The sequence below is a fragment of the Hespellia stercorisuis DSM 15480 genome, from assembly GCF_900142165.1.
In the GTDB taxonomy this organism is placed as follows: Bacteria; Bacillota; Clostridia; order Lachnospirales; family Lachnospiraceae; genus Hespellia; species Hespellia stercorisuis.
Genome location: NZ_FQZY01000024.1, coordinates 1 through 57,671, shown reverse-complemented (window position 1 = coordinate 57,671; position 57,671 = coordinate 1). Strand labels below are relative to the sequence as shown.

Annotated in this window: 54 protein-coding genes and 1 tRNA gene (1 of these 55 running past the window's edge); 5 read left to right on the top strand and 50 right to left on the bottom strand. The window is 47.0% G+C overall.

The window, feature by feature from the left end; all coding sequences use genetic code 11:
• Positions 1-2,962, top strand: the 3' portion of a protein-coding gene (locus BUB85_RS09485; RefSeq protein WP_073109154.1) for a 2-hydroxyacyl-CoA dehydratase. It extends 1,286 nt beyond the left edge of the window; the window shows 2,962 of its 4,248 coding nt (coding positions 1,287-4,248); its start codon lies off the left edge, out of view; it ends in the stop codon at positions 2,960-2,962.
• A gap of 74 nt (positions 2,963-3,036) precedes the next feature.
• Here the strand turns inward: BUB85_RS09485 and gpmI are convergent, their stop codons facing one another.
• The 9 genes from gpmI to BUB85_RS09440 all read right to left on the bottom strand — a co-directional run bounded on the left by gpmI (position 3,037) and on the right by BUB85_RS09440 (position 12,181).
• Positions 3,037-4,575: a 2,3-bisphosphoglycerate-independent phosphoglycerate mutase gene (gpmI, locus tag BUB85_RS09480; RefSeq protein WP_073109151.1), complete on the bottom strand. Its 1,539-nt coding sequence runs from the start codon at positions 4,573-4,575 to the stop codon at positions 3,037-3,039.
• Between the two features lie 111 nt (positions 4,576-4,686).
• Positions 4,687-5,436: a triose-phosphate isomerase gene (gene tpiA / locus BUB85_RS09475; protein ID WP_073109149.1), complete on the bottom strand. Its 750-nt coding sequence runs from the start codon at positions 5,434-5,436 to the stop codon at positions 4,687-4,689.
• Between the two features lie 87 nt (positions 5,437-5,523).
• Positions 5,524-6,717, bottom strand: a complete 1,194-nt coding sequence (locus BUB85_RS09470) for a phosphoglycerate kinase (RefSeq protein WP_073109146.1) — start codon at positions 6,715-6,717, stop codon at positions 5,524-5,526.
• Positions 6,718-6,856: 139 nt separating this feature from the next.
• Positions 6,857-7,870 carry a type I glyceraldehyde-3-phosphate dehydrogenase gene (gene gap / locus BUB85_RS09465; RefSeq protein WP_073109143.1) on the bottom strand — a complete coding sequence of 338 codons (1,014 nt, stop codon included), beginning with the start codon at positions 7,868-7,870 and terminating at the stop codon, positions 6,857-6,859.
• A 138-nt stretch (positions 7,871-8,008) separates the two neighbouring features.
• Positions 8,009-8,821 (bottom strand): histidinol-phosphatase HisJ family protein, encoded by an 813-nt coding sequence (locus BUB85_RS09460; RefSeq protein ID WP_073109140.1) that lies wholly within the window; start codon positions 8,819-8,821, stop codon positions 8,009-8,011.
• Entirely contained in the window at positions 8,818-9,936 is a 1,119-nt protein-coding gene (gene mnmA / locus BUB85_RS09455) for a tRNA 2-thiouridine(34) synthase MnmA (RefSeq protein WP_084533982.1), read from the bottom strand. The genes BUB85_RS09460 and mnmA overlap by 4 nt, the downstream gene beginning before the upstream one ends.
• Positions 9,937-10,380, bottom strand: coding sequence for a Fe-S cluster assembly scaffold protein NifU (gene nifU / locus BUB85_RS09450; protein WP_073109137.1), 444 nt, complete (start codon positions 10,378-10,380; stop codon positions 9,937-9,939).
• Positions 10,381-10,395: 15 nt separating this feature from the next.
• Positions 10,396-11,580: a cysteine desulfurase NifS gene (gene nifS, locus BUB85_RS09445; RefSeq protein WP_073109134.1), complete on the bottom strand. Its 1,185-nt coding sequence runs from the start codon at positions 11,578-11,580 to the stop codon at positions 10,396-10,398.
• A 133-nt stretch (positions 11,581-11,713) separates the two neighbouring features.
• Positions 11,714-12,181 carry an RrF2 family transcriptional regulator gene (locus tag BUB85_RS09440; RefSeq protein ID WP_073109180.1) on the bottom strand — a complete coding sequence of 156 codons (468 nt, stop codon included), beginning with the start codon at positions 12,179-12,181 and terminating at the stop codon, positions 11,714-11,716.
• 227 nt (positions 12,182-12,408) lie between these two features.
• Between BUB85_RS09440 and BUB85_RS09435 the strand changes: the two genes are divergently transcribed.
• Positions 12,409-13,725, top strand: coding sequence for an oligosaccharide flippase family protein (locus tag BUB85_RS09435; RefSeq protein ID WP_073109131.1), 1,317 nt, complete (start codon positions 12,409-12,411; stop codon positions 13,723-13,725).
• Here the strand turns inward: BUB85_RS09435 and BUB85_RS09430 are convergent.
• The 7 genes from BUB85_RS09430 to BUB85_RS09400 form a co-directional block, all read right to left on the bottom strand.
• On the bottom strand, positions 13,720-14,247 hold the full coding sequence (locus BUB85_RS09430) for a stage II sporulation protein M (protein ID WP_073109128.1): 528 nt from the start codon (positions 14,245-14,247) through the stop codon (positions 13,720-13,722). The genes BUB85_RS09435 and BUB85_RS09430 overlap by 6 nt on opposite strands.
• A 63-nt stretch (positions 14,248-14,310) precedes the next feature.
• Positions 14,311-14,847: an NUDIX hydrolase gene (locus tag BUB85_RS09425; RefSeq protein ID WP_073109124.1), complete on the bottom strand. Its 537-nt coding sequence runs from the start codon at positions 14,845-14,847 to the stop codon at positions 14,311-14,313.
• A gap of 86 nt (positions 14,848-14,933) precedes the next feature.
• Entirely contained in the window at positions 14,934-16,478 is a 1,545-nt protein-coding gene (rny, locus tag BUB85_RS09420) for a ribonuclease Y (protein WP_330392275.1), read from the bottom strand.
• 101 nt (positions 16,479-16,579) lie between these two features.
• Positions 16,580-17,194, bottom strand: a complete 615-nt coding sequence (locus BUB85_RS09415) for a regulatory protein RecX (RefSeq protein ID WP_073109119.1) — start codon at positions 17,192-17,194, stop codon at positions 16,580-16,582.
• A gap of 1 nt (position 17,195) precedes the next feature.
• Positions 17,196-18,356: a recombinase RecA gene (recA, locus tag BUB85_RS09410; RefSeq protein WP_073109117.1), complete on the bottom strand. Its 1,161-nt coding sequence runs from the start codon at positions 18,354-18,356 to the stop codon at positions 17,196-17,198.
• A gap of 576 nt (positions 18,357-18,932) precedes the next feature.
• Complete coding sequence (locus tag BUB85_RS09405) at positions 18,933-19,511, bottom strand: flavin reductase family protein (RefSeq protein ID WP_073109115.1); 579 nt, start codon at positions 19,509-19,511, stop codon at positions 18,933-18,935.
• A 19-nt stretch (positions 19,512-19,530) separates the two neighbouring features.
• Complete coding sequence (locus BUB85_RS09400; protein ID WP_073109112.1) at positions 19,531-21,183, bottom strand: putative manganese-dependent inorganic diphosphatase; 1,653 nt, start codon at positions 21,181-21,183, stop codon at positions 19,531-19,533.
• A 166-nt stretch (positions 21,184-21,349) separates the two neighbouring features.
• On the opposite strand from BUB85_RS09400, the gene BUB85_RS09395 reads away from it, so the two are divergent.
• A complete protein-coding gene (locus tag BUB85_RS09395) occupies positions 21,350-22,060 on the top strand; it encodes a S1 RNA-binding domain-containing protein (protein ID WP_073109110.1) in 711 nt (236 codons plus the stop codon).
• Between the two features lie 122 nt (positions 22,061-22,182).
• On the opposite strand, the gene BUB85_RS09390 is transcribed toward BUB85_RS09395, so the two are convergent.
• From BUB85_RS09390 to BUB85_RS09350, 9 genes are all read right to left on the bottom strand, one after another.
• Positions 22,183-23,712 (bottom strand): sodium:solute symporter family transporter, encoded by a 1,530-nt coding sequence (locus tag BUB85_RS09390; protein ID WP_073109106.1) that lies wholly within the window; start codon positions 23,710-23,712, stop codon positions 22,183-22,185.
• A gap of 124 nt (positions 23,713-23,836) precedes the next feature.
• The gene (locus tag BUB85_RS09385; RefSeq protein ID WP_073109102.1) at positions 23,837-24,313 is read right to left on the bottom strand and encodes a methylglyoxal synthase; all 477 of its coding nucleotides are present in this window, start codon (positions 24,311-24,313) and stop codon (positions 23,837-23,839) included.
• A 96-nt stretch (positions 24,314-24,409) separates the two neighbouring features.
• Positions 24,410-25,081, bottom strand: a complete 672-nt coding sequence (locus BUB85_RS09380) for an acyltransferase (protein ID WP_073109099.1) — start codon at positions 25,079-25,081, stop codon at positions 24,410-24,412.
• A gap of 25 nt (positions 25,082-25,106) precedes the next feature.
• A complete protein-coding gene (locus BUB85_RS09375) occupies positions 25,107-27,158 on the bottom strand; it encodes a DNA topoisomerase (RefSeq protein ID WP_073109096.1) in 2,052 nt (683 codons plus the stop codon).
• Positions 27,159-27,161: 3 nt separating this feature from the next.
• Positions 27,162-28,208: an aldose epimerase family protein gene (locus BUB85_RS09370; RefSeq protein ID WP_073109094.1), complete on the bottom strand. Its 1,047-nt coding sequence runs from the start codon at positions 28,206-28,208 to the stop codon at positions 27,162-27,164.
• Between the two features lie 78 nt (positions 28,209-28,286).
• Positions 28,287-30,389, bottom strand: coding sequence for a polyphosphate kinase 1 (ppk1, locus tag BUB85_RS09365; protein ID WP_073109092.1), 2,103 nt, complete (start codon positions 30,387-30,389; stop codon positions 28,287-28,289).
• Between the two features lie 221 nt (positions 30,390-30,610).
• Positions 30,611-31,699 (bottom strand): aspartate-semialdehyde dehydrogenase, encoded by a 1,089-nt coding sequence (gene asd, locus BUB85_RS09360; protein ID WP_073109089.1) that lies wholly within the window; start codon positions 31,697-31,699, stop codon positions 30,611-30,613.
• 57 nt (positions 31,700-31,756) lie between these two features.
• Complete coding sequence (gene argH / locus BUB85_RS09355) at positions 31,757-33,136, bottom strand: argininosuccinate lyase (protein WP_073109086.1); 1,380 nt, start codon at positions 33,134-33,136, stop codon at positions 31,757-31,759.
• 179 nt (positions 33,137-33,315) lie between these two features.
• Positions 33,316-33,960, bottom strand: coding sequence for an epoxyqueuosine reductase QueH (locus BUB85_RS09350; RefSeq protein WP_073109177.1), 645 nt, complete (start codon positions 33,958-33,960; stop codon positions 33,316-33,318).
• A gap of 347 nt (positions 33,961-34,307) precedes the next feature.
• On the opposite strand from BUB85_RS09350, the gene BUB85_RS09345 reads away from it, so the two are divergent.
• Both BUB85_RS09345 and BUB85_RS09340 read left to right on the top strand, forming a co-directional pair.
• Positions 34,308-35,078: an ABC transporter ATP-binding protein gene (locus tag BUB85_RS09345; protein WP_073109082.1), complete on the top strand. Its 771-nt coding sequence runs from the start codon at positions 34,308-34,310 to the stop codon at positions 35,076-35,078.
• Positions 35,068-35,862 carry an ABC transporter permease gene (locus BUB85_RS09340; protein ID WP_073109079.1) on the top strand — a complete coding sequence of 265 codons (795 nt, stop codon included), beginning with the start codon at positions 35,068-35,070 and terminating at the stop codon, positions 35,860-35,862. Before BUB85_RS09345 ends, BUB85_RS09340 begins: the two co-directional genes overlap by 11 nt.
• A 72-nt stretch (positions 35,863-35,934) precedes the next feature.
• On the opposite strand, the gene BUB85_RS09335 is transcribed toward BUB85_RS09340, so the two are convergent.
• The 25 genes from BUB85_RS09335 to BUB85_RS09215 form a co-directional block, all read right to left on the bottom strand.
• Positions 35,935-36,999: an SGNH/GDSL hydrolase family protein gene (locus BUB85_RS09335; protein ID WP_084533981.1), complete on the bottom strand. Its 1,065-nt coding sequence runs from the start codon at positions 36,997-36,999 to the stop codon at positions 35,935-35,937.
• 251 nt (positions 37,000-37,250) lie between these two features.
• Complete coding sequence (locus BUB85_RS09330; RefSeq protein ID WP_073109075.1) at positions 37,251-39,473, bottom strand: hybrid sensor histidine kinase/response regulator; 2,223 nt, start codon at positions 39,471-39,473, stop codon at positions 37,251-37,253.
• Positions 39,474-39,994: 521 nt separating this feature from the next.
• Positions 39,995-40,930 (bottom strand): M14 family metallopeptidase, encoded by a 936-nt coding sequence (locus BUB85_RS09325; protein WP_073109070.1) that lies wholly within the window; start codon positions 40,928-40,930, stop codon positions 39,995-39,997.
• Positions 40,930-41,865, bottom strand: a complete 936-nt coding sequence (locus BUB85_RS09320; protein WP_073109067.1) for a M14 family metallopeptidase — start codon at positions 41,863-41,865, stop codon at positions 40,930-40,932. Before BUB85_RS09320 ends, BUB85_RS09325 begins: the two co-directional genes overlap by 1 nt.
• Entirely contained in the window at positions 41,866-42,651 is a 786-nt protein-coding gene (locus BUB85_RS09315; protein ID WP_073109064.1) for a transglutaminase domain-containing protein, read from the bottom strand.
• A gap of 1 nt (position 42,652) precedes the next feature.
• On the bottom strand, positions 42,653-43,333 hold the full coding sequence (locus BUB85_RS09310; protein WP_073109061.1) for an alpha-E domain-containing protein: 681 nt from the start codon (positions 43,331-43,333) through the stop codon (positions 42,653-42,655).
• Positions 43,315-44,631 carry a circularly permuted type 2 ATP-grasp protein gene (locus tag BUB85_RS09305; protein WP_073109058.1) on the bottom strand — a complete coding sequence of 439 codons (1,317 nt, stop codon included), beginning with the start codon at positions 44,629-44,631 and terminating at the stop codon, positions 43,315-43,317. Before BUB85_RS09305 ends, BUB85_RS09310 begins: the two co-directional genes overlap by 19 nt.
• 110 nt (positions 44,632-44,741) lie before the next feature.
• Positions 44,742-44,814 (bottom strand) — tRNA-Thr (locus BUB85_RS09300).
• A 140-nt stretch (positions 44,815-44,954) separates the two neighbouring features.
• Positions 44,955-45,869 (bottom strand): mechanosensitive ion channel family protein, encoded by a 915-nt coding sequence (locus BUB85_RS09295; RefSeq protein ID WP_073109055.1) that lies wholly within the window; start codon positions 45,867-45,869, stop codon positions 44,955-44,957.
• A gap of 107 nt (positions 45,870-45,976) precedes the next feature.
• Positions 45,977-46,828 carry a peptidoglycan editing factor PgeF gene (gene pgeF / locus BUB85_RS09290; protein WP_073109169.1) on the bottom strand — a complete coding sequence of 284 codons (852 nt, stop codon included), beginning with the start codon at positions 46,826-46,828 and terminating at the stop codon, positions 45,977-45,979.
• Between the two features lie 154 nt (positions 46,829-46,982).
• Positions 46,983-47,363 carry a YraN family protein gene (locus tag BUB85_RS09285; RefSeq protein ID WP_073109166.1) on the bottom strand — a complete coding sequence of 127 codons (381 nt, stop codon included), beginning with the start codon at positions 47,361-47,363 and terminating at the stop codon, positions 46,983-46,985.
• 62 nt (positions 47,364-47,425) lie between these two features.
• Positions 47,426-48,184, bottom strand: a complete 759-nt coding sequence (locus BUB85_RS09280) for a ribonuclease HII (protein ID WP_073109051.1) — start codon at positions 48,182-48,184, stop codon at positions 47,426-47,428.
• Positions 48,174-48,731 carry a signal peptidase I gene (gene lepB / locus BUB85_RS09275; RefSeq protein WP_073109048.1) on the bottom strand — a complete coding sequence of 186 codons (558 nt, stop codon included), beginning with the start codon at positions 48,729-48,731 and terminating at the stop codon, positions 48,174-48,176. Before lepB (BUB85_RS09275) ends, BUB85_RS09280 begins: the two co-directional genes overlap by 11 nt.
• A 41-nt stretch (positions 48,732-48,772) precedes the next feature.
• Positions 48,773-49,624, bottom strand: coding sequence for a ribosome biogenesis GTPase YlqF (gene ylqF / locus BUB85_RS09270; RefSeq protein WP_073109045.1), 852 nt, complete (start codon positions 49,622-49,624; stop codon positions 48,773-48,775).
• Positions 49,625-49,634: 10 nt separating this feature from the next.
• Positions 49,635-50,276 (bottom strand): signal peptidase I, encoded by a 642-nt coding sequence (gene lepB, locus BUB85_RS09265; RefSeq protein WP_242945395.1) that lies wholly within the window; start codon positions 50,274-50,276, stop codon positions 49,635-49,637.
• 57 nt (positions 50,277-50,333) lie between these two features.
• A complete protein-coding gene (rplS, locus tag BUB85_RS09260) occupies positions 50,334-50,681 on the bottom strand; it encodes a 50S ribosomal protein L19 (protein WP_073109040.1) in 348 nt (115 codons plus the stop codon).
• 89 nt (positions 50,682-50,770) lie between these two features.
• Positions 50,771-51,514 carry a tRNA (guanosine(37)-N1)-methyltransferase TrmD gene (gene trmD / locus BUB85_RS09255; RefSeq protein WP_073109037.1) on the bottom strand — a complete coding sequence of 248 codons (744 nt, stop codon included), beginning with the start codon at positions 51,512-51,514 and terminating at the stop codon, positions 50,771-50,773.
• Between the two features lie 16 nt (positions 51,515-51,530).
• Entirely contained in the window at positions 51,531-52,037 is a 507-nt protein-coding gene (rimM, locus tag BUB85_RS09250; protein WP_073109033.1) for a ribosome maturation factor RimM, read from the bottom strand.
• Positions 52,038-52,215: 178 nt separating this feature from the next.
• Entirely contained in the window at positions 52,216-52,446 is a 231-nt protein-coding gene (locus tag BUB85_RS09245) for a KH domain-containing protein (RefSeq protein WP_073109030.1), read from the bottom strand.
• Between the two features lie 59 nt (positions 52,447-52,505).
• Complete coding sequence (gene rpsP / locus BUB85_RS09240) at positions 52,506-52,751, bottom strand: 30S ribosomal protein S16 (protein WP_073109027.1); 246 nt, start codon at positions 52,749-52,751, stop codon at positions 52,506-52,508.
• Between the two features lie 48 nt (positions 52,752-52,799).
• On the bottom strand, positions 52,800-54,158 hold the full coding sequence (gene ffh, locus BUB85_RS09235) for a signal recognition particle protein (RefSeq protein WP_073109024.1): 1,359 nt from the start codon (positions 54,156-54,158) through the stop codon (positions 52,800-52,802).
• A 10-nt stretch (positions 54,159-54,168) separates the two neighbouring features.
• A complete protein-coding gene (gene ylxM / locus BUB85_RS09230) occupies positions 54,169-54,534 on the bottom strand; it encodes a YlxM family DNA-binding protein (RefSeq protein WP_073109020.1) in 366 nt (121 codons plus the stop codon).
• Between the two features lie 152 nt (positions 54,535-54,686).
• Positions 54,687-55,637 carry an alpha/beta hydrolase gene (locus BUB85_RS09225; protein WP_073109018.1) on the bottom strand — a complete coding sequence of 317 codons (951 nt, stop codon included), beginning with the start codon at positions 55,635-55,637 and terminating at the stop codon, positions 54,687-54,689.
• A 46-nt stretch (positions 55,638-55,683) separates the two neighbouring features.
• Positions 55,684-56,547, bottom strand: coding sequence for a S8 family peptidase (locus tag BUB85_RS09220; protein WP_073109015.1), 864 nt, complete (start codon positions 56,545-56,547; stop codon positions 55,684-55,686).
• 149 nt (positions 56,548-56,696) lie between these two features.
• Positions 56,697-57,305: an NUDIX hydrolase gene (locus BUB85_RS09215; RefSeq protein WP_073109013.1), complete on the bottom strand. Its 609-nt coding sequence runs from the start codon at positions 57,303-57,305 to the stop codon at positions 56,697-56,699.
• Positions 57,306-57,671 lie beyond the last annotated feature (366 nt).

Genomic DNA, 57,671 nt, shown 5'->3' with positions numbered 1-57,671 from the left:
ATGCATCAAAATCAAAAACCAGACCGTGGACAGCGTTCAGCTTAACGAAGCCTGCTCTTCCGGGTGTGGTTCCTTTATTGAAACCTTTGCCAAATCTTTGAATTACAGCGTGGAGGATTTTGCGCACGAAGCTTTGTACGCAAAGAATCCAATTGATCTCGGCACACGGTGTACGGTATTCATGAATTCCAAGGTAAAGCAGGCGCAGAAAGAGGGCGCGGAGGTTGCCGATATCTCTGCCGGTCTCGCTTACTCTGTCATCAAAAATGCGCTGTTCAAAGTGATCAAGGTATCTGATGCCTCTGAGCTCGGCGAGCACATCGTCGTTCAGGGTGGTACTTTCTACAACAACGCGGTCCTCCGCAGCTTTGAGACCATTGCAGGCTGTCAGGCTATCCGCCCGGATATCGCCGGAATCATGGGTGCCTTCGGTGCCGCACTGATCGCCCGCGAGCGCTACGTCGACTGTGAGGGCACAACGATGCTCTCCATCGAGGATATTGAGGCCTTTACCTACTCTACATCCATGTCCAAATGTAAAGGCTGCACAAACACCTGCCGCCTGACTGTCAATAAATTCAGCGATGGCCGCCGCTACGTTTCCGGAAACCGCTGTGAGCGTGGCCTCGGCAAAGAGAAAGCGACAAACAAACTGCCGAACCTGTTTGAATATAAGCTGCATCGTTATTTTGATTATGAACCTCTCCGTGATGAAGATGCTTACCGCGGCACCGTTGGAATCCCACGCGTGCTGAATATGTATGAGAACTATCCGTTCTGGTTCACATTTTTCAACCAACTCGGCTACAAAGTAGTGCTCTCCCCTGCCTCAACAAGAAAAATCTATGAGATGGGAATCGAGTCCATTCCCAGCGAGTCGGAATGCTATCCGGCCAAGCTTGCCCACGGACATGTGGAATGGCTGATCAAGCAAGGTATCAACTTTATCTTTTATCCCTGTATTCCTTATGAGCGTCAGGAATTTGAGGATGCCAACAACCATTATAACTGCCCGATTGTGACATCCTACCCGGAAAACATCAAGAATAATATGGATGCGATCGTGGACGGCAACGTTGATTTTATGAATCCGTTTTTATCCTTTAAGGATGAAGAAACGTTGTCTGTCCGTCTGATCCAGGAGCTGTCCGCCAAGTTCCAGATCCCGGCTTCCGAGATCAAATCGGCGGTGAATACTGCCTGGACTGAACTTGCAGCCTGCCGTCAGGATATCCGCACAAAAGGTGAGGAGGCTATCCGTTTTCTTGATGAAACCGGAAACCGCGGGATTGTTCTCGCCGGCCGTCCGTACCACATCGATCCGGAAGTGCACCATGGTATCCCGGAACTGATTAACTCCTACAACATCGCTGTGCTGACCGAGGATTCTGTCTCACATCTCCATCCGGTGGAACGGCCGCTGATTGTCATGGACCAGTGGATGTACCATTCCCGGCTGTACGCCGCGGCGAATTACGTGAAGACCAAGGACAATCTGGATCTGATTCAGTTAAACTCCTTTGGATGTGGCCTGGACGCTGTCACAACCGACAGTGTGGCCGATATCCTCACAAATTCTGATAAGATATACACCTCACTCAAGATTGATGAGGTCAACAACCTGGGAGCAGCCAGAATCCGTGTCCGTTCTCTTCTCGCGGCGATCCGTGTCCGTGAAGACCGCAAAACTGAGCGCGTGATTCACCCATCCAGCATCGAGAAGGTTGTATTTACCAAGGAGATGCGTGAGACTTACACGATTCTCTGCCCGCAGATGTCACCGATTCATTTCGAACTCATTGAGCCGGCCTTCAACGCCAGCGGATATCATCTCGAGGTGCTGCCAAATGACAACAAGTCTGCGGTGGACGTAGGCCTAAAATATGTAAACAATGATGCCTGCTACCCATCTCTTATGGTAGTCGGACAGATTATGGACGCACTCCTGTCAGGTAAGTATGATCTGAACAAAACTGCGGTCATCATGAGCCAGACCGGCGGTGGATGCCGTGCTTCCAACTATATTGGATTCATTCGCCGCGCCTTGAAAAAAGCCGGGTACGAACACATTCCTGTAATCTCCCTCAACCTGAGTGGTCTGGAAGAGAATCCGGGATTCAAGCTCACGCCAATGCTCGCGGTACGCGGCGTCTATGGTGCCGTGTTTGGAGATATTTTCATGAAATGTGTGTATCGCATGCGCCCGTACGAAGCTGTTCCGGGATCCACCAATGCGCTGCATGAAAAATGGAAAAAGAAATGTATCGTGTTCCTCACCGACGGATATCCGTCCAGGCGTACATTTAACAAGATGTGCAGACAGATTATTGAAGAATTTGATAATCTGGAAACGCTGGATATCAAGAAGCCACGTGTTGGAATCGTAGGCGAAATCCTTGTCAAATTCCTCCCTGCGGCGAACAATCATCTGGCCGAACTGCTGGAGCAGGAAGGCGCTGAGGCCGTGGTTCCGGACTTACTGGACTTTTTACAGTACTGCTTCTACAACCAGAATTTTAAAGCCTCTCATCTCGGAATGAAGCGATCATCAGCTGTCATCGGCAATCTCGGCATCAAAGCCCTCGAGTGGCTGCGTAAGCCGGCAACCCAGGCCTTCGCGGCGAGCAGACATTTTGATCCGCCGGCCCGCATTGAAAATCTTGCAGATATGGCCTCCGACATTGTTTCGCTTGGAAATCAGACCGGTGAAGGATGGTTTTTGACCGGTGAGATGTTGGAGCTGATCCATACCGGTGCGCCGAACATCGTCTGCACCCAGCCTTTTGCCTGCCTGCCAAACCATGTTGTGGGCAAGGGGGTCATCAAAGAATTAAGAAGACGTCATCCGGAATCCAATATCGTTGCAATCGATTTTGATCCGGGTGCCAGTGAAGTAAACCAGCTGAACCGTATCAAACTGATGCTGTCCACTGCGAATAAACATTTAGAAGAACAGGCATAAAAATAAGAGTGAAGCGACTGGAAACAGCTGCTTCACTCTTATTTAGTTCATAAAAGATAAACCTGGAATTTATCTTATTTGATGATTAAAGATTTACCTGTCATCTCTTCCGGCTGTTCCATACCCATCATCTCGATCAGTGTCGGTGCGATATCTGCAAGGCAGCCACCCTCACGCAGTTTGCAGGATGGATCTGCATTCACCAGAATAAACGGAACCGGATTTGTGGTATGTGCGGTAAACGGAGCACCTGTCTCCGGGTCGATCAGCTGCTCAGCATTGCCGTGATCTGCACAGATGAACATCTGGCCGTCCACCTCTTTGATTGCGTTTACAGCCTTCTCCACACACTTGTCGACCGCTTCCACTGCAGCGATAGCAGCCGTCTCAATTCCGGTATGTCCAACCATATCTGGATTAGCAAAGTTGATGATGATCACATCGTATTTGTCGGATTTGATCGCCTCTACCAGCTTGTCATCCACTTCGTATGCACTCATCTCCGGCTGCAGGTCATAGGTCGCAACCTTCGGTGATTTTACAAGAATACGGTCCTCTCCTTTGTTCGGCTCTTCCACTCCGCCGTTGAAGAAAAAGGTAACATGTGCATATTTCTCTGTCTCTGCGATTCTTGCCTGCGTCAGATTGTTGTTTGCAAGAAATTCCCCAAATGTGTTCTTGATCTCTGTCTTGTAGAATGCAACCTGTTTATTCTGGATCGTCACATCATAATCTGTAAAGCAGACAAATGTAGTTTTTACTCTGTCGCCTCTGTCAAATCCTTCAAAAGAATCATCACAGAATGTTCTGGTGATTTCTCTTGCACGGTCAGGTCTGAAGTTAAAGAAAATCACGGAATCATTCTCTTTAATTGTTGCAACCGGAGCACCGTCTTTTTCGATTACGGTCGGAAGAACAAACTCATCAGTTTTGCCCTGATCGTAAGATGCCTGGATGCCGCTCGGGCCATCTGCAGCCTTCTCGCCTTCCCCCTTGACAATCGCCTTGTAAGCTAATTCTACACGATCCCAGCGGTTATCTCTGTCCATTGCATAGTAACGCCCCATCACGCTTGCAACTTCGCCTACGCCGATTTCTTTCATCTTTGCTGTCAGCTGCTCAACATATCCCTTACCTGATGACGGTGGTGTGTCACGACCGTCCAGGAAGCAGTGTAGATATACTTTTTTGATGTCCTGACGTTTTGCAAGCTCCAACAGTCCGTAAATGTGCTCTATATGGCTGTGCACACCACCGTCGGAAACAAGACCGAACATATGCAGCGCAGAATCGTTCTCCTTCACATTTTTACATGCTGCCAACAATGCCTCATTCTCAAAGAAATCTCCATCCTGAATTGATTTTGTAATCTTGGTCAGGTCCTGATAAACAATACGACCGGCACCCATGTTGAGATGCCCTACCTCAGAATTTCCCATCTGTCCTTCTGGAAGTCCGACTGCAAGTCCGCTTGCCTGTCCCTGTACAAACGGGCACTCTGCCATCAGTTTGTCCATGACCGGTGTGTTTGCCTCAGCTACAGCATTACCCTTTGTTTCTGGATTCAGACCATAGCCATCAAGTATCATTAATACGGTTGGTTTTTTTGCCATTTTTTATTATCTCCTTTTATTCAAAGCGGATATTTGTAATCCGCCGCACTCTATCCCTGATAAGGTTAAAAAATGTGGAGGATGCTTCTCCTCCACATTTTAGTAAGCCTGTTATTTGCAATTTACGATCTTACCAAAGTCTGGTTTTAAAGAAGCTCCGCCGACAAGACCACCGTCGATGTCAGGCTGTGCAAATAATTCAGGAGCACTTTCGCCAGATACAGATCCGCCGTACTGAATGCGGATAGCTTCTGCTGTTGCTTCATCATAGATTTCAGCGATGCATGCACGGATTCCTGAGCATACTTCCTCAGCCTGCTCTGTTGTTGCAACTTCTCCTGTTCCGATAGCCCAGATTGGCTCATAAGCGATTACTGCTGTCTGTGCCTGCTCTGCTGTAAGTCCAAGGAAACCAACCTTAACCTGCTGACGCACAAAGTCCATGGTCACGCCCTGCTCTCTCTGCTCAAGAGTCTCTCCACAGCACATGATTGGAATCAAACCATGCTCAAATGCTTTCAGCATTTTTTTGTTAACACTCTCACTTGTCTCAGCAAAGTATTCTCTTCTCTCTGAATGGCCAAGTACCACGTATTTTACGCCTGCATCCGTGAGCATAGCCGGAGAGATTTCTCCTGTGTAAGCTCCGCTCTCCTCAAAATGCATATTCTCTGCACCGATGCAGATGTTGCTTCCCTCAGCAGCTTCTACTGCAGGAATGATATCGATAGCCGGTACGCAGAATACTACGTCTACATCATCATTGGCAACCAATGGTTTTAATTCATTAATCAGGGCAACTGCCTCGCTTGGAGTTTTGTTCATCTTCCAGTTACCTGCAACTATTTTTCTTCTAGCCATTTACGAAATCCTCTTTTCTTATATTATGTGGTCCGAATACATAAGACCTGATTCACGAATTTTCCTGACAACTAAAATTCATGCTGTTTATTTATCGTTTGCTGCCGCTACACCCGGAAGCTCTTTTCCCTCTAAAAATTCAAGGGAAGCTCCACCGCCTGTAGAGATATGTGTCATCTTGTCACCGTATCCAAGCTGATTTACTGCTGCTGCAGAATCACCTCCACCGATGATTGTCACTGCATCTGTCTCAGAGAGTGCTTTTGCTACCGCCTCTGTACCTGCTGCGAAATTCGGCATCTCAAAGCATCCCATCGGTCCGTTCCATACAACGGTCTTTGCTGTCTTTACTGCGTCTGCATATAATTTTGCAGTCTCAGGTCCGATGTCAAGACCCTCCCAGCCATCCGGAATATCTCCGCGGCCCACAATCTGTGTATGTGCATCGTTTGAGAAATCATCTGCAACGATATTGTCGACTGGAAGTAATAATTTAACGCCTTTTTCTTTGGCCTTATCCAACATCTTCAGTGCATAATCGCAGAAGTCTTCCTCGAGAAGTGAGTTACCAACGCCACCGCCAAGTGCTTTGCTGAAAGTATAAGACATACCTCCACCGATGATCAGTGTATCAACTTTTTCAAGAAGGTTCTCGATAACGGAGATCTTACTTGAAACTTTTGCTCCACCGAGAATTGCTACGAACGGTCTCTCCGGATTGTCTACAGCATTTCCGAGGAAATCGATTTCTTTCTGCATCAGGTATCCAACAACTGCAGTGTCAACAAACTGTGTTACACCTACGTTCGAGCAGTGTGCTCTATGTGCGGTTCCGAATGCATCATTAACGAATACATCGCAGAGAGAAGCGAGATCTTTGCTGAACTCTTCGCCATTTTTTGTCTCTTCTGCTCTGTAGCGTGTGTTTTCAAGAAGAACGATGTCTCCATCCTGCATTGCCTCAACAGCAGCCTTTGCGTTTGGTCCTACTACATTATCATCCGCTGCAAATTTTACTTCCTGTCCAAGCAGTTCTGACAGTCTGACTGCAACCGGTGCGAGAGAAAGCTCTGGTAATGGCTGTCCCTTCGGTTTTCCAAGGTGTGAGCACAGAATTACTTTTCCGCCGTCTGCAACTAATTTCTGGATTGTAGGGAGTGCTGCAACAAGACGATTCTCATCTGTGATTTTTCCATCGATCAACGGCACGTTGAAGTCACATCTGCAGAGAACCTTTTTCCCTTTTACATTAATATCATCTACTGATTTTTTGTTAAGCATAGTATTGCCTCCTTAAGATATTTGGGTAATAAAAGGGATCCGGTCCAAAAAGACCGGACCCCTGGTGAGTCATTAAAGCCATAAAATTTTAATGAGGATGCATCCGAGCACAAATCCCGGAAACTGCCCCGCCAATGTTCTAAGCTAACTCAGAGAAATATTTGATTGTTCTTACCATCTGGCTTGTGTAAGAATTCTCATTGTCATACCAAGATACTACCTGTACCTGTGTATTGCCATCTTCCATTGGAGATGCCATTGTCTGTGTTGCATCGAATAAAGAACCGAATTTCATACCAACGATATCGCTTGATACTAATTCTTCTTCTGTATATCCGTAAGAATCGTTTGCTGCTGCTTTCATTGCTGCGTTGATCTGTTCAACTGTAACAATACCCTTAACAACTGCAACTAAGATTGTTGTAGATCCTGTAGGGGTTGGAACACGCTGAGCAGCTCCGATTAACTTACCGTTCAGTTCAGGAATAACAAGGCCGATTGCTTTTGCAGCACCTGTTGAGTTAGGCACGATATTTACTGCAGCTGCGCGGGATCTTCTTAAATCACCTTTTCTCTGTGGTCCGTCAAGAGTCATCTGATCTCCTGTGTATGCATGAATTGTGTTCATGATACCAGACTGGATTGGAGCTAATTTGTTCAGAGCGTCTGCCATTGGTGCAAGGCAGTTTGTTGTGCAGGATGCTGCTGAAATAACAGTATCTTCTGGTTTTAAGATATCATGGTTTGTGTTGAATACGATTGTAGGAAGATCGTTTCCAGCTGGTGCAGAGATAACAACTTTTCTAGCGCCTGCTTTGATATGAGCTTCTGCTTTTGCTTTGGATGTATAGAAACCTGTACACTCAAGAACAACGTCTACTTTCAAGTCTCCCCATGGAAGGTTTGCTGCGTCTGCTTCAGCGTAGATTTTGATGGTCTGTCCATCAACAGTGATAGAGTCATCACCTGCTGTAACTTTATCGCAAAGGGCATATCTTCCCTGAGATGAGTCATATTTTAATAAGTGAGCTAACATTTTTGGAGATGTTAAATCGTTGATTGCTACTACTTCATAACCCTCTGCTCCAAACATCTGTCTGAATGCAAGACGTCCAATACGTCCAAATCCATTAATCGCTACTTTTACTGCCATGTTAAATTCCTCCTAAAGTTTAAATAATATTAACTGGTTACACAGTCCTATTGATATTTCTTTAACTTTGTTAAAGATTCATCAACTACGTATGATTGTACTAAACCAAGAACAAAAATTCAAGTCTATTTTGATATTTTATGGAAGTTGCTTAAAATACGGCTTTCGTGCAGAAAATTCTGTGTAATATTTAAATCCGCACTCTTTCAGGATATCGCTCACCTTGTTAAAATCATAGGCGATATGCTCCGGTGCATGCCCGTCTGCGCCGACTGTGATGATTTCTCCGCCCAGTTCCCGATACCGTTTCAGTACATCAGGATGCGGGTGGCAGAAGTCCAGTCCGTATTTCAATCCTGCTGTATTCAATTCAATCCCTTTTCCGTTTGCAATGACGATTCTCAGAATCTCATCGATCTCATCTGCGTACTTCCGGTATGAATAATCGGCCGCCTGATTTTTGCCGTAGCGCACGACATAATCAATATGTCCCAGCACATCATAATCCATAAAATCACGGATATTGTCTATTGTGGCAAGAAACGTTTCCCGGTATACTTCCTCATCTGTTTTTGTCTTGAAAATTTCTCCGTAATATGGATCCATTCCATGGACTACATGCATGGATCCGATCACAAAATCAAACGGGTGGTCCATCACAAACTGATGATGATACTGCGCCAGATGTTCCTGAAGTCCGATCTCAACGCCGATCAGAATCCTGATCTTGTCTTTGTATTCCTCCTGCAGTGCACTCATCGTCTTCATATAACGGTCAATATCAAGATCAAATCCGGTCTCGCCTTCATGGATGGGATAATCCTTGTCATTGTGATCCGTAAAGCATATGGTTTTGAGTCCGAGGCTGATCGCCCGCTCGACCATATCCCGTGGATCCGCCTCGCTGTCTAAAGAAAACGAGGTATGCATATGAAAATCTGCTGTTATCATAAAATAATTCCTCCGCCTATCACATATTCTGCTCTTGTGTACATCTCCGATGAGCCTTCCGTCTTCGGCCGTTCCTCTGCCGCATAAAAAACGACTGCCTGTCCCGGAGTCACTGCGCGCTGTGGCTGTTCAAACGTGCACAGGACCTCATCTTCACCGGACTTTTCGATTGTACACCATGCTCCACGGTGGTTATAGCGTATTTTTGTAAAAACACGTAAAGGTTCTGTTAAATCTCCCATCGCCATGAAATTCAGATGGTTTGCTCGCACGGTATCGGTCATCTGCTCTTCGTTCGTTCCCAGGACAACCTCATTGGTCTCCGGACGGATTTCCAACACAAATGCATGATAGCCAAGGGCCAGTCCCAGTCCTCTTCTCTGTCCTACCGTGTAATGAGTGATGCCCTTATGCCGGCCCAGCACAGTACCGTCTGACAGCACGAAGTTTCCCTCCGGTATGTTCCGGTCACTGTATTCCTCGATAAACGCCGCGTAATCCCCATCCGGCACGAAGCAGATATCCTGGCTGTCCGGTTTCCCTGCAACCTGCAGATGAATCTCCTTCGCGATCTCACGGATCTCTTCTTTGGTGTATTCTCCGACCGGCATAAGTGTGCGTGACAATTGCTCCTGTGTCAGGTTGTACAGCGCATAGGTCTGGTCCTTTGCCGAGGTTTTGGAACAGGCAATGGTGTATCTTCCATTTGGAAGCTTCTCGATCCGGGCGTAATGGCCTGTCGCGATATAGTCCGCCCCGATGGCAAGACTTCGCTGCAGCAGAGCCTCCCACTTCACATAGCGGTTGCACGCAATGCACGGATTGGGGGTTCTGCCATTCAGATATTCCTCCACAAAATAATCGATCACATTGGTCTTAAATTCTTCTTTAAAATTCATGACATAATATGGAATCTGCAGATCTGATGCCACTCTTCTGGCATCATCCACCGCGCTCAGTCCGCAGCACCCGCCGTTCTCCTCCTGCGTCACCTGGTCTTCATCCTGCCAGATCTGCATGGTGACACCAATCACCTGAAATCCTTGTTTTTTCAGCAAATACGCCGCAACGGAGGAGTCAACTCCACCTGACATTCCCACCACTACTGTTTTCATCTAATAGTCCTCTTCCTCGCCTTCCTCGCCCTCATGGATATCATTTTTCGGTCTCACCAGACCTTCTATCTTGATGTCATGCTTCTCCGCATAATCCCAGAGAGCAGCGTGAATCGCTTCTTCTGCCAACAAGGAACAGTGTACCTTGACCGGCGGCAGTCCGTCAAGTGCTTCCATTACAGCTTTATTCGTCACTTCCATGGCCTCCCGGATGTTCTTCCCTTTTACCAGTTCCGTTGCCATGCTGCTGGTAGCGATTGCGGCCCCGCAGCCAAAGGTCTTGAACTTGCAGTCCCGGATAATCTGGTTCTCGTCGATATCCAGATATATTCTCATGATATCACCGCACTTTGCGTTTCCAACTGTACCTACACCACTCGCATTCTCAATCTCTCCCACATTTCTCGGATGCTGAAAATGATCCATTACTTTTTCTGTATACATGATTTTATCCTCCTGTTATTTCGCCTGTTTTTTCATGAAATCTTCATATAATGGTGACATACTTCGAATCAATGCTACAATTTCTTTCAAATTGTCTGTCACGTAATCAATATCTTCTTTTGTGATCTCTTCGTTTAAGGTCATCCTGAGTGAGCCGTGTGCAATCTCGTGCGGAAGACCGATTGCCAGAAGTACATGAGACGGATCCAGCGATCCGGATGTACACGCGGAACCACTCGATGCACAGATTCCGAGCAGATCCAGACGGATCAGCATGGATTCTCCCTCCACGAACCGAAAACTGAAGTTCACATTATTCGGAAGTCTGTCCGTCGGATGCCCGTTGAGTCTGCAGTACGGAATTTCTTCCGAGATTCGTTTGATCAGATAATCTCTCAATTCTCTCTCTTTGACTGTACGTTCTTTCATCGTTCTCACCGCGCGGTCCACCGCAGTCCCCAGTCCGACAATTCCCGGTACATTTTCCGTGCCGGCACGGCGCTTGCGCTCCTGCGCACCGCCATGGACAAAGGAGCGGATCTTGACGCCGGTTCTGATATACAAAAATCCAATTCCCTTCGGTCCATTCAGCTTGTGACCGCTCGCACTGAGCATGTCGATATGACATGCATCCACATCAATCGGCACCTGTCCAAAGGCCTGCACCGCATCTGTATGAAAGAGAATTCCATGCTCTTTCGCGATTTCTCCGATCTCCCGGATTGGCTGAATCGTTCCGATCTCATTGTTGGCATACATGATGGAGATCAGAATCGTAGTCGGCCGGATAGCTGCCTTAAGATCTTCCAGCTTCACCACACCGTCCTCGTCCACATCGAGGTACGTCACCTCAAATCCACGTGTCTCTAAATACTGACAGGTGTGAAGGATCGCATGATGTTCGATCTTGCTTGTAATAATATGGTTTCCTTTTGCAGCATAAGCTTCTGCTGTCGCCTTCAGTGCCCAGTTGTCCGACTCGGAACCACCGGCTGTAAAATAGATTTCATTTGCTTTCGCACCGAGCGCATCCGCAATTGTTTCACGCTGTTTCGCGATCACCTCTTTGTTCGCTGCTGCGAAGCTATAGATGCTGGACGGATTTCCAAAATGTTCCGTAAAATATGGAAGCATTGCATCCACCACTTCCGGTGCTGTCTTTGTTGTTGCTGCATTGTCAAGATATATCAATCTGCTCATTTGTTTTCTCCTTCTATTTGTACTGCTGTTTCTTCCCCCTGCATGCTCTGTGATTTGCCGCCTCCGGTTATTTCGGTTGTTATTCCCCCGGCAAGTTGATGCTGTCGGCTTTTTTGTCGATTATTCCATCTACTTATTTTGTCTTCTTCTCACAGATTATGGTTTGATCCTTCGTGCCGGCACAGAGCTCCCTGCTCTCGGCAACCAGTTGATCCAGCTTGATTTCATCCACTGTGTGATTGATGCTGTCATTGATCTTCTGCCAGACATACTTTGTGACACACACATCCGATGACCTGCACCCCTCACTGGGGTGGAGGCCGGAACACTCAACCGGATCCAGACTTCCCTCCAGTGCTCTAAGAACATCGCCTACAGAGATATCTGCCGCCTCTTTATCGAGCACATATCCCCCGCCTGCACCGCGGATGCTTCGAACCAGGCCCGCTTTTTTCAGCAGGCACATGAGCTGCTCCAGATACCGTTCTGAAATGCCCTGCCTTGCAGCGATACTCGTGATTGAAACCGGTTCCTGCTCGCTGTACTGAGCCAGGTCCACCAGTGCGCGAAGCCCGTATCTTCCTTTTGTTGATAATTTCAATTCTTCACACTCCTGTCTTTCTATCCTGTGGATACCATTCATATCCTGTTCAACTGTATCTCATGAATCCATACCCTGCTATTTTATATCCTATTGTTTCATACCCTATCATTCCATACCCTATAAAATTACTAGGGTTTCAACACACTGTTAGAATATCATTCCGCCTATGTTCTGTCAACCCCGTGTATTGAATATAATACAATAAACTATTTCAGGGGATTGCCATGAATCAAAAAAGTGCTTTTTTCAAAGGGACGCTCCTGCTTACTTTCGTTAATTTTGCTACCCGCTTTATGGGCTTTTTTTACCGGATATTTTTAAGTCGCGTCTTCGGTGAAGAAATGATCGGCCTTTATCAGCTGACATTCCCGGTTTTCGTGCTGGGCATCTCGTTTTCCTCAGCCGGAATCCAGACTGCACTCTCCCAGCTCGTTGCATATAAGACCTCCACTGGAAGAAAAAAGGATTCTGTGGAGATTACATTGTGCGGACTCTTTATCTCGCTGCTTCTCTCTCTCCTTGCACTGTTTCTGATCAAGACCAATGCAGCGTTTCTCTCCACAAGATTTCTCGGAGATCCGCGATGTCAGGATCTTCTGATTCTGCTTGCGTATGCCATCCCCTTCTCGGCCGTACACAGCTGTATCTGCGGCTATGCGTTCGGGCTAAAGCAGACAAGATTTCCTGCCTTTTCCCAGCTCCTGGAACAGATCATGCGCATTGTATCCGTACTTTTTATCTATCTTCTGGCAACCGCAGAGGGCATTCGATTAAACATATCCGTAGCCGTTTTCGGCATCATTCTCGGGGAAATGGTTGCATCAGCCAGTGCCATCGCCTATCTGAAAAAGGATTGGGGGATTCTATCCAGCTCCGCATTTTCATTTTCCATTGTGAAATCGCGCACCTCAGAATTATTGCAAATTGCTTCGCCACTGACGGCCAACCGGGTTCTGCTCAACGTACTGCAGAGCATTGAGGCGTTCTCCATCCCGCTCCAGCTCCGGGCTGCCGGCTGTGATGCCGCCCAGGCACTGAGCATCTATGGGGTTCTCACCGGAATGGCACTGCCCTGTGTCCTCTTTCCCTCCGCGGTCACCAACGCAGTATCTCTTCTGATGACACCCACCGTTGCAGAAATGTCCGTAGAACCGGTGCAAAAAAAGCAGCAGAACTTCGTCAAAAAGATTTTGTTCTGCTGCTTTGGTCTTGGTGTCCTCTGCGGACTTCTTTTTTTGATATTCGGGAAGTTTCTGGGGACCTTGCTTTTTCACAGCGCTCTGGCGGGTGATTTCATCCTCACGCTCGCCTGGATCTGTCCCTTCCTTTATCTTAATACAACATTGATTAGTGTCATCAACGGTTTCGGAAAGACTACACTCACTTTTCTGATTAATATGGCTGGAATCATAATCCGGATCATCAGCATCTTTCTGCTCATCCCTATCTGTGGAATCCATGGTTATCTGATTGGACTACTGATCAGCCAGTTTGTCATCTGTATGCTCTCCGCCACCGTGACAAAACGTATTATGTCATAATATCCCCATAAAGAGGGGATTCAGATACCCCTCTGACAATACTCCCAAACCAAGCAGCAGCGCTGTTACCGTAATTTTTGAATAGTTCCACTGAAAAGCTTTTGTGTAATAAATATTAAAAAGCAGGAGCAGATATGCGGCAATATAAAACAGAAACTGTGGGAACAGCGCAATCAGAATAAATGGTATTCCTCTGATCCCCATGCTCATAATCACGCTCGACACCACGAAGCCAAAGGAAAAGCCACACCACACTAGCTCCACTGCCGCCGCAATCTTTCCGAACCTGGTGTACCCCGCTACCACAAGAAACAGAAACGGCAGTATTCTCAGCTGTAATATATGAAGCAGATATTCCTGCTGATCCATCTTCAGATTCTGATACTGCTCGATATAATACGGTGAAAACAGTGTGGACTGATTCAGATACTGACTCGCAAACATATTCAGATAAATAATCCCCACCAGAAATCCCAGAATAAAATAAAGCAGAAAATGCCATCTTGCCCGTAATACATTCATAGTAATCCTCCAATCACTCTTCCATGATATTACAAGTATATGCCCCGGCATTTTACTGCATGCTTATCGATATTTGGATTTGTAAGCCATCAGTGCGGCGATTGTTTTTGCATCTTCGATCTCACCATCAAATATCTTTTTTTCTAATTCCTCCATCGTATATGCACAGACATCTATAAACTCATCCTCGTCAAGATTCTGATGGGACACGATCAGATTTGTTGCCACAAACACCTCAATCTTCTCATTGCAGAACGCAAGCCATGTCCGCAATGTAATCAGCAGCTCCAGGTGGTCACTTTTGTAACCGGTCTCCTCCTCCAACTCCCGCTTTGCACAATCCATCCCAGATTCCTCTATATCATCCAGTTTTCCTGCCGGAATCTCCAGCGTCTCCCTGTCAATTGCATTTCGAAACTGTCGCACCATCAGGATCCTTCCGTCGTCCATGACCGGAACAACTGCTGTCGCTCCGTTGTGATTTAAAAAATCATAATGAACGATCTCCCCTGTTGGCAGTTGGATAGTGTCATCATATAGGTTCACAATGTTACCTTTGCATTTTAACTTACGATCTATTCTTTTTGCCCGTTCTTCCATTTGCTCTCTTCCTTCCGTTTTTTGATATAAAGAAAAGCCCTTGTCATAAGACAAGGGCATAACTTTCATTTTCGTATCCTGCCTGATTATTTTGCGTAGTCTGAAACCCGCGATTCACGGATTACATTGACCTTAATCTGTCCCGGATATTCCAATTCAAATTCAATCTGTTTTGAAATATCTCTGGCCATAATAACCATATCTGCATCTGATACTTGCTCTGGAACTACCATAACTCGAATCTCTCTACCTGCCTGAATAGCAAAAGACTTATCAACCCCTTTAAACTGGTTGGCAATATCTTCTAATTGTTTTAATCTGTTTGTGTATGTTTCTAATGTTTCTCTTCTCGCACCTGGTCGTGCAGCTGAAATTGTGTCCGCAGCCTGAACCACGCACGCAATCAATGTCTGAGGTTCTACGTCGCCGTGATGCGATTCAACCGCGTTGATAACGGTTGCTGACTCTTTGTATTTTCTACAAAGGTCGACACCAATCTGAATATGTGAGCCTTCTACATCATGGTCAATTGACTTACCGATGTCGTGTAACAGACCGGCTCTCTTCGCCATTCTGACATCCAGCCCTATCTCAGCAGCCAGAAGTCCTGACAACTGAGCAACCTCGATGGAATGCTTCAATGCATTCTGACCATAACTTGTTCTGAACTTCATACGACCTAAAAGTCGAATTAACTCCGGATGGATTCCCGGAACACCAACTTCAAGTGCCGCAGCCTCTCCTTCTTCACGGATCATGGTTTCAACTTCTTTTTGTGCTTTCTCGACCATCTCCTCGATTCTCGCAGGATGGATACGTCCATCTACGATCAATCGCTCAAGTGCAATTCTTGCCACTTCTCTTCTGATCGGGTCAAAGCCTGATAAAACGACAGCCTCCGGTGTGTCATCAATAATGAGTTCCACCCCGGTCATCGTCTCCAGAGTACGGATATTTCTACCCTCTCTGCCGATGATTCTTCCTTTCATTTCATCACTTGGCAACTGCACAACTGAGATTGTAGTCTCAGCCACATGATCAGCAGCACAGCGCTGAATTGCGGTGACAACATATTCTTTTGCCTTTTTGTCCGCATCTTCCTTCGCCTGCATCTCCAATGTCTTGATCATCTTTGCAGTGTCATGTTTTACATCTTCTTCAACAGTTTTCAACAAATATTCTTTTGCCTGTTCGGAGGTTAGTCCTGAGATTCGTTCAAGTTCCTGCACTCTTTTTTGACTTAATTCTTCTACTCTAGCCTCTTTTTGCTTCAGTTGATCTTCCTTCTGAGCAAATTTTGCTTCGCGTTGTTCGATTGCTTCCGACTTCTTGTCCAAGGACTCTTCTTTTGACAGCACGCGCTTTTCATAGCGTGATACCTCAGCTCTTCTTTCTTTTGTTTCTTTTTCGAGCTCGCTCTTGGCTTTGATGGACTCTTCCTGAACGGTTAACAGTCCTTCTTTTTTCGTCGTCTCAGCAGTCTTCACTGCGTCGTCGATAATCTCTCTTGCTTTTGTCTCGGCATTTCCGATTTTAGATTCTGCATTACTCTTCAGACTGGAAACCGTTAAAAAGTGAGTGATAACACCGACTATCAACGCGAGGGCTACAGCAATAACAATACTAATCATTATTGGCACAGGAGCACCTCCTTATTAAATTTTCATTGTACATCTTCTTGGCAAACCGCCCAAATACAACACTTAAATTTTATACTGTTTTAACAATTATGTCAAGCATTCTCATTATAATATTGTACCACTTGACGAATGTCGTCGTATTTAAAGCCCTTTCTGGCCAGATATCCATATAATTTTCTGATTTCGCCCTCATCTGCAGCGGATAAATCCACTCTTCGTTTCCTGATAATCTCCCGGATTGCCTGCTGTTCACCGCCTGTATCGTAAGTTTCCTCGAACGCCAGGTCGATAGATTCCGAGGCCACACCCTTCTGCACAAGAGCTGCGTAAATTTCTCTCCTGCTCTTGCTGTCTTTTTTTATGTCAATAAAATGAACCGCGTAGCGGTAGTCATCAATATATCCAAATGACTTTACATACTGCACAGCCTGGTCGATGATGTCCTCCGTGTAGAGACCCAGTTTCAATTTCGTCCGAAGTGCCGACTCTGTCCGGTCCATGTCATTCAGCAGATGCATCGCCCGAAGCTTTGCCCTTTTTAAAATGACTTCGTTTTTTATTTTATAAAAAAGGGATTCTTCCAGTTCCTCCTCTGCCCGGATATGATAGCGAGAAAGTTCGCCCTTGTATAATACAAAAGCGAACTGTTCATCCACAAATACTTTATATTTTGATTTTGTCACCGGTTCAATCTTTGTGACCTGCATCTTATTTTCCTTCTTCCCCGGCATCTGTCTTTGCTGCGCCTGCCTTTGTGTCATCAGCCTTTGCTGCGTCCGCTTTTAATGCCACCGGTGATTTTGCCGCCTCTTTCGCGCTCTTTGCTGTGGTTTTGCGTGCCGGTTTTTCTGCCTGTACCGGCTCCGCTTCGCCTCCGTCCAGGCCGAAATGCCTGCGGATGGCAGCCTCCAGTTCATCCATCACCTCCGGATGCTCCCCAAGGTAGGACTTGGCATTCTCACGTCCCTGGCCGATCTTATCACCATTGTATGCATACCACGCACCACTCTTGTTGATCAGATCCAGACTCGCTGCCAGATCCAGGATATCTCCTTCTTTTGAGATCCCTTTTCCGAACATGATATCAAACTCAGCCTCCTTAAACGGCGGTGCAATCTTATTCTTAACCACTTTGATTCTTGTTCTGTTGCCGACCATCTCACCGCTCTGCTTCAGTGTCTCAATCCTTCTGACATCGAGACGGATAGACGCATAAAACTTGAGTGCACGCCCACCGGTCGTAGTCTCTGGATTACCAAACATGATTCCGACTTTCTCTCTCAGCTGATTGATAAAGATCACCACACAGTTGGACTTGCTGATGACTGGTGTCAGCTTACGAAGCGCCTGCGACATTAGACGAGCCTGCAGACCCACATGGCTGTCTCCCATGTCGCCCTCAATCTCCTGCCGTGGAACCAGTGCTGCCACAGAGTCGATGACAATGATATCAATCGCGCCGGAACGAACCATCGTCTCAGCAATCTCCAGTGCCTGATCTCCACTGTCCGGCTGGGAAATATACAGTTCGTCTGTATCCACCCCGATATTCTTCGCGTAAACAGGATCCAGCGCATGCTCTGCATCGATGAATCCTGCGATGCCGCCTCTCTTCTGTGCCTCCGCAATCATGTGCAGTGCTACCGTTGTCTTACCACTTGACTCCGGTCCGTATACCTCGATCACACGCCCCTTGGGAACGCCTCCGAGTCCCAGTGCCAGGTCCAGACTGAGACACCCCGTCGGAATCGTCTCCACTCCGATATTCACCCTGGAATCCCCCAGTTTCATGACCGTACCTTTACCAAAATCCTTCTCCAGCTTTGAAATCGCTGCGTCCAATGCTTTCTGCTTATCATCACTTGCCATAATTGTATTCTCCTTCTCGGTTTCCGAACAGTTGTTCGCCTCTTGATTAATATAGTATTATATACGTTGTTAAATGTCAACAACTTTTTTCAAATTCTATTATGCATTTTTACATGCACTATAAACAGTACATCGGTGAATTAAAATCTTGAAATCTGCTTCACCTCTTCCCTATGATTCCATTTCTCATTCAATCATACACATCGCCTCTCTTCTATATTTTCATTCTCTTCATTCATTCAAATCTGTTTCTGAAATTGTGACCGATTCGGTCTGAGATAATAAGCTGAATTGCTTTTTTAGATTATCCGTGCTTTTATTATAGGTTCTCCCATTAAAAAAAGCAACATATTATTTCTATTTCCTGTGCCGAGTCTGTAAGTTATGCTGAACCTGTTCCCGCAACACACGTACGGCAGCATGCACAATAACACACATAACAGCACGCAAGGCAACTCGCGCAACAGTGCACATGACAGCACCCACGATAACGCGCACGGTAGCACAAATAACAGCACACATGATAACACGCACGACAGCACAGATGCCAGCGGGGAATCCCCGCCGGCATCTGCTCTATCGTGTTGTTCTTTTCTTTTTCACACTGTATCCGAATGTTCCCAACGGTTCTCCCAGGCTCAGATATTCCCCGTGGGAATACGCCAGCAAGCCCGTAGAATTGAGTTCGAATTTATTGGTCTCATTCATATATTCGTCGCTGACCTGCACCCCGGCCACCTCCGCCAAAAACATATGATGCGATCCCAGCTCTTTGATTTCGGTGACTCTGCACTCGATATTAACAGGGCTCTCCTCGATAATCGGTGCGTACTTAAGGTGTGCCGCCTTCCCTCTCGTCAGATTCATCTCTTTCCATTTATCAACATCCCGCCCGGATCGCACGCCGCAGTAATCTGTCGCATACGCGAGCTTCTCCGTGGTAAGATTCACCACAAATTCACCGGATTCTTTGATCATATGATAAGAATACCGCTCCGGCCTGACCGAAATATAAAGCATCGGCGGATTGGTGCACACCGTTCCCGTCCATGCGACTGTCAGGATATTGGTACTGCCCTTGTCATCTCCTGCACTGACCATCGCCGCCGGAAGCGGATAGACCATATTGCCCGGTTTCCATAATTGTTTTCCCATGTCGTTCTCCCTCCGCCGCTTACTGCTGCAGCGCAACCACCAGCGTCGGTACAAGCTGTTTCTTACGCGATACCACACCCTTGAGCACCACCTCTTCTGAATCCAGCGGCAGGTCATAGGCGAGCAGCATCTCTTCTTTTGCACTTGGTCCAAAGCAGAGCAGTTCCGTTGACTCTGTGATGATATTTGTGAGCATAAAGAAGATCATCTCCAGACTGTGGGATCTGGCTGCATTTTCCAGATACGGCTCCACCGTTTTCTTGATTTCCTTTAACTCGTCGGCATTCATGGAGTTCACCTGCCCCACTCCCACATTTTTGTCGCCGACTCTGAACTGCTTGAAGTCCAGGAAACAGATTTCCTCCGCACTCTTTCCGCGAAGATTGCTTCCCGCATTGAACATCTCCAGCGCGAGTTCCTCGATATCCACCCCCGCTGCCGCTGCCAGTTCTTTTGCGGTCTCCTCATCCAGCGGAGTACAGGTTGGCGATCGGAACATCAGCGTGTCCGATACAATCGCCGAACACAGCAGCGCCGCCGTTGTCTCATCTATCTCGATCCCGTTTTCATGGTATATCTGGCTGATGATTGTCGCGGTACACCCCACCGGCTGATTCCGAAAAAACACAGGACCGATTGTCTCAATGCTGCTCAGTCTGTGATGGTCGATGATTTCAAGAACCTCCGCTTCATCAATGCCGTCAACCGCCTGATTTTTCTCATTATGATCCACAAGAATCACCTGTTTCTTCCGGACATTCAGAAGACGCCGTCTGGAGATGAACCCCTGAAAATTCCCTTTGCTGTCAAGAATCGGGAAATCACGGAACTTTTTCTTGGCCATAACATCTTTTACATCATCCACATAGTCGTTCATGCTGAAGCTGAAGATGCCCTCCTTCGTCATAAAATACTTTACCGGAATACTCTGGTTGATCAGTCTCGACGTGGTAAATGAATCGTGAGGCGTCTTGATGATGACAATCTGCCGTTCCTCTGCAAGCCTTTTGATCAATTCTGATATTTCCGTATTCTGGCATATAACCATACAGCTCACATTCAGTTCAATCGCACAGAGATGACTCTCTTCACGATTCCCTAGAATCACCAGATCATTTTCCTTTATAAATTCTTTCATACCGACCGGGCTTGATGTCGCCATTACCACTTTGCCATCCAGCAGATATCCGTGTGGATTTCCGCTGATGATTTCGCCGTCAATCGTACTTGCAATATTGCGGTACTGTGTTCTTGCCTTACAGAGAATTGCGCTGTCATACACATTCATGTAAGAGGTAGCGATATCACCTACCGTAATCAGCCCTTCCAGTTTATTGTTCCGTGTAATGGGAAGTGTGTTCAGATTAATCTGTTTCATCTGTTCCCAAGCCGACTTGATGGAGATACTTCCCTGCAGCCCCTCCAGTTCCCTGATGTCCACGTCTTTCACCTGCGTGCGCAGATCCGACAGCAGCGTCGGTGCCTTGACGCCAAAACGCTTTAAAACGTACTGTGTCTCCTCATTCACCAGACCGGCTCTTCTCGCCTCATGCTTAATACCTGTCATTTTTGTTTTTAAAGCTGCATACGCAATTGCCGAACAGATAGAATCTGTATCCGGGTTCTTGTGGCCGACAACGTACACTTTTCTTTTATTTTTTTGATTCACCATTTAGTTCACAACCTTTTCATTTCATAATGGATTTTTAGCTTCCACAGATAAGATTACCATTTTTTTCTTATTTCGTCGACACAATTTTGAAGTTTGGTTGTTTTTTAGGGTGTACTTGTGATATACTTATCTCGATTTAACCAGAAAATATAAATGAGGTGCAAAAATGAGTGAAGAATTGACACAGGTAGAGGAAACTACTGAAACCACAGAAGAAACTACAGAGACAATGGCTGATTTCGAAGGACATTTGGATGATGCTAATCCATGGAACCGTGTTACAGAGTACATGGAGAAAAAAACCGTACTTCCTGTTAAGGTAGAAGGTATCGTAAATGGTGGCGCAATCGCTACAGTTGAAGGATTACGCGGATTTATTCCTGCGTCCAAATTATCTTTATCATATATCGAGAATCTGGAAACATTCCTTTTACAGGATATCGAGGTTCAGGTGATTGATGTAGATCAGACAAACAATCGTCTCGTGCTTTCCGCAAGAGAGCTTTTGAAAGCCAAAGAACGTCAGGCACAGGCTGACAAAATTGCGAACGTAAAAGTCGGCTCCGTTATGGAAGGAACTGTTGAGAGCCTGCAGACTTACGGCGCGTTCGTGAGATTAGAGGATGGATTATCCGGACTCGTTCACATTTCCCAGATTGCTCAGAAGAGAATCAAATCCCCGGCAGACGTTCTGACAGTCGGTGATACAGTTTCTGTAAAAGTAATCGGTATCAAAGAAGGAAAAATCAGTCTCAGCATCAAGGCTCTTCAGAATCCGTCTGATGCAGGCGAGGAAGTTTACGAAAAAGTAGATATTCCGAAGGCTGAGAATATCGGAACAAGCTTAGGTGATTTATTTAAAAACATCAAGTTGTAATATTATACCATGTAAAAAACCACCACAGATCAAAAAGTAACATCTGATCTGTGGTGGTTTTTTATTATAGAAAACATCTCTTATATTTTCGAAGACACCTCTTATATTTCGAAAAACAGGCCTTACATTTCCAGAGAATGCTTTTTGTCGATGAGCACTTTCTCATCTAGACACTCAAATACCTTATCCATATCTTTCTTTTCAAATTTCGGCGTAATCAAACTGACAATCGGAACAATCACGAGCCCTGCGATCATGGCAATTGCACCGGCATTGATCGGTGAGGCAATGTAGCCAATAAACAGGTTTGATACGGTAATTCCAACTCCGGCTGCAAAGCTTGCCCACACTGCGGCTTTTGTTACGCCCTTCCAATAGAGGCCGTACATGAACGGTGCAAGAAACGCACCGGCAAGTGCTCCCCATGAGATTCCCATGAGCTGAGCAATAAAGGTCGGAGGATCCAGCGCGATCACCACAGATACGACGATGAAGAATACAATCATAATCTGCATCGTCACAACCTGTTTTTTCTCTGTCATGTTTTTCAGCACATTATCCTTCAGCAGATCCAGCGTCAATGTTGAACTGGATGTAAGCACAAGAGACGACAGCGTCGACATGGATGCAGACAGAACCAGCACGACCACGATTCCAATCAGAATATCCGGAAGGGTCGACAGCATATGCGGAATAATTGCATCGTAGGCAATCATTCCCGTATCTGGATTGGTGAAGTTCGCGCTGTCAAAAAGCCGGCCAAAACCGCCGAGGAAATATGATCCGCCCGCAATCACACATGCAAACAAAGTCGAAATCACTGTTCCTGTGTTGATTGCCTTCTCATCCTTGATTGCATAGAACTTGCCAATCATCTGAGGCAGTCCCCAGGTTCCCAGTGAGGTCAGAATTACCACCCCCAGAAGATTCAATGGATCTGGTCCAAAAAATGAGGTGAATGCTCCCGGCTGCCCCTGTGTAAGGGGAATATCACTCGGGATCTCCGCCATCTTCTGAATTGCCGCAAGGAATCCGCCCTGTCCGTTCAAAACCGCCGCAATAACCGCAACGATACCAAACAGCATAATAATTCCCTGAATAAAATCATTGATTGCAGTAGCCATATATCCGCCCATGATAACATAAAGTGCCGTAAAGACTGCCATGGCCACCACGCATACCGTATACGGAATGTCAAAGGCCATACCAAACAGTCTTGATAAGCCGTTGTAGACAGATGCCGTATATGGAATCAAAAAAACGAACACGATCATAGATGCCACGATCTTCAGCGATTTACTCTGATACCGCTGTCCGAAAAAGTCCGGCATCGTTTTCGCCTTCAGATGCTGACTCATAACCCTTGTCCGCCTTCCAAGAACCACCCAGGCCAGCAGACTGCCGATCAAAGCATTCCCGATGCCGATCCAGGTGGATGCGATCCCGTATTTCCAGCCAAACTGTCCCGCATACCCCACGAAAACAACCGCCGAAAAATAGGACGTTCCATACGCGAACGCCGTGAGCCACGGCCCCACCGAACGCCCTCCCAGCACGAAGCCATCCACACTCCTGGTGTGTTTTCTGGAATAAAACCCTACGCCTACCATCATTGCAAAAAAGACAATCAAAAGAATTATTTTTATTATCATTTTTGTTCCCCCACTCTCGTTTATTACGCTTTAACTCGTTGCGCTTTAAAGCGTTAAAGTTTGCTCTTTTGTATCCTAACATACCACCGCTGTATTGTCAAGAAAAAGGGGGAACTGCTGCGATCTACTTCATCTCTTCTACTCTGTTCTGCACAACCCTGTCAAAGTTCTCGACCTTACGGTTGTAAGGCTCCTCCATAAATTTTGAGAACAGCATAAAATCGGCCGTCGCAAGATTGTTTGCAATGGGAATATCATACACAACCGCAATGCGGAGCAGTGCCTTTACATCTGGATCGTGAGGCTGTGCCTCCAACGGATCCCAGAGGAAAATCATAAAGTCAATCTGTCCCTCTGCAATTTTAGCTCCAATCTGCTGATCTCCGCCAAGCGGTCCGCTGTTATACCCTTTGACAGGCAGTCCGGTCTTCTCGGCGATCAGCCGCGAAGTTGTTCCTGTTCCGCACAAAAAATGGCTTTTCAGAATTTCTTTGTTTTTTTCACACCACTCGACCAGCTCTTTTTTCTTTCCATCGTGTGCGACCAGTGCAATGTGTTTGGTTGCAGGTATCTCAAAATCAATATAATTTTCTTCTAACATCTACACCACCATTTTCCTTTCAGTAAAGTGGACCTCCACGCATCTTTAATTATCATACTATAATCTGTCGGAAAAGCCCAGTATTTTCACCTGGATTTAACGTTCTGCTTTCTCCGCTACCTCACCCTGTTTTTTATAAATCGAATGGCCCGGAACATATCCTCTCACCATGGAAAGCGGATAGATATCTGTATGTGGTCCGACTACACTGCCCGGATTCAGAACTGTTCCGCATCCGACCTCCACGCAGTCTCCCAGCATGGCTCCGAATTTTTTCATACCGGTCTCAAAATTCTCCTCCGAGGTCTTCACGACCACCAGTTTTTTGTCGGATTTTACATTTGATGTAATGGAACCTGCACCCATATGGGATTTGTAGCCGAGAATGGAATCTCCCACATAGTTGTAATGAGGTACCTGTACTTTGTTGAACAGTACCACGTTCTTCAGTTCGGTAGAGTTGCCCACGACCGCACCTTCGCCAACGATTGCATTCCCGCGGATAAACGCACAGTGTCTGACTTCCGCATTCTTACCGATAATCGCCGGTCCATGAATGTAGGCACTCGGAAATACATTCGCAGATTTCGCGATCCATACATCGTCACCTGTTTTGTCATATTCTTCCGGATCCAGTGTCCTGCCCAGTTCCAGAATAAAATCGTGGATTTTCGGGAGCACCTCCCACGGATACGTTGCACCTGTAAAAAGCTCTTTTGCGATGGTTTCATCTAACGTATACATCTCTTTTACTGTCATTTCTTTCATTGTGTGTCCTCTCAGTCTTGTTATTTTATTTCTTGCGTTTTGTGTTCTTCGCGGCTGCCGGGAGCTTATAGAAGCGGGCCGCCTGATCATAGCATCCCCTCAGCTGGAACTGGTTGTTCAGCCGCAGAACTCCGTTTGTCCTGCTGACAATGAAGTCATCCAGCTTCTTCATGTATTCATCCGGCGTGATATCGCCTTCCGCAACATAGTTGAGTCCCTTCTCCCAGCTTGCCGTCAGTTCGGGATTCAGCAGGGATTTTATGGAATTGTTCACCACATCAAACACCATCTCTCCCTGCAGTGCCGGGGTAATGATCTGCGTCTTTTTGTTCAATTCAAGATACTTGATATTGATCAGTTTTTTCAGTATCTCTGCGCGGGTTGCACTCGTTCCGATTCCACTTCCCTTGATCTGTGCACGGAGCTCCTCATCCTCGATCAGCTGTCCGGCGTTCTCCATTGCCAGAATGATAGACCCCGAGTTGTAGCGCTTCGGAGGAGAAGTCTCCCCCTCTTTGATATCCAGTGATTTTACAGGGAGCGTATCTCCCTTTTTCAGGGTTTTGATCACATCAAAAAATTGAACATCCATGTTGTTATCCTGTCCGGTTTCCTCCGGATTCGTACCGTCGCCATTGTCTGTGTCCGCCTTTTTCGCACCCGGAACCCCGGTCACCTTCAGGTATCCCTCCTGCGCCAGCACCTTGAAGCTGGAGAAGAAACGCTCCTCCCGCACTTTGGTCGTCAGACTGATCTTCTGGTAGACTGCCGGCGGGTAAAAGATGCTTAAAAATCTCCGCACAATGATATCATACACCTGCTTTGCCGTCTGTGCCACCGCATTCAGCGCGCTCAGTCCCTGACCGGTCGGAATGATTGCATAATGATCCGTAATCTGTTTGTCATTGACATACCGTGTCTTCTCCAGCCCCTTATGACTGCCAAATCCCACGATATCCTTCAGGAACGGGGCCGCCATCGGATATTTGGACAGACCGTTCAGATTCTTATGTATCTCCTTCGCCACCGCAGTGGACAGCACGCGGGCATCCGTTCTCGGATACGTGACCAGCTTCTTCTCATACAGCTCCTGTACGATACGCAGCGTCTCATCCGGACTGATCTTAAAGCGTTTGGAGCACTCGTTCTGCAGCTCCGCCAGGTTGAACAGAAGCGGAGCATTTTTATTTTCTTTTTTCTTTTCTATTTTCTCTATCTGACAGACCAGTGGTTCCTCTTCCTTCAGATATGCGATAAGCTCCTCTGCCTTTTCGCGTTTTTTAAAACCGTTCTCTTTATATAGATCCAGCGACTCAAAATAGCGGGAACCCTTGACGGCCCGCCATTCTCCCTCGAATGTACGCCCCTGCAGATCGATGGTACTCAACACTCTGTAGAACGGGGTCTTCACAAAGTCCCGGATCTCCCGCTCCCGCCGCACTACCATTCCAAGGACACAGGTCATGACACGCCCCACAGACAGTACTGCGTAATTCGTGCGCAGATAATTGGAAATACTGTTGCCGTATTTCAGGGTCAGAAGGCGTGAAAAATTGATTCCCATCAGATAATCCTCCTTGGCGCGCAGATATGCCGCCGCACTGAGATTATCGTACTCGGACAGGTCCTTCGCCTCCCGGATTCCGCGCAGGATCTCCTCCTCCGTCTGGGAATCGATCCACACACGTTTCCGTTCCTTGCCTGTCACATGCGCCTCCTGCTCTACCAGGCGATAGATGTATTCTCCCTCGCGCCCGGAGTCAGTGCAGACGTAGATCGTATCCACATCCTCCCTTGTCAGCAGGCCCTTCACGATCTGAAACTGCTTTGACACCGCCGGAATTACCTCATACTTAAACTCATCCGGAATAAAGGGAAGGGTACTCAGACTCCATTTTTTCAGGCTCGGATCATAGACCTCCGGATAGCTCATCGTGACCAGGTGTCCTACACACCAGGTCACAATCGCTTCGGAGGACTCCAGATATCCATCTCTTCTGCTTGTATTTAATTTGAGTGCCTTCGCAAATTCCTGCGCCACACTCGGTTTTTCTGCTATATATACTGATTTTCCCATATGTTAATCTATCACAAACTTATACACGGTAGACGTGGTATAGTTCTCTCCTGCTCTGCAAATTGGTCCATCGAAATCGATGTGATGGATAGCGTCCGGGAAAAACTGCGTCTCAAAGCAGAACGCAGAACGTTTCTGATAAACCGCTCCCTCTTTTCCATGTTCGCCATCCACATAATTGGCTGTGTAGAACTGCATTCCCGGCAGGTCTGTATAGACCTCCATCTTGATTGCAGTCCGGTCGCCGACAGCCACCGCGACTTTCGCCATCTTTTTTTCGTTCTTCAGCACATAATTATGATCATATCCATGACCGTACACAAGTGCCTCATAACGATCCCCGATGTCACGGCCGATTTCTTTTCTCTTTTTGAAATTCATAGGCGTGCCTGCCACCGGCACAACCCTCCCTGTCGGAATCGCATCCTTGTCCGTTTCGGTATAATAATCCGCATCAATTGCGACCTGATGCTTCAGAACGTCTCCCGACGCATGTCCGTTCAGATTAAAATAGCTGTGATTCGTCATGTTAATGATCGTATCAACATTAGGCGTTGCAAAATAGCTGATTTTCAGTTCATTATCCTCCGTCAGCTCGTAGGTCACCTCCACATCTATGGTGCCGGGAAATCCCTGATCACCATCCGCACTGTGAAGCGTGAACGTCACCCGGTGGTTGTTTTTGTTGCGCACCTCCCAGAGACGTTTATTATAATAATCCATGCCACTGTGAAGATTGTTTTCATTGTCATTTTTATCCAGCTGATACTGGGTTCCGTTTATCGCAAAGACTGCTCCTCCGACCCGATTGGCGCAGCGCCCGATCGTGCCTCCAAAAAAAAGGTCGCCCGCCTCGTAACCAGATGCCTTATCATATCCCAGTACAACATCCACCGGCATCTGATCGACATCCGGAACCACCATCCTCACCAGTGATGCTCCATAATCACTCACCGCCACGTACATCATATTATTGTTGGTCAGCGTGAATAAGGATGCTCTTTTTCCATCCGACGTCTTCCCGAAATCTGTTATCACCAATTCTTTCATACTTCCGCCTCCATCTTTTACTAAGAGTAAAATTCCCCTTTTCGCTTTTTTCTAAACTCTCTTTTTTGTATCATCGTTTTATCTTTTCAAAAACCGTAAAAATCTTTTCCAAAAACTTTTTCTGACTGGAGCCTTCGGCTTCGTCGCACGCAGTGCTCTCTCCATAAACACCTGCTGTGAATCAACCGGAACACCTCCGGCCGGCTTTTTGATATATGTCCCGTCCTTCTGTAAAAATCTCCCCTTTACATTGTCCGAAAGCATAATTTTGATCTCCGCATTCAGTCTTTCTTTGATTGCTTCATCATAAATCGGGCAGGCAACCTCAACACGGTTTTCTGTGTTGCGGGTCATCATGTCTGCCGATCCAATGTATATCTTCTGCGCACTTCCCGTTCCAAAGCAGAAAATTCTGGGGTGCTCTAAGAAGCGGCCCACCACGTTGGAAACAGTCAGATTTTCCGTAAAACCGGGGACTCCCGGCAGAATACAGCAGATTCCACGGACAATCAGATCAATCTCCACCCCTGCCTGCGAAGCCTCAGCGATCTTCTGCATAAAATCCATATCCGTCACGGAGTTCATCTTCATGATGATCCTTCCATTTTTCCCCTTTGCAATCTCACCGTCAATACACCGCAGCACATTCTGTTTAAGGCTGGATGGTGACACGATCAGATTCTGGTAAACACCGTCCAGATTGCTGATGGACATATTCTTGAAAAAATCTGCCGCATCGCGTCCGATAGACTGATTTGCCGTCATCAGAGAATAATCGGTATACATCGCCGCCGTCTTCTCGTTATAATTTCCGGTTCCGATCTGTGTGATATACTGAATGTCGTTCCGGTTCCGGTAGGTGATCAGACAAATCTTTGAGTGCACTTTGTAGCCCTCGAATCCGTAGATCACACGACACCCGGCATCCTCCATCCGCTCGGACCAGTCAATGTTATTCTGCTCATCAAACCGTGCCCTCAGTTCAATCAGTACAGTGACCTCCTTGCCGTTTTCTGCAGCCGCACAGAGATATTCCACCAGCCTCGTTTTCTTGGCAAGCCGGTAGATCGTAATTTTGATTGTCATTACATTGGGGTCCACAGACGCCTCTTTGATCAGCTTCAAAAATGGATCCATGCTCTCATAAGGGTACGATAAAATGATATCCTTTTGTTTTACCTGCGCCATCACACTGCCATCACTCACCATCGGTGAATTTTGCGGGCTGAAGGATTCATAATTCAGAGATTTTCTCATAGAAACCGGCACCTTGTCCGCGATGGCAAACATATACGCCAGCTTCATGGGAACCTTCGTCCTGAAAATCTGATTTGGTTTGATTTCAAACCTGTCACAGAAATATTTCTCCATCTCCTTGCTGAACGGAGACGCGGCCTCTAAGCGGACCACTGCCATTCGTCTCCTCTGGTTCAGTGTCTTTTTCATGATATATCTGAAATCATCATTGTCGGCAAATGCTTCATCATCCGGTGAAATATCGGCGTTGCGGGTCACACAGATGTAGTTTTTATCAAACACCTCATACTGTTCAAAGACGAGTTCCATGTATTCCATGATCACCTTTTCCATGCGGATGTAGCGGATATCGCTGCCCGGCAGATACAGGATATCGGAGACGAACTGAGGCACCGGAACGATTCCCAGCATGCTGTTATTGTTCATCTTCAGATTGGCAACCACATAGATTTCTTTGTTCAGAAGATGCGGAAACGGATGATTCACATCCACGATCTGCGGTGACAGAATCGGCAGGATCTGATCCTTAAAATACTTTTTCACATACTTCTTTTCCTGTGTTTCCAGTTCCTTGAAATCCAGCCCGCACACGCCGTAAGGATTTAACTGTTTTTTGATCTCTGCATACGTCTTGTCCCGTTCTTTGTACATAGGACGAACTGCATCATAGATCTTCGTCAGCTGCTCCGTTGCGGTCCAGCCTGATTTTCTGTCTATTTTTTTATCATCTGCAAGAGACATATCATAGAGACTTCCCACACGAATCATAAAGAACTCATCCAGATTGCTCGTAAAAATCGCAACAAATTTCATGCGCTCCAGAAGCGGAACCGTCACGTCCTGCGCCTCCTCCAGAACACGCTGGTTAAAACGAAGCCATGACAGTTCTCTGTTTTGTGTATAGACTAATTTTTCTTTATTCATTCTATTGAACCCCCATTTTTCCAGTCGAAGATTTTCACATTATATTGTAACACGAACTATCATTTAATAAAAGAATTTCCTGGTTCAAAATGAACGCCTCAAACTTGAATGGATAGAAAGTGCAAAACAGAGATATCTAAGGAAATCCTCCTCCGATATCTCTGCCATTACTTACGTATTTTTCTCTCTGAAACGTATCTTCTTATATCCCCGGATATTGTTTAGCACTTTGCTGCAATGTATCCTTTTGCTGTCAGTGCCTCCGCGCAGAGTACTGCCCCGCCGGCTGCACCGCGGACGGTGTTGTGTGACAAACCCACGAACTTGTAATCATAGATGGTGTCCTCTCTCAAACGACCAATGGATACACCCATGCCATTCTCGTAGTCCACATCTTCTCTTACCTGTGGTCTGTTGTCTTCTTCCATATAACGGATAAACTGCTTCGGTGCACTCGGCAGCTTCTCATCCTGTGGGAATCCTTTGAATGCAGCCAGTTTTTCAATCAGCTGTTCTTTCGTCGGCTTCTTTGCAAAACGAATAAATACAGCAGCTGTATGGCCATTCAGAACCGGAACACGGATGCACTGGCAGGAGATCTTCGGAAGAGATGCCTTCTCAATGTGGTCTCCTTCAATCTGTCCGAGTACCTTGAGCGGCTCCATCTCGCTCTTTTCTTCCTCGCCACCGATGTAAGGAATGATGTTCTCTACCATCTCCGGCCACTCTTTAAATGTCTTTCCTGCTCCTGAGATTGCCTGATATGTCGTCGCGATGACTTCGACCGGCTCAAACTCTTTCCATGCCGCAAGACAAGGTGTGTAGCTCTGGATCGAACAGTTTGGTTTTACTGCAATGAATCCGCGGGTTGTTCCGAGACGCTTCTTCTGGGACTCGATGATATCAAAATGCTGTGGGTTGATCTCCGGAACTACCATCGGCACATCCGGTGTCCAGCGGTGTGCACTGTTATTGGACACTACCGGTGTCTCTGTTTTGGCATACGCCTCCTCGATCGCTTTGATCTCGTCTTTTGTCATGTCTACAGCACTGAATACAAAATCAACGGTAGCTGCGACCTTCTCCACCTCATTCACATTGAAAACCACTAATTTTTTAACGGCCTCCGGCATTGGTGTCGACATCTTCCATCTGTCACCGACTGCCTCTTCGTAGGTCTTCCCTGCAGATCTTGGGCTTGCCGCCAGAGTGACAACCTCAAACCATGGATGGTTCTCCAGCAGAGAGATAAATCTCTGTCCAACCATACCTGTCGCACCTAAAATACCAACCTTTAATTTCTGTTCCATCTTTTTGTCCTCCCATTTCTTTTTCTATGTTCCACAGATGAGAATGTCAGCTTCTGCTTAACATTCCTGTAAATACTTTTCGTGAATTGCAATCACCTGATCCATCGCCTCTTTACTCGGTGCGCCGATGGTTTTTCTGGTGTCCACACAGGTCTTCATGCTGATTGCATCGTAGATGTCCTGCTCAAACACCGGTGAGATTGCCTTGTATTCTTCCAGACTCATATCATCCAGCGCAATGTTCTTCTCGATGCAGTGGAGAACAAGCTGTCCAACGATTCCATGTGCGTCCCGGAACGGCACCCCGTGATTCACCAGATAATCTGCCGCGTCCGTCGCGTTGGTGAAGCCGTTCTTGGCGCTTGCCGCCATATTCTCCTCGTTATACTTCATGGTGCGGAGCATACCGGTAAACAGTGCAAGACACCCCTTCGTCGTATCCATGGCATCAAATACAAGCTCCTTGTCCTCCTGCATGTCTTTGTTGTAAGCCAGCGGGATTCCCTTCATGGTGGTAAGAAGTGACATCTGTGCTCCGTACACACGCCCGGTCTTTCCACGGACAAGCTCCGCGATATCAGGATTTTTTTTCTGCGGCATAATGCTGCTACCGGTGCTGTATGCATCGTCAATATCCACAAACTGATACTCGTTGGAGTTCCAGATAATGACCTCCTCACTAAAACGGCTCAGATGCATCATAATCGTGGACATGGCTGACAGAAGCTCGATCAGATAATCCCGGTCAGAGACTCCGTCGATACTGTTCAGCGTCGGCCCGTCAAACCCAAGCAGGCTGGCAGTATATTCCCGGTCCAGCGGATAGGTGGTTCCGGCTAAAGCTCCGGATCCCAGCGGACAGGTGTTCATCCGTCTGTAGATGTCCTGTAGTCTCTGACGGTCCCTCTTAAACATCTCGAAGTAAGCTCCCATATGATGTGCCAGCGTAATCGGCTGCGCCTTCTGCAGATGTGTGAAGCCCGGCATGTAGGTCTCTGTGTGCGCTTTCATGGTGGTCAGAAGCACCTCCAACAGATCCTTGACCAGTTTGTCAAGCTGGGTGATCTCGTCCCGCGTGTAAAGCTTCATATCCAGTGCGACCTGATCATTTCTGCTTCGTCCGGTATGCAGTTTCTTCCCGGCATTCCCGATGCGGTCAATCAGATTCGCCTCCACAAAGCTGTGGATGTCTTCGTATTTGTCCGTGATCTCCAGCGTCCCGTTTTCCACGTCACGTCGGATTCCTTCCAGACCTGCAATAATCTCCTCTTTTTCACCGTCTGTCAGGATCCCCTGTTTCGCCAGCATCGTCACGTGTGCAATGCTGCCCCGGATATCCTGTTCATAGAATTTCTGGTCAAATGAAATTGATGCATTAAAATTATATACCAGCTTGTCCGTCTCTTTTGTGAAACGGCCGCCCCATAACTGAGCCATTTTGTAACCTCTTTTCTCTTATATGATATGTCATGCCCCTCGCTTTCGCTCAGCGGCAGACCGGCGGAAACATGGAATATATGAAACTTCGTTCCAGATGGTCTCCACCTTGTAAAATGCTTTGCTGACTAGTTTACCACAATAAAGCGTTACTTGTCTATATCAAATTCTATAGTTATTTATTTAACCGTACCCGGCCTTTTTTCTGGTGATTTTTCCTTTTGATCCTGCGCATTCTGGCGTTCCCTGAAGGAATACACGCAGCCGCAGTAGTCCTGCCGATAAAGTCCGTACTCTTTTGAGAGTTCAATTGAGCGCTTATATCCGTTTTTCTTTTTGAAATCGGACTGCAGATATTTCACTCCAAACTGCCGCTCACATTCCAGTCCGATCTCGTTGAGCTTCTGGGCATTTTTCATCGGGCTGATGCTGAGTGTGGTCGTGAAATAGTCGAATCCGTTCTCCGCTGCGGCCTTCGCCGCCTGGGAGAGGCGGAGTTCATAGCACTGAAAGCACCGCTCTCCCCCCTCCGGGATGTACTCCAGTCCACGGGACAGCTCCTGAAATTTTTCTTTTTCGTAATTGCCTGCAAGGAAAGATACAGGATTTTTAAATGACATCGCCCCAATCAGTGTCTGCTGTTCCAGAATCCGCTTGTTGTATTCGCTTTCCGGGAAAATATTGGGATTGTAATAAAAAACAGTAATCTCAAAATACTCCGACAGATACTCCAGCACATAGCTGCTGCAGGGTGCACAGCAACTGTGAAGCAGGAGCCTTGGGATCCGGTTCTCACTCTGAAGCTGCTGAATACATTCGTCCATACGTTTCTGATAATTGATTTTTTGTGTGCTGCTTTTTGATAAATATATTTCCTGCTTATCTGCGTTAAATGTGTTCGTTTTTGATGTATTTGTTTTTGATATATTTGTTTTTAATATATTTGTTTTCATATTACCTCGTCATTTTTCATCCTGTTGTTGTCGGCAATCCTCCGCCTGCAGTCTCGGAAAACAGACCATCAGACGGCGAAGCGGATCGCACGCAGCCGCTTTGGCTTTCCACCTTATAACACAACAATTATACTGTCTGGATCTTCCAGTGGCAAGCACACTTTTTTCTTTTCGCCATATTCTGATAGAAACCAGTATTCTTCGTGAAGGAGCCTCCCATGCAGCCTCTTCTGGAATTAAAAAACATCTGCTATTCTTATCATACACCAACTCTGGAAACTCCCGCGATCGCGAATTTATCCTTCGCCTTATATCCGGGAGAATTTCTCGCTGTTGTGGGCCCATCAGGCTGTGGAAAATCTACGCTGCTTTCTATTATATGCGGACTGCTCAACCCGGAAAAAGGGTTGATTATGCTGAATGGCCGCTACCTGCACAGCGACAGTTCTTCAAATATAGGCTACATGCTGCAGCACGACCACCTTTTTGAATGGCGGACTATCTTTCAGAATGTGACCCTCGGACTTGAAATCCAGCACACGCTCTGCAACCGCACGAAAGCGCACGCCGAAGAACTTCTGGAATGCTACGGACTGAAAGCCTTCAAAAATGCACGCCCCTCCGAATTATCCGGCGGCATGCGTCAGCGCGCTGCTCTGATCCGTACACTGGTCCTGGACCCGGAGCTGCTCCTTCTCGACGAACCCTTTTCTTCACTGGATTACCAGACCCGCCTGTCGGTCGGGGATGACATCGGCCAAATCCTCCGCAAAGAGAAAAAGAGCGCAATCCTTGTAACTCACGACCTCTCTGAAGCCATCAGCCTCGCCGACCGGATCATTGTACTGACCAAACGTCCGGCTACCATCCAGTCTGTCGTTCCTGTTTCCTTTGCACTTGCAGATGATACTCCGATGCATCGGAGAAATGCACCTGAATTTAAAACTTATTTTAATCAAATCTGGGAGGCGCTTAATCATGACGCATGAAATATCTGACGGGCAGCAGTTATATCTGAACAGGAGAAAAAAACACAGGCAGATTGTACAGATCAGCCGTTTTGCTATCTTTCTCAGTTTTTTATTCTTGTGGGAGTTCTCTGCAAATGTCGGTCTGATCGATTCTTTTATATTCAGCAGTCCCTCCAAAGTCGCCTTGTCCTGCTCTCAGATGCTCCTTGACGGCACCCTGCTGGTCCACATCGGTGTCACACTGTATGAGACAATTCTCAGTTTTGTCCTCGTGATTCTCGTCAGTATGATCAGTGCCGTGATCTTGTGGTGCAGTTCGAAAATAGCAGAGATCATCGATCCCTACCTGGTCGTGCTCAACAGTCTCCCCAAATCTGCACTTGCCCCGCTGCTGATTGTCTGGCTCGGAGCCACGCCCACCACCATCATCGTGACCGGAATGTCCGTCGCTGTCTTTGGCAGTATTCTCAGTATCTACACCGGCTTTACCACGGTAGACACCGAGGATATCAAGCTCATCTACACCCTCCGCGGCACTAAGGGGCAAGCTTTAAGAAAAGTGGTTCTTCCAAGCAGTGTTCCCACCATCATCAGCACCATGAAAGTCAACATTGGGCTCTGCCTTGTGGGCGTAATTATCGGAGAATTTTTGGCGGCAAAGCGTGGACTCGGATACCTGATCATCTACTCCAGTCAGGTCTATAAGATGGATTGGCTTTTGATGTCCATCGTCCTGCTCTGCATTATGGCGATTGGATTGTACGCTGTGATTGGATTGTTTGAAAGGCGTTATCAGCGTTAAAAAATATCCGAGATCAGACTTATCGTATGTTAAGCCCGTTCTCGGATATTATCAGGTTCTATATTCTCCCGGCTATTTCTTCCGCGGATACTCAGTGGAATGGTGCACTGATTTCTTTCGCGCTGCCCGAAGCACCAACAGCACAAGCATGGTGGCGAGTGACACCAGCACAATCCGGATCTGCCGCTGTTTCGTCTGCTTCTGTTTTGCTTTCTGCTTTGCAGCCTTCTCTTTTTCTGCTTTCTCCTTTGCAGCTTTCTCTCTCGCAGCCGTTTCCTCTTTTTCCTGTTGAACGGCCTCTATCCGCGCATTCTCGTTCTCCTCTACCTGTGTATACACCATAGTTGCAATCAGATCCTGTCCGGTCTGGTCCGGGTGAAGTCCGTCAGACTGGGTCTTGTCGCAGACATCCGATGCGAACAGATCCATAATCTGGTAATTATACTCTTTCGCATGGTCTTCCATGATCTTGTTCATATGCTTTATTACGCTCTCAACCACCACATTCATTGTTCCCGGCAGTTCCATAGCTCCAACGGGATTGTAGATGTTGGTGACCACCATCTGGGCGGAGTCTTTCTTTTCGCTCTGAATCTCATCCATAACCCGAATCCAGTCTTCCTCGAAAGATGTGTAATCCCAGTTTCCCAGAGCGCCAACTATTTTGACAATGACAAGGGGATTCTGGGAGATGCCGTCCTCCAGTGCCCCAAGCGCGTCGTCGGCACTTCGAAACTTCCGATCCGTGTTCAGGATTTCCTGCGCCTCTTTTTTAAATTCATTGAGCAGATCGTTGGCTCCGATGGTCACGGTGATGATATCTGCCCTGCCCAGCGAATCGCGTATCTCAGGTTTGGATTGAATCCGCTCATACAGGCCTTCCGTGTCAAGCCCGTTTTTCGCATAATTATCACAGACTACCGGAATCCCGGTCTCTTCCTCCAGGCGGGTACCCACCTCTTCTGAATAATTTATAATTTCCTGTCCGTCCGCCGAATATCCCTTTGCTATGCTGTCACCGAGAGCTGTATAATATAGTGTATCGCTGTCCCATGCTTTCACCTGTCCCACAAAGCATTGTGATATCAGGAACAGTGCCATGCACGCGCATGCGATTCTGTATAATCTGTTCCTCATTTGTCACCATTCCTTTGATTTTATGTCGTTCATGTGCAGTGCTGCTCGATTCCGCTTTGTTTCATCTCACTCATGGGCTTTTGCGACAAGCATTTACTTATGCACAAGCACGATGTAAATACTCGACTTGACCTGCCGGCACTGCTCATTGCTATCGTGTATATTATATCACAATCTGCTCTGAAACATGATAAAAGTGAAAGAGTTTTTTGATTTCTCTTTCACTTTTATACAGACAGCAGGATGGATGATCAAAATAGGGGCGCAGGTTCTCTGTGTGTCTTCCTGGTGCGTGAATTGTCGTCTTTTCCCTGAATATTGCTGATTTCGTAATGAATACGTATTTTGCTCTCACTGCTCTTCTTTCGATAGGATTCCAAAATCCGCTCCGCTACCATACCACCATTTTTGTTGTCACAGTTTACCAGAAGAATTGCAATCTGGTTGGTATTAAATTCCATCATCAGGTCTCCTTCCCTGAGAGAGAACCGGACGGACTGATTCAGTGTTTCCATAATCGGTTTCAGTTCCACCTCTGCCGGAACATTCCCCCATTGATTCCGGGCCGTAAACAGTAGAATTTGTACATTCTGGTTCGTTCTCGACAAATTCCGCTCCATGAACTGATAGATGCTGTTGAAGGATCCGTACGCAACGGAAAATGCCCCATCCTCTTTCCATACATGGCTGACCATATTTTTCAGAGTCTCTAGTCTGATTGTCTCCCTCTTCGTGGCGCTGGACTGCCTTGAAATCTTTCCGATATAAGTTTCCAGAGCCTCATACAGTCTCTGCGGTTCAATCGGTTTCAATAAATGGTCGTTCATCCCCGCCGCTTTTGACTTTCTCATATCTTCGTCATAGGCGTTGGCGGTCATTGCAAGAATTGGAATCGTATCGGCATCCCTGCGCGGCAGATTGCGAATAGAACGGGCCGCCATGAGCCCATCCATGACCGGCATCCGGATGTCCATCAACACGGCGTCATAGTATGCAATCTCCGACTCCTGAAACTTCTCGATGGCAATCTGACCGTTTTCTGCCCATGTAACCTCGCACCCTGCCTTTTGAAGCAGGCGCTTCGCAATTTCCGCGTTCAGGGCATGGTCTTCCACCAGAAGAATCCGCTTTCCGTGCAGCATATCATATGCAGTATTCTTTTGCCGGGCCTTGTCTGCCTCCTGCGTCTGGACCATTTTCCCGGGCACCTTTTCTACATCCATGCTGAGGGTAAATACGGTTCCCTCCCCCAATTTGCTGTCTACATGAATGGTTCCGCCCATCATATCTGTCAACCTCTTTACAATGGACAATCCCAGTCCGCTGCCGGCATACTGCGCAGAAAGCTGATTGTACTCCTGTGTAAAAGGCTGGAATAATTTGTGTCGGAGGAAATCCTCACTCATGCCGATTCCGGTGTCTTTCACCCTCGCAACGGCATGCCACGTCTTTTCATCCGTTTTGTTACAGTCAAGCTGAAAACAAACGGTTCCATACTCTGGAGTGAACTTGATCGCATTGGATAGCAGATTCAAAAAAATCTGTTTCATGCGAATCGGATCCACGCGAACATACCCCTGTATCTCCTGATAGTTCACTTCCTCCCGGAAATCTATATGCTTCTCCTCTGCCAATACCTTCACCATCTCCAGCATATCCCGAATACAGGAGCTGCATTCCACCACCTGCGGGAGAATTTTCATCTTTCCACTCTCAATTTTCTGGAAAGCCAGTGTATCGTTTATGAGGCCCAGAAGATATTCTCCAGAAGTCTTAATCTTCGCAATATTTTCTTTTAGAACCGCCGCATCCTCTTCTCCCTCCGACAGATCAGCCAGACCGAGAATCCCGTTCATCGGAGTTCTCATGTCATGACTCATCCGTGAGAAAAATTCGTTCTTGGCATTGTTTGCCTCCCTGACCTTGCTCAAAGCCTGATTCAGCCTGTTTTCGCTGCGCTGTTTCAGCAGAAACATTGCCAGGAGACGGGAGATAAACACCAGTGCCTCCACCGTTTCCGCATCCAGTGCCCAATTCCGGGGCTGATGGTTGCAGTTATCGAATCCAATAAATCCCTTATAGATGCCATTCTCCTGAATTGCACACCGGAGCATCCCACAGATTCCCTGGGGTTCCAGGATTTCCCGCTGTTTTACCGGAAGCATTCTGACGTCCTGGCAGACAAACAGACCATTCTCATTATAATTGTCATACCAGTTTTCTCCGGTATCCTCCAGATAGCGGATATGCTGAAGATTTTCTTTTTCGGGCAGGATGCCTTCATTGCACCATTCAAAGGTATTGCTGATACCCGGATCATCCTCCGAGTTTTCAAAAATATAAACGCGGCTCACATTGAAATGATTTCCTACCAGTTCGAGTGCGCCGTTGACGGCTGTGTCTGTATCGGAAGCACTATATAATTTTGCTAGGATTTCATCCTTTATCTGATGAGTGGTTTTATTGTCTGACATAGTAAACTTCCCCTCCTTTTCTTCTTTTTCTCGAACCGTTGAAAAACCGGTCTGTTTCTCCTAAGCGGCACAGTGCACGGATTTTGCATTTCCGTCACAGTTTTTCCTCATCATTTCTCCTGTGCCTTTATATCCTGTATATTCAGATTTTTCTGAATTAATTCCTCCAAAAACGGAGCGTACTTTTTAGTATTATATCACTCTTTTTCACTGTAATCTACATCCTGAACATCGAATTACTAATTCTTCCGATATTTTCTTCTTTCTTCCCACATATCCCAGTCAACACACTGGATAATCTCTGTAATATCCCGCTGTGCAATGTGAAGGATATCATGTCTCGTATTCCGGATGATAACGACCATTTCCGAGTGGAGATTCTCAGATATAATAAAAGTTGCCCTGCAGCAGTTCATTGCTGATCTGTTGCGGGGCACTTCCTATTACGTTTTTTGACACGATAAGACCCGCTACGGGCTGCCGCTTTCAGTAAAGCGGACATTCGGAATCCGCTTTGCTGTTTACTCATGCAGTCTTCGAATAATTTTATATACGATCTCATGCTCTGTAACCACAGGTCTGTCATGGGAGAAAAAGATGACTCCGTCGGTCGGCGATAGAATCGTCGAGAGTACGGTTCCCTCAAACGGATGTGTAATTTCCGCCAGTGGTTCCCCGAAGCGGACTTCCTCCCCCGGAAACTTCAGACGTCTGTAGATTCCGGCATTCTTGGTGTGAACCAGCGCCAGATCCCTCTCGCTGATAATTGTCGCGATGTAGCCACTGTGACTGTTGTACCGCAGAATCCCCATGCGGGTCAGAAACCGGAGCACCGCCGAGACGGCCTGCCCTGCCGAGACCTCATCCACCGTATCTGTCTTATTGGTATAAACGGAAAATGCATTGGTATCCCACATCTGCCAGTTGTAATTCAGGGTTGTCGTATCGATGGGTCTCGCCTTGCGCACTACAACGTAGGGCAGGCCGAATAAATTGGCCAGACTGGTGCTCTGAACCCCTGTCTCCATCATTCTGACATGGGGCACGAAGTCGCCCGGCATGTAAAAGCTTGCGAACTGGATTCCATACTCATAATCCTTGACATGGCGAAAGACTCCGTCAGCGATTCTCTGCGTTGTCTCTCCCTGGGCATACCCCGGAAACATTCGGTTGATATCCGTATTATCCACCGCCCAGAAGCGTTTTCCAATGTTCATGGAGTGGTGCCCCACCGATGGGATCACAAGAATCTCGTGGTTGGTCGCGATGGCCCCCCGCTCTTCCAGTTCAGTGAGCCTGCGGATCAGCTGAGAACATATGTAGAGCTGCTGTACCTCGTTTCCGCGGACAGCCCCCACAATGCAGGCTGATTTTTCTCCGCCTCCGAAGCGGTATCCCGTCACTCTGAGGTCTTCCCGGTAAGGTGATTTCAAAGAAAATATATTTTCCTTCAGCATTACATGTCACCTCCCAGCACACGGCCAAGCAGCGAGCCGCTGTAGACAACCGGATATTCCCGCCTGGTGAACACCATCCCGTCGATGGGGGATTTTGCCTCCTCCACCACCTTGCCGGAGAGCGGATCCATGACACGGCCAAGTATGTCTCCTGCACAGATCTCATCCCCAATGTTCTTCAGCGGCAGATAGATTCCGGATTCATTGGCATTCACAAATCCCACGGCGTGATCCGAGGAGATAACCGGCTCCTTAACCGGACCAACCGGACCATCCCACAGCCCATTCTCTTTCATCAGATTCAGAATCCCCTCCACCAGCTGATAGCAGTAATCGTTGGTAATGCGCATGCCCACGCCCATCTCTACAACAAGCGTTGGTACTCCGATGGAATTTAGGCTGTAGGCCAGCGTTGATTCCAATACTGTGGCCGATGCATGCACCCAGACAAAATCCACATTGATCTGTTTCGCCAACGGAACCAGTGTATCCGCAGTCAGTTCATTAATCCGCACCTGTGGAATCTCTTTCAGGAAAATGTTGCTGGCGTGAATATCCACGCAGAAGTCCGATCCCGCCAGATCGTCCGTGATCTGCTTCGTCAGAGCCTCGATCATGGGCCCTTCCTCATCTCCCGGGAACACCCTGTTCATGTCCAGATCAAACTGCGGGATTCCTCTTGTGATCGAATCGATGCCCAGCGGATTCATGGCCGGATAGATATCCACAATCCCTTTCAGGTGTTCCCGTCCCTCCTGCAGCCTTCTCTGCAGCTCGTAGCACACAAACTGTCCTTCCAGCTCATCACCGTGAGTACCTGTAACAATGGATATCCGTTTTTTCTCCCCGGTTGCGTCCACCGGTTCTATTCTGTTCTTGTTGATCATCAGCGTCTCATCCACCGGAAGACGCATTGATGCCACTGTCTCTATCATTTAAATCTCCTCCACACATACCTTTATTTGTTGTGTCTGATTGACACTTCCCAGAAATCTTCCTTTGTCGAGCACACAGTCCCCATAATCTCTCCCGTGTGCCAGCTTGATGTAATAATCATCCACATGAAGATTGTTGGTCGGATCCAGTCCATACCACCCCTTTCCCGTGTAGATTTCAAGCCACGCGTGTGTCGCACCCTCACCGATCATTAGACCGTTCACATAACGCGCCGGAATCCCTGCTAGACGGCAGGACGCGATGCAGATGTGGGCATAGTCCTGACACACGCCGATTTTCCCCTCCAGAGCCTCCTCCGCAGTGGTATGAATATCCGTCACATCTGCCTTATACTCCATCACATCGTACACTGCATTCATAATTGTGATTGCTTTTTCCAGATTGCTTTTTGAAGAAAAATTCTCCTCCGACTGAAGTTTCTCAAGAAACGCCTTTAATTCTGTCCCCGGCCGCGTAAGTCTGGACGGGAATTTGTACATGCTGTGGAGTGGCTCCTGGATTACTCTCATGCCCTCCACGACCGCAGTACCTGATATTTCATACGTAAACTGCTTATGATTATCAAAATAATGGCCCACATACTTATGATTGCCGAATCCATCCACCACCTCGTTCAAGCAGTCCGTTGGATACACATATCGGTTCTCTATCTGGATCTGCTGCGCCGCATTGGACATCGGTACACAGCGCAGTGCGAAGTAATGATCCCGCACCGGTTCATCGAATCGAAGCGTCATCTCGTATGTAAACTGCAGTTTTTTCATGTCATCTCACCTCGATCACCTGGCTTAAGTATCCCAAAGCCTCTTTGTAGTCCTCTTTCCAGTTTTCTTTTTTATTGATCATATCTGAAAGCTTATCCAACGCCTCAATGTTGTAGTACATATGTGTCTTGTTGATTCGGTTGGTCAGCTTGCTGAACTCTTTTTCAATGTCCCGCGTATGGTAACTGAGGCGAATGTAAAGATCCAGCCTTTCCACGTATTTTCCGCATTTCATAATATTGCGGCAGTCCTCGCTGATCACGTAATCGTCCACTCCTCCCCAAAAAGCCAGAATGTCATCCAGGACCGACTGGAGTTTCAGCAACGGCGAATCTCCTGCTTTGTGGGATTCAAACACATCCAAAGCAAGCTGAATATAGCAGAGCACCCGGCTGCTCAATTCTTCCCGCAGAACGACCGCATTGTCATATGCGCGGCTCATATTCGAGTACAGAGAGTCCGGATTGTCTTTTCCGAAGGTGTACTTTTCCACGAAATCTTCGTTCGAGGTATAGATGTTCGGAATATTCAGGCGTTCGCAGTAGACGTGATATGCGCCCTCTTCCTCCTCGATCAGATCATCAAAAATACCATAAAATCTTCTGACGGTCGTGTACACGCGCTCCGTGTACCGCCCCAGCCAGTATAAATTGTCTAATTTTGCTATTGAGATAATACCCATGTGTCCTTAAAACCTCCTCCTTGTGATGAATTGACTACAAATGAATCTGGATTTCTCGAGAATCTGGTCAGTCCGCTTGGCCAGACTTCCGTCTTGTCCCCGCTTGAGAGTACAAAGGCACGGAGATCTGCCTTTCTCGGCACGGCCTCACCATCCTCGAGAATATCCAGATCCAGAAAATCAATGACCTCCTGTGCAATGAATCTTCTGGACTCCCGGATGATCAGCTGCCGCAGTTCCTCCAACTTTTCCTCCGACAGATCACTTCCGAAAATCACACCGTATCCGCCAGCCTCTGCCACATCCTTGACGACAAGCTTATGTAGATTATCCAGTACATACTTGCGGTCTTCCTCATAAAACGGAAGATAGGTCGGTGCATTTTTCAAAATTGGCTTTTCATCCAGATAATACTCGATCATCTTCGGCACGAAGTAATAGATTCCTTTATCATCTGCCACGCCATTTCCTGGTGCGTTGACGAGTGCCACATTTCCCGCTCTGTACACATCCATCAGATTGGGGATTCCAATCAGGGAATCCTGCTCGAAGGTCATGGGATCGAGGTATTCGTCTGAGATTCTTCGGTACAGCACACCCACTTTCTGTTTATTTCCAAGGTAATCTTTATGATACAGGTAATTTTTTTCCACAAAAAGATCTGTATTTACTGCCAGCTCCGATCCACTTTTCTCTGCCAGATAAGAATGTTCAAAGTACGCTGCGTTATAGCGTCCAGGTGTCATGATCACCTTGATTCCTCCAACATTAACGCTGTCGAGCATCCTGCCCAGCATCTTCCCGTAATTACGGTTATCGACAATGGATGTGTTCTTAAACGTCCGCGGCACCGCTCTTCTGCACAGATCCCTCGCAATCAGCGGATAGGATGCCCCGGACGGAATCCGCAGATTATCCTCCAGGATATACCACGTTTTGTCCTTCGCCTGCACCAGGTCAATTCCAGATACATGACTGTACACTCCCTTGGGTGGACAGATGCCTTCACATTCCGGCAGATACCCCGGGGACGAAAATACAAACTCTTCTGGAATTACCCCATCTTTGATGATCTGTTTCTCGCCGTATATGTCTTTTAGAAACATATTCAGGGCATTCACTCTCTGAATCAGTCCTTTCTCCAAAAGTAAAAAATCCTCATGCTCTATCACACGGGGGATTGCATCGAATGGAAAAAGCTGTTCATGAAACTCATTGTTCTTGTAGATACCGAATTTCACCCCGTATCTCGCTAATAATCGGTTGATACTTTCTGTGTGTTTGACCAGTTCGTTCATAACAACTCACCTCTTTCTCAAAATAAAAAAGCGAAGAAACCAAATTCTTGGCTTCTTCGCTTGAAGATATCGTACATTATTTTGCTGATTCTGTCAATAAAAATTTCAAAAGCTGAACATCGGATTTGAACCGACGACCCCTTCATTACGAGTGAAGTGCTCTACCAACTGAGCTAGTTCAGCTTGCTGCCTTATATGCTGCAACTATGATAGTTTACCATTTTCCGCAAAAAATTTCAAGTATTTTTTGCAACAAAATTTATCAGTTATTTTCCGCCCCTGTTTTCTAAACTAAATTCCACCGGATAACTCACCCTGTTTTTTTATTCCCGGCTTTCCCCCGGCGCCATGTGCACGGTCAGCTGTTTGTATGGGATCTCAATGTGGTTCTCATCAAATGACAGCTTGATTTTCTCCAGCAGTCCCCATCTCACTTTCCAATAATTTTCGGTCTTCACCCATGCTCTGATTCCGATGATAACCGCGCTGTCACTAAGCGAGTCCACGAAAACGAGTTGTTCCTCATTTTTAATGACTTCCTCGTCAACCTGCAGCATCTCCTCAATCAGTGCTTTTGCTTTTTTCAAATCCGCATCATAAGAAATTCCAACCTTCAGATCGATCTTGCGCTCTTCCTTCGCAGTCAAATTAATCAGACTGTTGTTGGCCAGCGTTCCGTTTGGAATAACAATGGTCTTGTTATCCACCGTCGTAAGCTTCGTGTAAAAGATCTGAATTTCTTTTACCACGCCCTCATTTTTGTTGGTATCCTCGATGATGTAATCTCCGACCACAAAGGGCTTCAAAAGCAATATCAGCACACCTCCTGCCAGATTGGAGAGACTTCCCTGCAGAGCAAGGCCAATGGCTACACCTCCGGATGCAAGCAGGGCGGCCGCGGACGTCGATTCCACTCCGAGCATGGTTGCAATGATCATTATCAGCAGCAGATATAAGCCGAACTTCAACAGCGAATCTACAAATTGCTTCACCCCCGTATCGGCATTGTGAAATTCCATGGACTTTCTTGTCACCTTGCGGATCCATTTGATAATCTGCTTTCCAATCAGGAAAAATACGATCGCCAGAACCACCTTCACCCCGAATGCAAGCAGGGCTGGTATGCTGTCCCTTACATAAATCTGAAATTCATTCATGCTGTCCGCCGCATCCTCCACGACCTCTGTCGCTCCTGGCAGCGTCGTCTCCGCCAGAAGAATTGTTCCTAATAAGTTCATGCTTAACTCCTTTTATTTCTGATCTTGTCGGTTTTCTTTTCCCTGCAGGATTTCCTGGTGATTCAGAAGTCTATTCTTTCTTCTGTTCTGTCATCTGTTTCCGGTTTTCAGTCCTTCAGCGCAAGAAACGCCCCCAGATTTCCTCTCTTTTCTCCGGTCGCCCGGTGCGAGAACAACAGGTCACTGTTGCAGTGCGTGCACACATTGGTCACGGCAATATGCTCCGGACGGATTCCACTCTCCAGAAATACAAATTCATTGGCCTTCCACAGATTCAGCTGAAATTTGCCGTTCGTCTTCTCATAGAAAAGATCCTTCCAGCATCTCTCAGCATAATTTTCCTTAAACGCATCGATGACTTCCGCGCTCACCTCGTAACAGTCCTGGCAGATGGATGGTCCGACTGCCGCCAGAATGTCCTTCGGGTTACTTCCGTACTGCGCCTCCATCGTCTCCACCGTCACTTTTCCAATCTTCCCGACCGTTCCACGCCATCCAGAGTGGGACAGCCCGATCACCCGTTTCACCGGATCTACAAAAAACAGCGGCACACAGTCCGCATAGAATGTAGCAAGGCAGATCCCCGGCACATCCGTCACAAGCCCGTCAACGTCCGTGTACTCCAGCGGTCTGATGATTCCCATCCCGCGGTCCGCCTCCGTCACAACCCGCACATTCGTAGTATGGGTCTGTCTTGAGAGCACCATATCAGAGTCCGACACACCGATGGCATGTGCCATCCGCCGGAAATTTTCCCGCACGTTCTCCTCCTTGTCTCCTCTTGTAAAGCTGAGATTCATGGACGACCAGCATCCCTCACTGACTCCGCCAAGTCTGGTGGAAAATCCATGGTTCACAACGCCCGTCTCCGTAAAAAGAGGATAGGTTAGGTACGGAACTGCCCCTTCCTCCTCATGGAATACCTGCTTATCGTCTTTATATCTTAATCCTATACTCATTGTTTTTCTCCTGCTGTTCTTTCTGACAAACGGTTTCCCCGTTGCAAGTCTGTTATTCTGCTGCTCCACGTTCCGAATACGCCTATATACGCCCTCAGACTTCTCTTCCAGCTTTCCGGTCATATCCCTTCCATGTGCGAAAACACAGGACTGTCTAAGGGCATTCAAAAGCATTTTTGACAACCTTTACTTTATCTCCAAGGATTCCCACCACGTCAAACCGGCACGGTATGTCATCCAGATCCGGATGATCCATGAGATAGTACATCGCACATTTGGCAATCACTCTCTGCTTTCTGATTCCCACAGCCTCCAGTGGGTTCCCCGTATCTTCTGTCCTGCGGTATTTCACCTCACAGAACACCAGATACTCCCCATCTCTGGCGATCAGATCAATCTCGCCCGTCTTACAGCGGTAATTGTATTCCAGGATCTCATATCCCTGCTGCTCCAGAACACGCCCTGCAATCTGTTCGTACGCTGTGCCGACGCTTCGTTTGTTTTTCTGCATGAATCCTTTTTCATTTTCTTTCATCATTTATCTAATCTCTGTTCCTGTTTTCCACTTTGATCTTCTTTTTTATTCTCTGCTCTATTCTACAAGAAATTTTTTATAAAGGTGCGTCTGTGTATCGGTGTTGCTCCCAGTGTTTTCAGTGCTTCGATATGCACCGCAGACCCATAACCTTTGTTGCTGGCGAATGCATATCCAGGCAGCACCTGCTCGTACTCCACCATCAGCCTGTCTCTCGTCACTTTCGCAATCACACTCGCCGCTGCAATTGATACACTCTTTGCATCCCCCTTGATGATTGGGATCTGCCGGATTGGCACCTGAGGGATTGTCACCGCATCGTTCAGCAGAATATCCGGCGCCACAGACAGGTTTGAAATTGCCTGACGCATGGCCTCGTAGGTTGCCTGAAGAATGTTGATCTCGTCAATCCTTGCCGGTCCGACCATGCCGATCCCTGTGGCGACCGCCTTTTCCATAATCTCGTCAAACAACGCCTCTCTGCGCTTCTCTGAGAGCTGCTTGGAGTCATTCAAATAGAGAATCTCACAGTCCGCAGGAAGGATTACCGCTCCTGCGACCACCGGACCGGCAAGGGGGCCTCTCCCCACCTCGTCGATTCCGCAGATATACCCGCAGTCTGCATATTTCCGCTCAAATCTGCGCATAATCTCCAGCCGTTCCCGCTCTTGATTTAATTTTTCTTCCTGTTTTTTGTATTTAGAAATCAAGCTGACAACTCCGGCTCGATTATCATCTGCATACTCCGCATACAATAAGGGTAACTTTTCCTTGTCAGCTTGTTCAAATAATGTCTTAATTTCTTTGATGCTATTGCTCATGCTTGATTACTCCGAATTTATTGAATGGATAGATACGGATCCATGCCCGGCCTATCAGATCATCTCTTTTCAGTACTCCAACACTCGGATCACGGCTGTCTGAGCTGTGATTGCGGTTGTCACCGAGAACGAAATATTCGTCGTCACCGAGTGTGATCGGTTCCGCCGCCATGTTGGCCTCCTCCATCGGTTCGTTGCCGTAATGTTCATCCAGCTTCTCCCCGTTGATATAAACATACCCGTCCTTCACCTGCACTGTCTCCCCCGGCAGCCCGATGATTCTCTTGATATAGTATGTGTCTTCCTCATACTGGTACGGAAACACAATGATTTCAAACCGCTTTGGATCGCGGAACCGAAACGAGATCTTATCGACGATCAAATTGTCACCGTCAGAAAGTGTGGTCTCCATGGAATGACCTTCCACTCTGGTCCGCTGTCCCACAAATGTGATAATCAGATACGTAAGTCCAAGAATGATCGCAATATAAACGATCCAGCCTCCAAGTTCACGCAAGATACTTCTGTCTTCCTTTTCCTGACTCATTTTATAAACCCTTTCTTAACTAAATTCTCCTGCCTTCTATATTAGTCATAATCCTGTGGAAATTCAAGCGTTAATTTCCCCAATCTCCCATTTCTAAAGTCATCGATAAAAAGCATAGCCGCCTTATCGGTGTCCAGTTCATTTCCGCGAACCAGACAATGCCTGCTCTCTGCAATGTTCTTCAGACAGGTAAACGCGTCTCCCGACTCATCGATTCCGTATTTTTCAGCCAGCACGCCAGCATAATTCTTCTGCAGGAATCCAATCATATCCAGCGCAAGTTCTTCCTTCTGCAGGATTTCATCCTTGATAGAACCTATGAAAGCGAGACGAAGTCCCACTGTCTGATCCTCAAACTTTGGCCACAATATTCCCGGGGTATCCAGAAGCTCCACATTTTTATTCAGGCGGATCCACTGTTTCCCTTTGGTCACGCCAGGCTTGTTACCAGTCTTGGTACAGGCCTTTCCCGCGAGGGCATTGATAAATGTAGATTTCCCCACATTCGGGATTCCCACCACCATAGCGCGAACCGGACGGTTTAAGATTCCCCGTTTTCTGTCCCGCTCTATCTTTTCCTTGCAGGCCTCCTGAATCACACCCTGAATGGACTTGATTCCTCCGCCTTTTTTGGAGTTTACCTTCACCACGGAGAATCCTTTTGCTTTAAAATACTCCGCCCAGGCATCGTTCCATCTGTCTTCTGCGAGATCTGACTTATTCAAAAGAATCAGTCGCGCTTTATTCTTTCCCAGCTCATCGATCTCTGGATTCCGGCTGCTCATGGGAACGCGCGCGTCCACCAGTTCGATCACCAGGTCAATCAGTTTTATATTCTCCTGCATCATACGCTTTGCTTTCGTCATATGACCCGGATACCATTGAAAATGCATACGTTACCTCCTAATGCTTCACAAACCCAAAATCGGCGCCCGAAACGATGAACCAGGCTTTTCCGTAGATGTCCTTCCGCTTAACGTTCCCGACATCTGCCATACGGCTGTCCTCGCTTCCGCTGCGGTTGTCCCCCAGCACAAAGTACTCATCTCCGTCAAGTTTCACGGTTTCTCCCGCCACGCCTGCATCAGTAATCTCGGTAGTTTTAATGGATTCCTTTAATTTCTTCCCGTTCACATAGACCACGCCATCCCTGATCTCAATCTCTTCCCCAGGCAGTCCGATGATGCGCTTTACGCTGTAATTCGCGTTGGAATTGCCGTTCGGCTTAAAAACGATGATATCATTGCGCTTTGGTTTGCTTGCATTGTAAATGATTCGGTTGGCCAGAACCACATCACCGTTGGTCAGCACCGGTTTCATGGAATCGTCCACGATATTGATGCGCTGTCCCATATACCACACTGCGACAAACGCAATAATGATCACGATAAGGATCTGTACAACCCAATTAAAGATATTCTGGCCATTTTCAATCTGAATCTTTGTCTTCTCTTTGCTGAAGCGAAGTTCACCCTTTGGCTTCGGCATTGAAGTAATCTTGCTCTTACCTCTCGATTTGCTAAATCCGATATCTTTTCTGCCCATTCTATCTCCTAAAAAGAAAAGGGACAATACAATATGTACTTGTCCCTCTCATAGTTACTATTTTACTAATTCTTTTACTTTTGCTCTCTTACCAACACGTCCTCTTAAGTAGTTGAGTTTTGCTCTTCTTGCTTTACCTCTACGGATAACTTCTACTTTTTCAACATGTGGTGAATGTAACGGCCATGTTTTCTCCACTCCGATTCCGTTAGAGTTCTTTCTTACAGTAAATGTAGCTCTTGTGCTGCCACCCTGTTTTTTAAGAACTGTACCCTCGAAAATCTGGATTCTCTCACGGTTTCCCTCTTTGATCTTAGCGTATACTTTTACAGTATCACCTGTGTTAAATTCTGGGACATTCTCTTTTAACTGCTCTGCTTCAATTTCTCTGATAATATCGTTCATTTTGTGTGACCTCCTTATAATTTGGACGTTCTTAATACCACTCCGGTAACAGAGGACCATCTCTTTCTTTCACAACGTTCTTAAGTTTATCATATTTCATCTATGCTTGCAAGCATTTTTTGTTCTTTTTCTGAAAGTTCCGCCTTCTCCAACAGATCCGGTCTCCGCTGCGCCGTCCGGATAATCGCCTGCTCTCTCCGCCATTTCTCGACGTTGGCGTGATGGCCGGATAACAGAATCTCCGGAACCTTTCTGCCGTGCCATTCTTCCGGTCTGGAATACTGCGGATACTCCAGCAGATTATCCTGAAAGCTCTCAAACTCGGCAGACACGTCGTTATGCAGCACTCCGGGTACCAGACGCGAGATGGCATCCACCATTACCATAGCCGGAAGTTCACCGCCCGTCAGCACATAATCGCCGATGGATACATAATCGGTTACGATCTCCTCAAGCACGCGCTCGTCGATTCCCTCATAATGCCCGCATAACAGCACCAGTTCTTCCTCCAGCGCCAGCTCCTCGGCCATCCCCTGAGAAAAGGTCTGTCCCTGCGGAGACAGATAAACCACACGTGGTTTCCTGCCCTCCGGGAGATTCATCTTCCCGGTCAATGCCTGATAAGTCTGATAGATTGGTTCTGCCTGCATCAGCATTCCGGCACCGCCTCCATATGGATAATCATCCACACTCTGATGCTTGTTGAAGGCGTAATCGCGGATATTCACCGCCTCCACCGTCAAAAGCCCTTTATCAATAGCCCGGCCGATGATGCTGGTGTTCAATCCATTCATCACCATCTCCGGAAACAATGTCATAATATGAAAGTTCATCCTATACTCCTCTTAATTACAGCAATCCATCCAACAGATGAATCCGCATGATATTTGTCTCCATATCCACATCCAGAATGCACTGTCTGATTGCCGGGACGAGAACCTCTCCATACTTTTCAGTCTGGATGACATAGACCTCGTTGGCACCTGTCTCGAGCACGTCCGTCAGCTCGCCGAACGCTTCCTCCTCATCTGTCACGACCTTCATGCCGATCAGATCCGCAATAAAATACTCGTCCTTTTTCAATTTCACGGCATCCTTGCGATGCACATAAAGGCTGCATCCTTTGTATTTTTCAATATCATTTATATTGTCAATCCCTTTGAATTTGACGATAACAAACTGTTTAAAAAATTTGACACCTTCAATCTCCAAAGTCAATTGTTCTTTTCCTGTATCCAAAATTACTTCTTTTAATGTCTGATAGCGTTTGGGATCATCCGTCATCGGAAAGACCTTTACCTCTCCCCGGATTCCATGTGTGGATGAAATCGCTCCTACCTGCAATAACTGCTCCATAAATTCTCCTGTTTTCAATAAAGCAGCGCCCGCATCATACAAACCCGTTTCGGATCGGCGCTGCGCAGATACCGGAGTATCCGCCCCTAAACCGGGATTTCCCGGCACAAGTTACAGAAGAATATAACCGCACATGTAAACAAACATGGCGGTTATATTCTTCGTGGCTGCTCTCGCCTTACTGAACGATATCAACAACTACTTTTTTGTCTTCCTTCGCCGCTGCAGCTTTCACCACAGAACGAATTGCTTTTGCAATACGACCTTGTTTTCCAATCACCTTGCCCATGTCACCATCTGCGACGTGAACCTCGAGAATCGTACTTTTTCCTTCTGCCTTCTCTATTACAGAGACGCCGTCGGGATCGTCAACTAATGCTTTCACAATTACTTCCACTAATTCTTTCATATGTGTACCTCCGTACTGTCTCCTGCCGATTCAGTGGGAGACGATAAGCACATGCGGAATTATTTCTCGATTCCGGCTGCTTTAAAGATCTTTCCAACCACTTCTGTAGGCTGTGCACCGTTGTTCAACCATTTCTTAGCTGCATCTTCGTCTACTTTGAATACGCTTGGGTCCTGATTTGGATCATAAGTACCGATTTCTTCGATAAACTTACCATCTCTTGGAGCTCTTGCATCTGCTACAACGATTCTATAGAAAGGAGCCTTCTTCTGTCCCATTCTCTTTAATCTGATTTTTACTGCCATTTCTTTCACCTCATTTTTCTTAATATTGTTAATTTTGTTATCTATGTGTTAAAAAGGAAGTTTGAATCTGCCTTTTTTACCACCCATGCCACCCATCATGCCAGGAAGTTTCTTCATCATCTTTCTGGATTCATTGAACTGCTTCACCATGCGGTTCACCTCGGAGATATCCACACCGGCGCCCTTGGCAATACGGTGCTTTCTCGAGGGGTTCAGCTTGTCCGGATTCTGACGTTCCTCTACGGTCATGGAATGAATCATAGCCTCCATGCGAGCCATCTGTTTCTCTCCTGCCTCGGAATCGATCTCCGGCATCTTGCCGCCGCCCATTCCTCCGAGACCGGGCATCATGCCCATGACGCTTGAAAGACCACCCATGTTCTCCATCTGCTTCATACTTTCCAGATAATCCTCAAAATCGAAGCCGGCTTTTTTCATCTTCTCCGTCATCTGTCTGGCTTTTTCTTCATCCATCTCAACCCCGGCTTTTTCAATCAGGGTGAGTACGTCTCCCATACCGAGAATACGGGAGGCCATTCTATCCGGATAAAACTGTTCCAGATCGGAAAGTTTTTCTCCCATACCTACATATAAAATCGGCCGGCCAGTCACTGCTTTGATGGAGAGTGCTGCTCCGCCTCTGGTATCACCGTCCAGCTTTGTGACGATTACACCGTCTATCCCGATTTTTTCGTTAAAACTGCTGGCCACATTCACGGCGTCCTGACCGGTCATCGCATCTACCACAAGAATGGTCTGATGCACCGTCACAGTTTCTTTTATCTCCTGAAGTTCCGCCATCATATCTTCATCAATATGAAGACGCCCGGCCGTATCCAGAATCACAACATTGTTGCCATTCTTCTGCGCATGCTCCATTGCCGCTCTGGCGATGTTCGCAGGCTTGTGGTTCTCTCCCATGGAGAACACTTCCACGCCCTGCTTCTCTCCGTTAATCTGCAGCTGCTTGATTGCTGCCGGACGATACACGTCACATGCTACGAGAAGTGGTTTTTTACCCTTCAGCTTAAACTTGCCCGCAAGCTTTGCTGTGGTTGTGGTCTTACCTGCACCCTGAAGACCAGCCATCATAATGACCGTAATAGCACTTCCCGGCTGCAGCTCAATCTCGGTTGTATCGGAACCCATCAGTCTGACCAGCTCTTCATTTACAATCTTAATTACCATCTGTCCCGGATTCAGACCGTTCATCACGTCCTGTCCCACAGCCCGCTCCTGAACATCCTTCACGAATCCTTTTACAACTTTAAAGTTAACATCTGCCTCCAAGAGAGCCATCTTGACTTCTCTCAACGCAGCCTTTACATCATCCTCTGTCAGACGCCCTTTGCTCCTCAGATTTTTAAAAACATTCTGAAGTTTAGCTGATAAGCTGTCAAATGCCATATTCACTCTCCTATAATTCCTCGACTATCACCTGTGATATGTGTCTGATTTCTTCTATCATATCCTCCGCACGACTGCCCTCGTAGTCATCCAGAAGTCTGTTGATGTCCTGTATGTTCTTCTTGATCAGAAGAAATTTTTCGACCAGATGCAGCTTGTGTTCGTATTCGCTCAACGCCTTGTCGCACCGTTTTACCAGGTCGTGTACTCCCTGTCTGCTGATTCCCGCATCCACGGCAATCTCACTCAGGGACAAATCCTCCAGGACAAACTGTTCATATATTTCTTTCTGATGCCTGGTGAGAAGCTCACCGTAAAAGTCATATAATAATGCCTGATTTTCCCGCTCTGTCGGCGGACTTATTAATTTATTCATTTTTCTCACCTGTGTTATATTACAACAAACATCGCAGGGTGTCAAGTCTTTTTTCTTGACACCCTGTTTTTTTTCTGACTTCTTACTTTTTTCTTTTCCCTGACATCCGGCTTTTCACTGCCACTTTTTTCGATGCACTGTCTTCTGTAGATTTACTGATCATGTTTTTCAAAGAATTCCAGCAGAACCTGATTGCACCGTTCTGTATCCACCATATAACTGACCGCATGCTTCGCATGGGGGACAATCTCGATTTGTTTTTCCCCTGCGTATGCCTCATAATTCAGTCTGCTCATCTCCGGAGGCACGAAATCGTCGTCCTCCCCGTGAACAAACAGAATCGGGATCTTACATTTCTCCATGGCCTCGATCGGGGATGCCTCGCGCAGGCTGTATCCGGCGCGAAGTCTGCACTGCAGATTCAGCAGGAACACAGTAGGATAAGCCGGAAGATGAAAATGTGTTTTGCAGGCGTGCTTTGCTTCGTCCCATGGCGACGTATATCCACAGTCGGCAATGATGCCCCTGACGGATTCCGGCAGTTCGAGTCCTCCAGCCATGAGCACGGTAGCCGCACCCATGGATACTCCGTCCAGGTAAATCGGCAGTCCGGGACCCGTGAGTTCCACAACATACTCTGCCCATTTTACACAGTCAAAACGAGCTTTTACTCCAAGATCTACATATTCCCCCTCACTGGCACCATGCCCCCGCTGATCGATGAGCAGCACATTGCACTGATGCTCGTGATAAAATCTGGCAATATACGCAAAATCGCGGATGCCGCTTCCACGATATCCATGAACACAGATCACCGTCCGCTTTGCGTCCTCACATGCCAGATAATAACCTGCCAAATCAAGACCATCAAAGCTTTCAATGCTCACCACTTCCGGATTCTGATCGCCGAACCATTCCCTGGACTGCTCGATGATTTCTTCATAAGCATCCGGCTCCTGTTGTTTTTTGCTCTTTCCATTCTTTTTGGGTCGTTGTCTCTTCAGCCCGATATTATAAAATGCATTGGATGCAACCGCACAGGTCACCAGTCCCGCACCTAATACAATTCCTGTTGTTTTCAATATCTTTCTTATGTTTTTCATATACTCTCCTTTATGGACATTCTCTATTTTCACAGAATCGTCCCGATCATGCACTCATAAATTTTGCGACATTCAGGAGTTTTTCTTTTCCGATTGTCTCCCGAAGTCTCATCTTTACCTCCACATTGCTCATATCCGGGTACTTGGACAGCAGACATGCGACCGCGCCCGACACGATTGGCGTTGCCATGGAGGTGCCACTTTTTGCGATATAGGGACGCTTTCCACTTCTGTCGAAGCGACCGCTGCAGGAGATGATATGTGTTCCCGGTGCAAGCACATCGGGCTTTACCACACACTCCTCTGTAGGTCCCCGGCCAGAGTAATCCGCCGACCAGATTTCTTCTACCGATCCGACGGTAATGATCTTCTTGCTCACCCCCGGAACCGCAATACTGCCCTTTTCCGGGCCGTAATTCCCCGCTGATGCAACCACCACCAGTCCGGCATCCCAGAGGCGCTCTACCGCCTTCACCAGAATATCCGCACCGCTCTTATTTATATCTTTTCTGGACCCCACTGAGATATTTACAATGCGAATATCGTATTTCTTATAATTTTCCAGCAGCCACTGAATCCCCATAATCAAATTTCGGATAGAACCGTTCCCCTCGGAATCCAGTACTTTTAATATAAGAAGTTCTGCCTCCGGCGCAATTCCCGCAAATCTCCCCCCTGACAGCCGGCCATCGCCTGCCAGTATCCCGGCCACATGCGTTCCGTGTCCATTGTCATCATAGAGAACCTTGCGCCGGTTGATAAAATCACCAAACAGGAATATCTGCCCCGTCAGATCCGGGTGCTCACAGATTCCGGTGTCCATCACCGCGACACGCACTCCTCTGCCAAGATGTTTTTCTTCCACAATCTCTCTGCAGTCATAACTAATTGTCTCTTTTACCTGCTTCATAAAAATATCCTTTTTTACAGAATATGTTATGAGCTGGTACGTTGTACATCAATCGAGTCCGCCACCCATACCGACAAAACTTCATATGTAAATAAAACGGTGCTGATATCCGGGCAATCATCTATCAGCCAGCCCTGTCTTCCCGTCTTTTATTTAAGGAAACAAAATGGATCCTCATTGCTGTTGATAAAGTGCATCAACATATAGGCACACATGATCGCCACATTCTCTTCCTGCAGTATTCTCCTGCATTCCGCACGGTCTGCCAACACCACCTGAATATCCTCCGAGGCCTCCTGGTGTATATTCGTCGGTTTCCCGCTCAGATACCCAAATACAGTGCCGCAGGCTTCATCCGTCATGCCAATCGTGGTAAACAATGGCTTCTGATACCACGGCTCCACCTCCAGCGGCTGCATCGTAAGGCCGGTCTCTTCATACATCTCGCGGACAGCAGCCTCCGTGATATTCTCGCCTTTTTCGACCAGTCCGGCCGGAAACTCATAGATATAATCATCAATCGGGTAACGGAACTGTTTTACCAGCGCGACTTTGTCATGCGCTTCTCCGTATACGCCGTATATCACGACACCATCCGGTGTGTTTTTTCTTGTCTTTATCTTAAGATCATCCACCGTCTCCGCACGGGAGGATAAAAAATATGGTGCAACTCTTCCGTCCCGGCGCTCCGCTTCAAGCTCATATAAATTCAGGAAACGGTTTTCAGTCTGTTTTTTAATGGATTTTATTCTGTTCATTGTAGCTACCTCCTGTTGAATGCTGGTTTTATTTTATCTCTTTTTTTCCGGATAGACAAGTAAATCTGAACAGGAGCAGCGTTGAGGAATAAATTTAATTATGTCTATCCCTCATCTACTGTTTATGCTTTTTAGCACTTTATCCACATTTTCCTTGTTAACGCCTTTTGTTATGCACTTCGTATAGGTCCACGAAGCCAATCCTAAAAAAATGTGGATTATTCAGTTATTTCGTCTTTCATTTAACCACCACCTGTGCTAAAATAACATTGTTATTCCAAGTACATTGTTGTGTACTTAAAAATGTAGGATACATCTTCATTCGTTACTGTCAGTCCTCGAAAACTTTCCAGTAGCCCTGAAGAT

Coding starts and splice junctions, on each gene's coding strand:
- lepB (WP_242945395.1), bottom strand. CDS start 50,276: ATGGGCAGAAAAGATATCGGATTTAGCAAATCGAGAGGTAAGAGCAAG.
- BUB85_RS09415 (WP_073109119.1), bottom strand. CDS start 17,194: ATGCAGGTCACAAAGATTGAACCGGTGACAAAATCAAAATATAAAGTA.
- BUB85_RS09315 (WP_073109064.1), bottom strand. CDS start 42,651: ATGAAAAAACTGCAGTTTACATACGAGATGACGCTTCGATTCGATGAA.
- BUB85_RS09405 (WP_073109115.1), bottom strand. CDS start 19,511: ATGGGAAAACAATTATGGAAACCGGGCAATATGGTCTATCCGCTTCCG.
- BUB85_RS09245 (WP_073109030.1), bottom strand. CDS start 52,446: ATGAAAGAATTAGTGGAAGTAATTGTGAAAGCATTAGTTGACGATCCC.
- lepB (WP_073109048.1), bottom strand. CDS start 48,731: ATGAGTCAGGAAAAGGAAGACAGAAGTATCTTGCGTGAACTTGGAGGC.
- gap (WP_073109143.1), bottom strand. CDS start 7,870: ATGGCAGTAAAAGTAGCGATTAATGGATTTGGACGTATTGGACGTCTT.
- BUB85_RS09375 (WP_073109096.1), bottom strand. CDS start 27,158: ATGGGAAAATCAGTATATATAGCAGAAAAACCGAGTGTGGCGCAGGAA.
- BUB85_RS09470 (WP_073109146.1), bottom strand. CDS start 6,717: ATGCTTAACAAAAAATCAGTAGATGATATTAATGTAAAAGGGAAAAAG.
- ppk1 (WP_073109092.1), bottom strand. CDS start 30,389: ATGAATAAAGAAAAATTAGTCTATACACAAAACAGAGAACTGTCATGG.
- BUB85_RS09395 (WP_073109110.1), top strand. CDS start 21,350: ATGAGTGAAGAATTGACACAGGTAGAGGAAACTACTGAAACCACAGAA.
- BUB85_RS09390 (WP_073109106.1), bottom strand. CDS start 23,712: ATGATAATAAAAATAATTCTTTTGATTGTCTTTTTTGCAATGATGGTA.
- BUB85_RS09215 (WP_073109013.1), bottom strand. CDS start 57,305: ATGAACAGAATAAAATCCATTAAAAAACAGACTGAAAACCGTTTCCTG.
- rimM (WP_073109033.1), bottom strand. CDS start 52,037: ATGGAGCAGTTATTGCAGGTAGGAGCGATTTCATCCACACATGGAATC.
- BUB85_RS09380 (WP_073109099.1), bottom strand. CDS start 25,081: ATGAAAGAAATGACAGTAAAAGAGATGTATACGTTAGATGAAACCATC.
- BUB85_RS09330 (WP_073109075.1), bottom strand. CDS start 39,473: ATGTCAGACAATAAAACCACTCATCAGATAAAGGATGAAATCCTAGCA.
- BUB85_RS09285 (WP_073109166.1), bottom strand. CDS start 47,363: ATGAAAGAAAATGAAAAAGGATTCATGCAGAAAAACAAACGAAGCGTC.
- rny (WP_330392275.1), bottom strand. CDS start 16,478: ATGATTAGTATTGTTATTGCTGTAGCCCTCGCGTTGATAGTCGGTGTT.
- BUB85_RS09305 (WP_073109058.1), bottom strand. CDS start 44,631: ATGAACGAACTGGTCAAACACACAGAAAGTATCAACCGATTATTAGCG.
- BUB85_RS09370 (WP_073109094.1), bottom strand. CDS start 28,208: ATGAAAGAATTGGTGATAACAGATTTCGGGAAGACGTCGGATGGAAAA.
- argH (WP_073109086.1), bottom strand. CDS start 33,136: ATGGCTCAGTTATGGGGCGGCCGTTTCACAAAAGAGACGGACAAGCTG.
- mnmA (WP_084533982.1), bottom strand. CDS start 9,936: ATGAAAACAGTAGTGGTGGGAATGTCAGGTGGAGTTGACTCCTCCGTT.
- ylxM (WP_073109020.1), bottom strand. CDS start 54,534: ATGAATAAATTAATAAGTCCGCCGACAGAGCGGGAAAATCAGGCATTA.
- BUB85_RS09435 (WP_073109131.1), top strand. CDS start 12,409: ATGAATCAAAAAAGTGCTTTTTTCAAAGGGACGCTCCTGCTTACTTTC.
- BUB85_RS09325 (WP_073109070.1), bottom strand. CDS start 40,930: ATGCTGAAGGAAAATATATTTTCTTTGAAATCACCTTACCGGGAAGAC.
- nifU (WP_073109137.1), bottom strand. CDS start 10,380: ATGTATACAGAAAAAGTAATGGATCATTTTCAGCATCCGAGAAATGTG.
- rpsP (WP_073109027.1), bottom strand. CDS start 52,751: ATGGCAGTAAAAATCAGATTAAAGAGAATGGGACAGAAGAAGGCTCCT.
- BUB85_RS09335 (WP_084533981.1), bottom strand. CDS start 36,999: ATGAGGAACAGATTATACAGAATCGCATGCGCGTGCATGGCACTGTTC.
- BUB85_RS09385 (WP_073109102.1), bottom strand. CDS start 24,313: ATGTTAGAAGAAAATTATATTGATTTTGAGATACCTGCAACCAAACAC.
- BUB85_RS09280 (WP_073109051.1), bottom strand. CDS start 48,184: ATGAGCAATAGCATCAAAGAAATTAAGACATTATTTGAACAAGCTGAC.
- BUB85_RS09310 (WP_073109061.1), bottom strand. CDS start 43,333: ATGGGTATTATCTCAATAGCAAAATTAGACAATTTATACTGGCTGGGG.
- BUB85_RS09400 (WP_073109112.1), bottom strand. CDS start 21,183: ATGGTGAATCAAAAAAATAAAAGAAAAGTGTACGTTGTCGGCCACAAG.
- BUB85_RS09220 (WP_073109015.1), bottom strand. CDS start 56,547: ATGAAGCAGGTAAAAGAGACAATTAGTTATGACTGCAGAGAGATTGTG.
- tpiA (WP_073109149.1), bottom strand. CDS start 5,436: ATGGCTAGAAGAAAAATAGTTGCAGGTAACTGGAAGATGAACAAAACT.
- BUB85_RS09340 (WP_073109079.1), top strand. CDS start 35,068: ATGACGCATGAAATATCTGACGGGCAGCAGTTATATCTGAACAGGAGA.
- BUB85_RS09295 (WP_073109055.1), bottom strand. CDS start 45,869: ATGAACTTATTAGGAACAATTCTTCTGGCGGAGACGACGCTGCCAGGA.
- BUB85_RS09320 (WP_073109067.1), bottom strand. CDS start 41,865: ATGATAGAGACAGTGGCATCAATGCGTCTTCCGGTGGATGAGACGCTG.
- asd (WP_073109089.1), bottom strand. CDS start 31,699: ATGGAACAGAAATTAAAGGTTGGTATTTTAGGTGCGACAGGTATGGTT.
- BUB85_RS09345 (WP_073109082.1), top strand. CDS start 34,308: ATGCAGCCTCTTCTGGAATTAAAAAACATCTGCTATTCTTATCATACA.
- gpmI (WP_073109151.1), bottom strand. CDS start 4,575: ATGGCAAAAAAACCAACCGTATTAATGATACTTGATGGCTATGGTCTG.
- nifS (WP_073109134.1), bottom strand. CDS start 11,580: ATGAGCAGATTGATATATCTTGACAATGCAGCAACAACAAAGACAGCA.
- BUB85_RS09350 (WP_073109177.1), bottom strand. CDS start 33,960: ATGGACGAATGTATTCAGCAGCTTCAGAGTGAGAACCGGATCCCAAGG.
- BUB85_RS09225 (WP_073109018.1), bottom strand. CDS start 55,637: ATGAAAAACATAAGAAAGATATTGAAAACAACAGGAATTGTATTAGGT.
- ylqF (WP_073109045.1), bottom strand. CDS start 49,624: ATGCATTTTCAATGGTATCCGGGTCATATGACGAAAGCAAAGCGTATG.
- ffh (WP_073109024.1), bottom strand. CDS start 54,158: ATGGCATTTGACAGCTTATCAGCTAAACTTCAGAATGTTTTTAAAAAT.
- rplS (WP_073109040.1), bottom strand. CDS start 50,681: ATGAACGATATTATCAGAGAAATTGAAGCAGAGCAGTTAAAAGAGAAT.
- BUB85_RS09460 (WP_073109140.1), bottom strand. CDS start 8,821: ATGATAACAGCAGATTTTCATATGCATACCTCGTTTTCTTTAGACAGC.
- recA (WP_073109117.1), bottom strand. CDS start 18,356: ATGGCAAGTGATGATAAGCAGAAAGCATTGGACGCAGCGATTTCAAAG.
- trmD (WP_073109037.1), bottom strand. CDS start 51,514: ATGAACTTTCATATTATGACATTGTTTCCGGAGATGGTGATGAATGGA.
- BUB85_RS09430 (WP_073109128.1), bottom strand. CDS start 14,247: ATGAATGTATTACGGGCAAGATGGCATTTTCTGCTTTATTTTATTCTG.
- pgeF (WP_073109169.1), bottom strand. CDS start 46,828: ATGAGTATAGGATTAAGATATAAAGACGATAAGCAGGTATTCCATGAG.
- BUB85_RS09425 (WP_073109124.1), bottom strand. CDS start 14,847: ATGGAAGAACGGGCAAAAAGAATAGATCGTAAGTTAAAATGCAAAGGT.